The organism is Caballeronia sp. S22 (genome assembly GCF_964261745.1).
In the GTDB taxonomy this organism is placed as follows: domain Bacteria; phylum Pseudomonadota; class Gammaproteobacteria; order Burkholderiales; family Burkholderiaceae; genus Caballeronia; species Caballeronia jiangsuensis.
The window spans coordinates 1,381,414-1,438,914 of the sequence record NZ_OZ180039.1; the positions used below are offsets into that span (position 1 = coordinate 1,381,414).

A 57,501-nucleotide genomic window follows, 5' to 3' on the forward strand; every position below is an offset into this window, starting at 1 on the left:
TTCGCTGAAGATAGGCGACGGCGAGACCGTTACTCTGCTCGGGCGCAATGGCGCGGGCAAATCGACGACGCTCAAGAGCATCGCGGGCGTCGTGACGGCGCAGCAGGGCAGCGTGAAATTCAAGGGAGCCGAGCTTTCGAAGTTGCCGCCTCACAAGATCGCTGCGCGCGGCGTGTGCTTCGTGCCGGAGCATCGCGGCATCTTCAGGCTGTTATCGGTGGAGGAGAACTTGCGCCTTGGCGCGCGCAAGGACTCGCCGTGGCAACTCGCGGACATCTATCGCATCTTTCCGCGTTTGCACGAGCGGCGCACGAACGGCGGCGGACAGCTTTCCGGCGGCGAACAGCAAATGCTCGCGATCGGACGCGCGCTGATGAATCATCCGCGTCTGCTGATGCTCGACGAGCCGGTGGAAGGACTCGCGCCGGTGATCGTGGAAGAAATCGTTGCGCAACTGAAGCTGATCCGCAAAGCGGGCGTGGCGATTCTTCTCGTCGAACAGAACCTCGAAGTGTGCACGCAACTCGCCGATCGTCACTACATCATCGAGCAGGGGCGCATCGTGTACGAAGGCGCGAATGATGCGTTCATCGCCGATGAATCGATCAAGGATCGTTACCTCGGCGTTGGCGTCGTCTGAAGGTCGGATCAGCAACACTCAGCTCAGGAACTCTTCATGCAAGCTCATGATCTGCCGGCGCTGGCCGGCTTGCGCATCGACGGTGCGCGTCTCTGGAACAGCCTGATGGAGCTCGCGCGCATCGGCGCGACGCCAAAGGGCGGCGTATGCCGACTGGCGCTTACCCCGCTCGACAAGCAGGGCCGCGATCTTTTCGTCGCGTGGGCGAAGGAAATCGGCTGCACGGTGCGCGTGGATGCGATCGGCAATATCTTCGCGCGCCGCGCGGGCACGCGCGACGATCTGCCGCCCGTGATGACGGGCAGCCACATCGATACGCACCCGACCGGCGGCAAGTTCGACGGCAACTACGGCGTTCTGGCGGGCCTCGAAGTCTTGCGCACGCTGAACGACAACAACGTGCGCACGAAAGCGCCGCTCGAAGTCGCTGTCTGGACCAACGAGGAAGGCTCGCGTTTCGTGCCGGTGATGATGGGCTCGGGCGTGTTCGCGGGCGCATTCACGCTCGATCATGCGCTGGCGCAGACGGATCGCGAAGGCGTATCGGTGCGCGATGCGCTCGCATCCATCGGCTATGCGGGCGAACGCGTTGCGGCGCATGACGTGGGCGCGTATTTCGAAGCGCATATCGAGCAGGGGCCGGTGCTGGAAGCGAACGACACGGTGATCGGCGTCGTGCAGGGCGCGCTCGGCCAACGCTGGTACGACGTGACGATCGAAGGCATGGAAGCGCACGCGGGCCCGACGCCCATGGAGTTGCGCCGCGATGCGCTGCTGGCGGCCGCCGATCTGATTCGCACGGTCAATCGCATCGCGCTCGATCACGCGCCGCATGGACGCGGCACGGTCGGCTGGGTGGACGTGCATCCGAATTCGCGCAACGTGATTCCGGGGCGCGTGAAGCTGAGCGTCGATCTGCGCGCCGCAGACGATGCCGCGCTCCTCGCGATGGACCGTGCATTGCGCGACGCGTGCGCGCAAGCGGGCTTGCCGGTGCAGGTAGACGAAGTTGTCTACTTCGCGCCGCAGCCGTTCGAAGCATCGCTGGTTGCTTCGGTGCGAGAGAGCGCGCAGGCGCTCGACCTAAACTCGATGAATATCGTGAGCGGCGCGGGACATGACGCCGTGTATCTCGCGCGTGTGGCGCCTGCGGCGATGATCTTCGTGCCGTGCAAGGACGGCATCAGTCACAATGAAATCGAGGATGCACGCGCCGATCATCTCGAAGCGGGTTGCAACGTGCTGCTGCAAGTGATGCTGCGCGCGGCGAATGCATCTGCCGACAGTGTCGAAGGAGAGGCCGCATGAAGATTCTCATTGCGCGGATGAATCACGAGACCAATACGTTTTCGCCCGTCGCGACGCCGCTCGCGGCCTTCGGGCGCGAAGGCCCCTGCTATGGCGACGACGCGTATCGCGAGAATGCGGGCATGCGCACGGCGATGTCCGCGTTCATCGATGCCGCGAAGCGCGAGCAGGCCGAGGTCGTCACGCCGATATCGGCATCGGCGAATCCGAGCGGGCGCGTGGCCGCCGCGGCTTATGACGCGATCTGCCAGGCGATCGTCGATGCCGCAGCCGGTTGCGATGCGGTGATGCTCGATCTGCACGGCGCGATGGTCGCGGAAAACTCGTCCGACGGCGAAGGCGATTTGCTGGAACGCGTGCGGCGTGCGCTGCCTCATGCGCCGATCGCCGTGTCGCTCGATCTGCACGCGAACGTCACGCAGAAGATGATCGACAACGCGGATGTGATAACGAGCTTCAAGACCTATCCGCACGTCGACATGTACGAGAGCGGCGAGCATGCGGCGCGGCTCTTGCTCGATCTCATTCATGGCAAGGCGAAGCCCGTGATCGCATGGGCGCAGCCGCCGCTGCTCACGCACACGCTCAGGAGTTCGACCGCCGGGGGTGCGATGAAGCGCGCCGTCGATGCCGCTCGCGCCGCCGAAGGAGAGGATGGCGTGCTGGCCGTGTCGGTACTGTCGGGCTTCTCGCTTGCGGATATCGACGCGCCTTGCATCAGCGTCGTCGTCGTGGCGAATGGTGCGCGTGCGAAGGCGCAGGAAGTCGCGGACCGCATCGCGCGGCAGATCTGGGGCGAGCGCGATGACTTCGTGTATCGCAGCGCGCCGCTTGCGCAATCGATAAGCGAAGGCGCCGCACTCGCGCGCGAGACGGACAAGCCCGTGCTGCTGCTCGATCACGGCGACAACTGCATGTCGGGCGGAACATGTGACACGACCGATGCATTCGAAGAGGCGTTGAAGCAAGGCCTCGATGGGATCGTCGTCGGGCCCTTGTGCGATCCCGAAGCGGTGGCCACGCTTTTCGAAGCAGGCGAGGGCGCGACGGTCACGGTTGGCATCGGCAACAAGCTTGCAAGCGTGGCATCGCGCGGAAAGCCGCCGCTCGAAGTGACGGGTATCGTGCGCGCGCTGACCGATGGCGAGTACATCATCAGCGGCCCGACCTACACGGGACAACGCGCATATATGGGTCGCGCCGCCGTGCTGGAAACGCCGGTTGCGCGCATCCTCGTAACGGAGCGGACGCACGAACCGTGGGATCTGGGCGTGTTCGAGAGCGTTGGTATCGATCCGCGCGGCGCGAGGTTTCTGATACTCAAGTCGCGCATGTATTGCCGCCCGGTGTTCGTGCCGATTTCGGGCGGACTCGTCGAATGCGATAGCCGTGGCGTCACGAGCTCCGACTACGGCCTTTTCTCGTTCGAGAACCTGAGGCGGCCTGTCTATCCGCTGGATTCGGGTATCGAGTATTGATCGCGGGCGGGGTATCGCGTGAATCGGCGCATCTTTATCGCTTCAATTCGAAGATGCTGTCGATCTCGACCGGAATGCCCATCGGCAACGTGTACACCCCCAGCGCGCTTCGAGCAGGAAGCTTGTCTTGCCCAAACAATGTCAGCAAGAGGTCACTGGCGCCATTGGCTACCTGCGGATGCTGGGTGAACGACTGATCGGCGCGCACGTAGACGGTCAGTCGGCTGCATCTGTCGACGTTGTCGAGCCCGCATGCCTGATCGACGCACGCCAGGATCATGAGCATCGTCAGACGTGCAGCGTGCTGAGCCCTTTCCAGAGACACATCGCCGCCGACTATTCCGACGATCGGCTTGCCATTCTCGAACGGCCCGAGACCGGAGGCATAGAGTTGACTCCCCGAGATGGAAACCGTTCGATAGGAGCCGAGCGGGTCGATGGGTGGCGGCAATTCGAGGCCCGCTTGTGCAAGGCGTTCGGATACGTTCATGTTCGGCTCAGAGTGATGTGATGGAACCATAGAGTAACTCGGTCGATTCCGTTCGACGCAGCGGTACGAACGACTACTTCAGCTCCGTTCCACCCCCGCGCCACGGGCAATCAGGAATTGATCCAGCTGCTCGAACGTCTCGGGCATCGCCTCATCCATTCCTTCGATGGCGATGTCGAGTGCTTCCTTCGACGGATAGAGTTCGCGCATCACCAGCAGCGTCTTGCCATCCTTCTCCTCGAAGGTCACGGTCGTAACGGCGCCGTCCTCGCTTTCCTCGTTGGTCCAGACGAGGCGGGCATTCGGCACGACTTCGAGGTATCTGCCGAAGAACGCCATGGGCGCCGCCGCCCTGGGATGGCAAACTCCAGACGATAGCCGCCGCCGACACGGACATCCTGTTCGCAAGAAAGCAGTGTCGCGCCGCTCGACTTCGGCACCCACCACTGCCTGAACAACTCGGGCGTGGTCCACGCTTCGAACACGAGCCGCGGCGGCGCGTCGAACATTCGCGTGATGACCATCTCGCGATCGGACTTTCGCTCCGTCGTAGTACGGTTGTTCGCGCCGCCGGGCTCATTCTCTCTGCTTGCGACCATCGCGTTTCTCCTTGCGTTTGAGTTCCTCGATGACGGTGTCCAGCGCGTCGAAGCGCGCGGCCCACGTCTGACGGTAGTTCTCGATCCAGGCCGACTCTTCCTCGAGGCGGCGCGAGCCCAGCCTGCAGGTCCGCACGCGCCCCACCTTCTCCGTGGTGACGAGTTCCGCCTGCTCCAGTATCCCGATGTGTTTCCTCATACCGGTCAGGGTCATGTGAAACCGCTCGGCGAGGTCGGTGACGGACGCATCGGCGCGCATCAACTGCTCCAGCACGCCGCGCCGGGTGGGATCGGCCAACGCGGCGAACGAAGCGTCGATTCGGGTTCTTTCAGAATACTGAGCCATATGGTTCAGTATTGCATGTATGTCGAAGGCAGGCAAGCGGACGCTTTCGTGGCGCAAAATCAGACTCATGGGTAACTCGCCGGAATCAGGGGTAAGCAGGATGTCAGCGAGGCGCGGATACTTGAACCGTGGCTTAAGCAACGGATCTCGTTCAGGCATCGCTCATCGAAGGACAATTCATGACCCAGCTCGCTCACCCAGCTCATTCGCTGCTCGCTGAACTCGACGGCTTTCACGTCGAATTCAATTCCGCCGATTCGCGCGCCGACATCGTTCTGGACCGGCCGCCGTTCAACATCGTGTCGATGCATCAGCGCGAGCAATTGCGTCTGACGTTCGAAGCCCTCGACGCCAACGACGCCGTACGGGTGATCGTCGTGCGCGCCAAGGGCGAGCATTTTTCCAGCGGCGGCGATATCAAGGGCTTCATCGAGGCATCGCCCGAGCATGTGGCGAAACTCGCGTGGAATATCGCGTCGCCGGCGCGTTGCAGCAAACCGGTCATCGCGGCGAATCGCGGCTATTGCTTCGGCGTCGGCTTCGAGTTGTCGCTTGCCTGCGATTTCCGCATCGCAACAGAAACGACGCTCTACGCGCTACCCGAACAGAAGCTCGGGCAGATTCCCGGCTCGGGAGGCTCCGCGCGCCTGCAGAAGATGGTGGGCATCGGCCGCACGAAGGACATCGTGATGCGCTCGCGCCGCATCACGGGATCGCAGGCTTATGAATGGGGTATCGCAACGGAGTTCGTCGCCGATGCCGAACTGGAGAGCGCCACGGATTCGCTCGTGCGCGAACTGCTCGCGTTCTCGCCGCTCGCGCAGCGCACCGCGAAGAAGCTTCTGAACGACACGGAAGATGCGCCGCTGTCGGTGGCCATCGAACTGGAAGGGCTCAACTACAGTCGCTTGCGCAGTTCCGACGACTTCCGCGAGGGCGTGGAATCGTTTCATGAAAAACGCAGGGCCGCGTTCAAGGGCTCCTGAACCGGAGCGGGTTTAAACTCGACCGAAAATAAGCCGCGCAAAGCGGCAGCGGCATGGAGTGAGGCAAAACGAGTGTCTAGTGCGATCAAGATCTATCAGGGACGTTTTGGACGAGTGGCGCTGCTCGACATGGATGCGCCGCTCATTCAGCACGCGCATCATCACTGCCATCTTCTGATCAAGGCGGCAGGACCGGACACGTTCTTCGCCGTTCACGATGAACTCCAGCCGCTGACCGGCGACACCGCGGTGCTGATCAATCCGTGGGAGCCGCACGCATATCGTCATATCGAACATGCCGAGCAGCGCACGGTGATTCTCGCGATGTATATCGAGCCGGACTGGCTGACCGCCATTCAGCATCCGCTCGTGAGCGGCGGTCATCCGCGCTTCTTTCCGCAGTCGTGCGTACGCATGTCGAACCATGCGAAGAAGCGCGCCGAAGAGCTCGCGATGGAGATGTGGTGGGCGGACAGCGTCGCCGCCGGGCGTCTGGAAGGGCTGCTCTTCGAACTGATGCTCTCGGTGATCGATCCGAGCCGAAGCTGGCACGAGTCGTCGCGGCAGATGGAGTTGGCGGGCCGGCGTCCGAACGATCCGCGCATCCGCAAGGCTATCGCGTATCTGCGCGAGAACACGGGTGCGGAACCGGACATGAATCGGCTGGCGGAACATTGCGGGCTGTCGCGCGCGCATTTCTTCGCGTTGTTTCATCGCGTCACGGGCGTGACGCCCAACGTGTATCTGAACGTGCTGCGCATGGAAACGGCGATCAACGATTTATCCGCGGGCGCGCATTCGCTGACGGACATCTCATACGATCTGGGATTTTCGGCGCCCGCGCATTTCACGCGCTTCTTCAAGCAGAACCTGGGTATCACGCCGAGCGAGTATCGCCGTGTGGTGCAGTTGTACGAAGCGGATTCCAGGCAAGTACAGATCTGAGCGTAGACACCTCCCCGCGCACGCGATCTCACGCGTGCGTTGAACTGTCGCGTCTGTCACCAAGGCTTGCTTGGCGAAAAAGCATCGGACTGTAAGGTAATTCGCCCGACCGCTTGGTAAGCGATTTTGCGCAGTCGGGCAGTACATTGAATCGACGATGCGATGTGTCTCGCCGCAAGTGCGAGACACGCTCTTACTGAACATCGCGCACAGCCATGCAGGAGACACGTGTGAGCGACACCGATACCGACATCGCCCTGAAGGAACGCAAGACGCCCACGATCGCTTCCGATCGCGACGAAGCGCAAGCGTCGACTCGCCCGTTCGTGGGCCGACCGATGCAACGCCTGGAAGACCCCGCGATTCTCACGGGCCGCGGCCGCTACGGCGACGATATCGCCATCAAGACAGGCACGCTGCACGCCGCCGTGCTCCGCTCGCCTTATGCGCATGCGGAGATCAGAAGCATCGACGTGAGCGCCGCGCTCGCGCACAAGGGCATTCGCGCCGTGCTCACGCGCGACGATGTGCGCGCATGGTCGCAGCCGTTCGTCGTCGGCGTGAAGTCGCCGATGGAGCACTGGGCGCTCGCGATGGATCGCGCGCGCTATAGCGGCGATCCGGTGGCGGTGGTGATCGGCGAGACGCGCGCCATCGCCGAGGACGGGCTCGATCTCGTCAAGGTGGACTATGCGCCGCTGCCGCCGGTGGTATCGATCGAAGCGGCCATCGCCGACGATGCGCCGGTGCTTCACGAGAAGATCGGCAGCAACGTGGTCAGCGACCGCAGCTTTCGTTATGGCGAGCCGGAAGCGGCGTTCGAGAACGCGCCGCATCGCGTGTCGATCACGACGCACTATCCGCGCAACACGTGTGCGCCGATCGAATGCGGCGTCGTGATCGCGGAATGCCTGCCGGGCAACGAAGGCTATGACGTGACCTCGAATTTCATGGGGCCGTTCTCGCTGCACGCGGTCATGTCGATGGCGCTTAAAGTGCCCGCCAATCGTCTGCGTCACAAGGCGCCGCGCGATTCGGGCGGAAGCTTCGGCGTGAAGCAGGCGGTGTTTCCGTATGTCGTGCTCATGTGCCTCGCGTCGAGAAAATGCGGCGCGCCGGTGAAGTGGGTCGAAGACCGCCTCGAACATCTGAGCGCGGCGACCTCCGCGACCGCGCGCTTGGCGACCCTTGAGGCCGCCGTCGAACGCGACGGGCGCATCACGGCGCTGTCCTACGATCAGATCGAGGATTGCGGCGGTTATCTGCGCGCGCCGGAGCCCGCCACGTTCTATCGCATGCATGGATGTCTGACGGGCGCATACGACATTGCGAACCTGCTCGTGCGCAATCGCGTCGCGCTGACGACGAAGACGCCGACCGGACTCGTGCGCGGCTTCGGCGGACCGCAGGTGTATTTCTCGCTGGAGCGCCTGATTCAGCGCATCGCGGAGGAACTGAAGCTCGATGTGCTCGATGTCTATCGCCGCAACTTCGTCAGGGCCGATGCGTTTCCGTATCGCGCGGCAGCGGGCGCGTTGCTCGATTCGGGCAACTATCAGGAAGCGCTGCGGCGTGCGTTGGCGCAGGGCGGCCATGACGAACTGAAGACGCGCCGCGAGATCGCGCGCAGCGAAGGGCGCCTGTATGGCATCGGTTTCGCGGCGATCGTCGAGCCGTCCGTATCGAACATGGGTTACATCACGACGGTCATGCCCGCCGAAGCGCGCCGCAAGGCCGGCCCGAAGAGCGGTGCGATCGCGAGCGCGACCGTGAGCGTCGATCTGATGGGTGGCGTGATCGTCACCATTGCATCGACGCCGGCGGGGCAAGGGCATATGACGGTGTGCGCGCAGGTCGTCGCGGATGTGCTCGGTCTCGATCCGGCGGATATCGTCGTGAACGTCGAATTCGATACGCAGAAGGACGCGTGGTCCGTCGCGGCCGGCAACTATTCGAGCCGGTTCGCCGGTGCGGTCGCGGGCACGGTTCATCTCGCCGCGACGCGCGTGAAGGACAAGCTCGCGCGCATTCTCGCGAAGCAGTTTTCTTGCACGGAGCAGGACGTGTGTTTCGAAGGCGGACGCGTGTACATGCGGCAGGCGCCCGAGAAAGCGTTGCCGTTCGCGCGCGCCGCGAGCAACGCGCCGCATTGGTCGCCCGCTCTCCTGCCCGAAGGCGAGGAGCCGGGGCTGCGCGAAACCGTGTTCTGGAATCCGCCCAACATGACCCCGCCCGATGACGAGGATCGCATCAACACGTCCGCGTGCTACGGCTTCGCGTTCGACATGTGCGGCGTCGAGATCGATCGCGCGACGGGGCGCGTGCGTATCGACCGCTATGTGACGGCGCACGACGCGGGCACGCTGCTCAATCCCGCGCTCGCGGATGGCCAGATTCGCGGCGCGTTCGCGCAGGGCCTGGGCGCGGCGCTGATGGAAGAGTTTCGTTATGGCGCGGACGGCAGCTTTCAGTCGGGCACGCTCGCCGACTATCTGATGCCGACGACATGCGAGGTACCCGATCCAGTCATCGTCCATCTGGAAACGCCTTCGCCATTTACGCCGCTCGGCGCGAAGGGACTCGGCGAAGGCAACAACATGAGCACGCCGCCCTGCATCGCGAATGCAGTGGCCGATGCGCTCGGCGTGGCGGACATTCGCCTGCCGCTCACGCCGGCGAAGGTCATGGCGATGATCGGCATCGACGATCCGCCGCCGTCGCGGCCCGAGTATCGCGAGGCCGCGCCGGCGAAGAAGCCGGTGAGCGGCGGCGGCAAGGCGCTCACCGCGCAGGGCACCGTCGAACTCGAAGCGACGCCCGAGGCCATCTTCGCGGTCTTGATGAACCCCGAGGCGCTCGCGAAGGTCGTGCCGGGCTGTCATGCGCTGGAGACCATCGGACCGAATCAGTATCGCGCCGATGTGACGGTCGGCGTCGGCATGATCAAGGCGCGCTTCGAGGCGAAGATCGGTCTCTCCGACATCGATGCACCGCGTAGCCTGCGTCTCGCGGGCGCGGGCATATCGCCGCTCGGCAGCGCGCAGGGCGAAGGCCTCGTCAGGCTGGAGCCGACCGCGAAAGGCACGCTGCTCGCGTACGACTACGAAGCGCAGGTGTCGGGCAAGGTCGCGGCGGTCGGCGCACGCATGCTCGAAGGCGCGGCGCAGGTGGTATTGCGGCAACTCTTCGAATCGCTTGGCAGACAGGCATCGGGCGAGGCCGTGCGCACGAATGCATCGTGGCTCGGACGCATGCTCGCGAAACTGCGGACGTCGTCATGAAGCCCGCGCCGTTTGCCTATCTGCGCGCGCAGGATACGCGCCACGCGCTCGACGCGCTTGCGCAGGCCGGCGCCGATGCGCGCGTGCTCGCGGGCGGCCAGTCGCTCATGGCCGTGCTCAACATGCGGCTGGCGCAGCCGCGCTGGCTCATCGACATTTCGCGCACCGCGGAACTGAACACGGTGCGCGTGGAGTCGGGACATCTCGTCGTGGGCGCGGCGGCGACGCAAGGCAGCGTCGAATGGCGCAAGACGCTCGACGATGAAGTGCCACTTTTGCGCATGACGTTCCCCCTTATTTCGCATTTTCAGATCAGAAATCGCGGCACCGTATGCGGCTCCATCGCGCATGCGGATCCGAGCGCGGAACTGCCGCTCGCGCTGCTCACGCTCGGCGGCGACGTCACGCTACGTTCCGCGAAGCGCAAGCGCACGTTGAGCGCGGCCGATTTCTTTCAAGGCATGCTGATGACCGCGCGCGAGCCGGATGAACTCGTCGAGTCCGTGCGTTTTCCGCTGAAGAAGCCTGGGCAACGCTTCGGCTTCACGGAATTCTCGGCGCGTCATGGCGATTTCGCGCTGGTCTCGTGCGCGGCCCTCGTCACGGACGATTCGATCCGCATCGGCGTGGGCGGCGTCGCCGACAGGCCCGTGCTCGAGTGCCTGCCGCGTCTCGAAGGCGACGATCTGCGCGGCGCACTGAACGATTTAAGTTGGAAGCTCGGCGCGCGCGACGACGCGAATGTCAGCGCGTCATATCGACGTCATCTCGTGCGCCAGCTCGGATGGCAAGTCATACAGGAGGCGAAGTGAGAAAGACCCAACACGCAGGTTCCGGCGATGCATTGCGCTTCGCGCTTGCAGAAGACACGTCATGCGCCGTGACGCTGGAGCTCAATGGCGTCACGCGTCGCGGCGCATGCGAAACACGCGAGCTGCTGTCCGATTTCCTGCGCCATGAGCTTGGCGCGACCGGCACGCATGTCGGGTGCGAGCATGGCGTGTGCGGCGCGTGCACGGTGCTCGTCGATGGCGTCGCGGCGCGTTCGTGCCTCATGCTCGCGGTGCAGGCGGACGGACGGCGCATCGACACCGTGGAAGGACTGTCCGCGTCGGCGCAGACACTCGGCGATCTTCAGGAAGCGTTCGCGCGTCATCATGCGTTGCAGTGCGGCTTTTGCACGGCGGGCATCCTGATGTCGTGCACGGACTTCCTGCAGCGCGTGCCGAATCCCGATGAGCACGAGGTGCGCGAGATGTTGTCCGGGCACCTGTGCCGATGTACGGGCTATACGCCGATCGTCGCGGCGGTGCTCGACGTGGCGAAGCGGCGTCAGACGCATTCGCGTGAAGAGGAGGCGAGCCATGTTTGATCTCGGCCGCACGTTCATGCAATCGGTGGAGCGCAGCCCGCATGCGCTCGCGCTCGTCGACGGCGATATCGCGCTCACCTACGCGCAATGGTTCGACGAAATCGCCAGGGTCGGGACAGGTCTCCAGGCGCTCGGCCTGACGCGCGGCGATCGTCTGCTGGTCGCGCTGCAAAATCGCTGGGAGATGGCGACGCTGCATTGGGCGTGTCAGTTCACGGGCATCGTCATCGTGCCGTTGAACTGGCGTATCAAGCCCGAGGAGCTCAACTACAGCGTGACCGATGCGGGCGCGCGCGCGATCGTCTATGAAGGCGTTTCCGCGCAAGCCGTGACGCAGAGCGCGGCGGCGCAGGATATCGCGCGCATCGGCCTCGACGACGTCGAGGGTGCGACGCATGCGTTCGATGTGCTTCGAGCGTGCGCGCCTGCGCAGCTTGCCACGCAAGCGTCGGCCGACGACTACTCGGTGATGCTCTACACCTCCGGCACGACCGGCATGGGCAAGGGCGTACCGCGCAGGCATCGGCATGAGCGAGCCGCCGCGCTCGCGCATGTCGCGCAGAATCTCTATCGGCACGGCGAACGCACGCTCGGCGTGATGCCGCTCTATCACACGATGGGCGTGCGCTCGCTGCTCGCGATGGCGCTCGTCGACGGACTCTTCGTCTGCGTGCGGCGATGGAATGCGCAACTCGCGCTCGACTCGATCGAAACGCATGCGTTGACCTGCCTCTATCTCGTGCCGACGCTATATCACGATCTGCTCGCCGCGCCCGGCTTTTCGAGCGCACGCACGCGTTCCGTCACGAAGCTGGGATTCGCGGGCGCGCCGATGAACGACGGCCTGCTCAAGCGCTGCTCGGCCGCGTTCGAGCCCGAGCTATTCGTGAATCATTACGGCTCGTCCGAGGTGTACACGTTCAGCATCGATCAGGACGCGACGAAGAAGCCCGGCAGCGCGGGACGCGCGGGCCTCAACACGCGCCTGCGCGTCGTGAAGCTCGACGCTGCATCGCCCGGACAGCTTGCAGCGCGCGGCGAGGAAGGCCAGATCATCGTCGAACTGCTTGGCGATGAAGCCTTCGAAGGCTATTGGAACCGTCCCGATGCGAACACGAAGTCGTTACGCGACGGCTGGTACTTCACCGGCGATACCGGCTATCTCGATGCGGACGGCGATCTCTACGTCACCGGCCGCGTCGACGACATGATCATCAGCGGCGGCGAGAACATATCGCCGGTCGATATCGAATCGGTATTGTCGCTGCATCCCGCCGTCGATGAAGTGGCCGTCGCGGGCGTGAAGGACGAGCGCTGGGGCCAGAAAGTAGTCGCGTTCGTCAAGCGGTCACATTACGTCGACGAGCGCGCGCTCGACGAGTTTTGCCGCACCTCGGACCTCGTGAACTTCAAGCGTCCGCGTGAATACGTGTTTGTCGATCAGATACCGAAATCGCCCGTCGGAAAGATACTGCGACGCAAGCTTTCGAGCGGCGAATACGAACCGGAGCGATAGGAAACGCCCGTCGCGAGGCATTCAGGCAGGCGAGACGTAAAAATCATATAGATAGGTATCCAAATTAAAATCGGACATGGAGATCGGAAATGGACGAAGTATACCGGCGCGATGAAGTCGCGCAAGATGTGAAGGGAAGTCAGGTGGCGGTCGCCGTCATGGCATCGTGCCTCGGATGGGCGCTCGATCTGTTCGACCTGTTCGTCGTGCTGTTCGTGGCACCAGTGGTGGGGCATCTGTTCTTTCCATCGTCCAATCCGATGCTTTCGCTCGCGGCCGTCTATGCATCGTTCGCCGTCACGTTGTTGATGAGGCCGCTCGGCTCCGCGATCTTCGGTTCCTTTGCCGATCAACACGGACGCAAGCGCGCAATGGTGGTGTCCGTCGTCGGCGTTGGCGTTTCGACGGCCGCATTCGGCATGTTGCCGACCGTTGCACAGGTAGGCATCGTCGCGCCCGCGCTGTTCCTCTTGCTGCGTCTCGTGCAGGGCGTGTTCGTCGGAGGCGTGGTTGCATCGACGCATACGATCGGGACGGAGACGGTCAGTCTCAAGTGGCGCGGTGCGGTGTCCGGGTTCGTCGGCGGCGGTGGCGCGGGACTTGGCGCGTTGCTCGCATCGCTCGTCTATCTGGCGACGACCGCGATCTTTCCGGGCGCGGCGTTCGAGGTGTGGGGCTGGCGCTGCATGTTCTTCGCGGGCATCGTGAGTTCCGTGCTCGGCGTGTTCGTCTTCAACAGGCTTGAGGAATCGCCGCTATGGGCCGAGCTCGCCGCACGAAAGAAGGCGGCCGCGCGCGCGAAAGGCGCGGCGCAGGAAGGGCCGGTCGCTTCGCCATTGCGCGTCTTGTTCTCGAAGAAATATCGCTCGATCCTTTTCGTGAACCTGTTGCTGACCGTCGGCGGAGGCAGCGGCTATTACCTGACGTCGGGATACTTGCCGACGTTCCTCAAGGTCGTCACGCATACGTCGGCGACGAGCGCGGGATGGATTCTGATGTGGTCGAGCGTCGCCGTGGTGATCGCATCGACGGCGGCGGGTCATCTGAGCACGCTGATCGGCCGCAAGCGCAGCTTCATCTGGCTCGGCGTCGCGCGTCTGATCTGCTTTCCGCTGCTCTATCTCGCGATGCCGCATGCGGACGGCGTGTGGCTCATCGGCTTCTATGCGATCGTGTTGAGCGCGCTCGGCAGTGCAGGCTATGCGCCGATCCTCATATTCCTGAACGAACGCTTTCCCACCTCGATACGCGCGTCAGGAACGGGATTGTCGTGGAATCTGGGCTTTGCAGTGGGTGGCATCATGCCGACGGTGGTTTCCGTGGTCGCGAAGTCACCCGTCGATTTGCCGGTCGTGCTCGCAGTCGCGCTCGTCGTGATCAGCGTGCTGTTCCTCATCGGTGCGTTCATCGTGCCTGAAACGATGGGTCGTCTGAACGAAGAAGACTGAAAGATTCGACCCGACTGCCGCGGATTGCGCGGCAGTCGGGTTCATTGCTTCTGCGTATCGGCATCGCCCGCCAGTTGTCTCTGCAATCCATCCAGTACGACATCGATATATCGATCGAAGCTCTGTTCGAGCGCGCGATTCGTTCCTCCCTTCCATCGCACGATGAACGCCTGATTCGACATGCGCGTCATGTTCGCGGTCAACAGCGGAAACTCATCGCGATCGAGCTCCTCGAAGCGCACGCGCAGCCTGTCCTCCCATTCGTCGCGCTCATCGGCGCCGTGGCCGGCGAATTCGAGCGTGACGAATCCGACCATCGCGGTGATCACGGTGTTGTAGACGTGAATCAGTTCTTCCGATTTGAAGCCCGCGGACAACAGCGTTCGAAGCACGGCCTCGACCATCACGGGATTCATACTCGCGTTCGAGATGATCTGCGAACCGAGCAGCGGCGCGACGTTCGGATGCCGCGCGACCGCGCGACGGTAGCGATGAAACAGTTCTTTCAGCCAGTCGCGCCAGCGTCCGGCGGGAAGCGGCCCGGGAATGAGATCGCCTAGCGCGCGCGTGATGACTTCGACCAGCAGTTCGTCGCGGCTCGTGACGTACCAGTAGATGGCGGTCGGATAGACGCCGAGCTCCCGCGCCACATCGCGCAGGCTGAAGTTCGCATAACCCTTTGCGTCGATAAGCGCGAGCGCCGCCTCCACGACGCGTTCCCGCGAAAGCCCCTGGTCGCGCGCGGAGCGGCCCCGTCGCTTCTTTTCCGGCGCTGCCTCTTCCTTTTTCCTCAACGTGACTTCCCGAGTTTGAGTTCGATCGAGCGTCACTCTACTGCAATCGGTGGCGACATGCGACAAGTGCGGGAAAACCCGGCAATTCGCTCGCTTGCACGATTTAATTGTACGGCGTACAGTAAATGCAAATCGACGGCACGGACATCGCGGGCGTACCCGCTTTCTGTCCGGAGAGGGTGACGCTCATGCGAGCGGCGCGACATTCATTTTGATTAGTCATACTACATAAAGGATTGGTCCATGAAGCCCAAGGCGCTTACCTTCGACTACTTCGGCACGCTCGTAGACGTGACGACGGGAGGCATACACGGCATCGAAGCGGTGCTCCAGCAGCTCTCTCTCGATCCAGCGAAGTCCGCCGCCGATGTCTATCTCGACTGGGACATGCGCGCGGTCCAGACCTACCGAAGCCACGCGTATATGCGATATCGCGTGGTCGCGCAGCATGCGCTCACGGGCTGTCTGGAAGCGCTTGCGGAGGGATGCACCGATGGCCGGGACATGGCGGTGCTGACCGAACTGCTGCTCACGCATCTGGTGGAGTCCTCGCCGCCTTTCGACGACGCCGTCGTTTTCCTCGACTGGGCCCGTGAACATTTCGCGCTGATGCCCATCACGAACATGGATACGGACCTATGGAACCGCAGCCGTCTCGTGCGCTACTTCCCGCAAGTGACGACGGCTGAGATGGCGCGGGCCTACAAGCCTTCCGAGACGATCTTCAAGACCGGGCTCGCGACGCTCGGCCTGAATGCCGACGAGATCTTCCATTGCTCGATCGGCACCTGGGCGGACATCGACGGCGCGAAACCGCTCGGCATCCGGGTCGCGTGGATCAATCGCGGCAACGAGCGGCTGGGCGACTGGCAGGCGCGTCCGGATCACGAATTCGCCACGCTCGAACCGGTGCGCGGCGTGCTGGAACGTCTCATCGACCGGTGACAGGAGCACGATCATGCAAATACCAGCAATCAAGACTTTCGTTCTATGCCTGAGCGTGGCGTGCGCGGCGCCGGCCGTCCATGCGGACACGCTCGTGAAGATCGGAGTGGCAGGACCGTTGACGGGCTCGCAGGCCGCAAGCGGCAAGGACAACGAACGCGGCGCCAGGCTGGCGATCGATGACCTGAACGCGCAACATATGACGCTCGGCGGCCAGCCGCTCAGGTTCGAGCTCATTTCGGTGGACGACGAGTCGGACCCGAAAGCCGGCGTGACCGCCGCGCAGAAACTCGTGGACAGCGGGGTGATTGCGGTCATCGGTCACTGGAATTCGGGCGTGACGATTCCCGCGTCGAAGATCTACAACGACGCCAAAGTGATCATGATCACGCCCGCGGCGTCGAACCCGGCGTTGACCGTTCCGGGCTATCCGTACGTGTTTCGTCTCACCACCGACGATAACGTCCTCGGCGCGAGGATGGCGGATTACGCGGCCAATACGCTACATCTGAAGCGCGTCGCCGTGATCGACGATCGCACCGCTTATGGCTCGGGCGTCGCGGATGTGTTCGTCGCCACGGCGAAGAAGCTCGGCATCGACATCGTGACGCGCGAGTACTCGACCGATCACACGGTGGACTTCAAGGCCGTGCTGTCGAAGATCAAGCCGGCGAAACCGGACGGCATCTTCTACGGCGGCTACTACGGTCAGGCCGCCTATCTCGCCCGGCAAATGCGCGATCTCGCGGTCAGCGGCGTACTGATGGGCGGCGACGGGCTGTGCGTCGGCGAATTTCCGCGCCTCGCGGATGGCGCGCTCGACAAGAAAATGTACTGTCCGCAGGGCGGCACGCCGCTCGGCGCGTTACCGGAAGGAAAGCGTTTCGAGACGCGCTTCAAGGCCGCTTACGGCGTGAATCCGGATCAGAAGGGACCGTCGTTCTATGCAGCGACGATGATGATCGGCGACGCGATCTCGTCGGCGCAGTCGCTGTCGCCGGAAGCGCTCGACAAGACGCTGCATCAGACGACCTTCAATACTCTGTTCGGTCAGGTGCGGTTCGATCAGCGCGGCGAATGGATCAAGGCGCCGATGACGGTGTACTGGTCGGCAGGCGGATCGATCGTGCCGGTCGATTGAACGCGGGAGGGATACCGATCATGAACGAACTTCGAACAATCCAGGAAGCGTATGTCCACTGAAAACGCAGTATCGCCACAACTCGACGTAAAAGGTCTCGGCCGTGCCGCGGAGCGCGCCGCCGGCGTCTTCGCGGAGTCGAACCCGAAGAGCGCCGCCGCCCATCTCGATGCGCTTGCTGTCATGCCCGGCGGCAACACGCGCTCGGTGCTGTTCTATGCGCCGTTCCCGCTGACGATCGCGCGCGGCGAAGGCAAGCGCCTGTGGGATCTTGACGGCCACGCCTATACCGATTTCCTCGCCGAATACACGACGGCGATGTACGGCCACAGCCATCCCGTGATACGCGCGGCGATCGTGGAAGCACTCGACAACGGCCTGAATCTGACGGGTCACAACACGCTGGAAGTGCCGCTCGCGCGCCTGTTGCGCGAACGCTTCGAATCGGTCGAGTCCTTGCGCTTCACCAACTCGGGAACCGAGTCGAACCTGATGGCCATCGCTGCATCGCTCATCTTCACGGGGCGCAGGAAAGTCGTCGCGTTCACGGGCGGATATCACGGCGGCGTGCTGACCTTCGGCGGCGGCAACAGTCCCGTGAACGTGCCCCACGAGTTCATCGTCGCGTCGTACAACGATCTGGCCGGCGCGCAGCGGATCTTTGCCGCGCATGGCGACGAAATCGCCGCCGTCATCGTCGAACCGATGCAGGTCGCGGGCGGATGCATCGTCGGCGAACCGGCCTTTCTCGACGGCCTGCGCGATCTGACGCAGCGTCACGGCGCGCTGCTGATCTTCGATGAAGTCGTGACCTCGCGGCTGTCGGGCGGCGGGCGGCAGGCGCTGCTCGGGATCAGGCCCGACCTCACGACGTTCGGCAAGTACATCGGCGGCGGCATGTCGTTCGGCGCATTCGGCGGCCGGGCGGACGTGATGGCGCAATTCGATCCGCGCAGGCCCGGCGCGACGCCGCACGCGGGCACCTTCAACAACAACGTGCTGTCGATGTCGGCGGGTCACGCGGGCCTGTCGCGGCTCTATACGCCGGGCGCTGCCGCCGCGCTCAGCGAAAAGGGCGAGCGGCTGCGCGCGCGATTGAACGGGCTATGTCGAGAGCGCGGCGTGGCGATGCAGTTCACGGGTATCGGATCGTTGATGAATCTGCATGCCGGCGTGCATCCGATCCATTCGGTGGATGACTTCATCGAAGGCGAGTCGCCGCTCAAGGACCTGTTCTTCTTTCACATGCTGGAGCGCGGCTGCTATGTCGCACGGCGCGGCTTCATCGTGCTGACGCTCGCGCACGACGAAGGCGATCTCGAGCGCTTCGCGCAAGCGGTGGCGTCGTTCGTCGATCGTCATGAAGCGCTGTTGCGCGCACGCTAGATCATTCATGGAGACATCGTTGAATTCCGCTCAGTCACCGGCCAAAACGAAGCGTCTGCGCAGCCGCCGCTGGTTCGACGACCCGTCGAATCCCGGCATGACCGCGCTCTACCTCGAGCGCTACATGAACTTCGGCATCACGCGCGAGGAGTTGCAGTCGGGCAAGCCGATCGTGGGCATTGCGCAGACCGGCTCGGATCTCGCGCCGTGCAACCGGCACCATCTCGAACTGGCGAAGCGCGTGCGCGACGGCATTCGCGACGCGGGCGGCATTCCGCTCGAGTTTCCCGTGCATCCGATCCAGGAAACCGGCAAGCGTCCGACGGCCGCGCTGGACCGCAATCTCGCGTATCTCGGTCTCGTCGAAGTGCTGCACGGTTATCCGCTCGATGGCGTCGTGCTCACGGCCGGTTGCGACAAGACCACGCCCGCCTGCCTGATGGCGGCGGCGACGGTCAACATTCCGTCGATCGTGCTGTCGGGCGGGCCGATGCTCGACGGCTGGCATCGCGGCAAGCTGGCGGGCTCGGGCACGGTCGTGTGGGAGGCGCGCAAGGAACTCGCGACCGGGCAGATCGACTACGACACGTTCATGGAGAAAGTGGCTTCGTCCGCGCCATCCGCCGGGCATTGCAATTCGATGGGCACCGCGCTTTCGATGAACGCGCTCGCCGAGGCGCTCGGCATGTCGCTGCCCGGTTGCGCATCGGTGCCCGCGCCGTACCGCGAGCGCGGCTGGTTCGCCTACGAGACGGGCAGGCGCATCGTGCCGATGATCGCGGAGAACCTGCGGCCATCGGAGATCATGACGCACGAGGCGTTCGAGAACGCGGTGGCGGTGGCGGCTGCCATCGGCGCGTCGTCGAATTGCCCGATCCATATGATCGCGATTGCGCGTCACATCGGCGTGGACCATACGCTCGACGACCGGCAACGCGTAGGCGCGCAGATTCCGTTGCTGGTCGATTGCCAGCCGGCCGGGCGCTTTCTCGGCGAGGCGTTCCATCGCGCCGGGGGCGTGCCTGGCGTGATGCGCGAGCTGCTGCACGCGGGCCGGCTTCATCGCAATGCGATGACCGTGACGGGACGCACGCTCGCGGAGAACCTCGCCGATATCTTGGAACCCGACCGCGAAGTGATTCGCGCCTTCGATACACCGCTGAAGGCGGCAGGCGGTCACGTCGTGCTGCGCGGCAATCTGTTCGATAACGCCGTGATGAAAGTCAGCGTGATCGACGCGCGCTTTCGCGAGCGCTTTCTCTCGAACGCCGCCGATCCGGACGCGTTCGAGGTGAAGGCAGTCGTTTTCGAAGGCCCGGAGGACTATCACGCGCGCATCGACGATCCTGCGCTCGACATCGACGAACACTCGATCCTGGTCATGCGCAATTGCGGCCCGGTGGGTTATCCGGGCGGCGCGGAAGTGGTCAACATGCAGCCGCCCGCCGCGCTGATCCGGCGCGGCATCGACACGCTTCCGACCATGGGCGATGGCCGTCAGAGCGGGACGTCGGGCAGTCCGTCGATTCTGAACGTGTCGCCGGAAAGTGCGGTAGGCGGCGGGCTTGCGCTGCTCAGGACCGGCGATCGCCTGCGTATCGATCTCGGCGCGCGGCGTGTCGATCTGCTCGTATCCGCCGATGAACTCGCCGCGCGACGTGCCGCATGGAGGCGGCCCGAACTCGCGAACCAGACGCCGTGGGAAGCCATCTATCGAAGCATGGTGGGGCAGCAGGGCAGCGGCGCGTGTCTCGAACCGGCGACGCTCTTTCTGAACATCGTCGAGGCGCGCGGCGAAGCGCGTGACAACCATTGACGGAGCGCGCATGAATCGACTGGACAGCGCGCAGGGGCCGCGCGTGGGCATCGTGACGGGCGCGGGCTCGGGCATCGGCCGTGCGGCTGCAATCGAATTGCTGCGCGACGGCTGGTCCATCGCGCTGCTCGGCAGGCGGCGCGAGCCGCTCTTCGAGATCGCGCATGACCCCGAGTTCGCGGGCCGCGCGCTCGCGCTATCGTGCGACGTGTCGGATGCGACGGCGGTGGCTTCGTCGTTCGATGCCGTCGTCGCGCATTTCGGCCGGCTCGACCTGCTGTTCAACAATGCGGGCGTCGGCAATCCGCCCGGACCGTTCGATGCGTGGACAGCGGAGCAATGGCGCGGGGTCGTCGACGTGAACCTCAACGGCATGTTCTTTTGCCTGCAGCGCGCGTTCCGGATCATGTCGGCGCAGACGCCGCGCGGCGGCCGCATTATCAACAACGGTTCGCTGTCGGCCTGGGCGCCGCGGCCCAATTCGACGGCCTACACGGCGACCAAGCATGCCGTCACGGGCCTCACGCGCTGCGCGTCGCTCGACGGCCGCGCGCATGACATTGCCGTCGGCCAGATCGATGTCGGCAATGCGCACAGCGCGCTGGCATCGGCGATGGCGCGCGGCGTGCCGCAAGCGAACGGCGAGCTCGCAGCCGAGCCGCTGATCGACGCGGCGATAGTCGGGCGCTCGGTCGCGTATCTTGCGAGTTTGCCGCCCGATGCCAACGTGTTGTTCCATACGATCATGGCGACAAAGATGCCGTTCGTCGGCAGAGGCTGATCCGGCTGTGTGCGCGCTGCGCCGGTCCGCGCCGACCTCGACTCGATAGGCCCGGTTCGCTGCAAAATCGTCCAATACTTTTGGCAATGGAATGCCTAGCATGCTCTCTAAGGTCGATTTTCAGGAGAGAGACATTGCTGTTGCATACCGAAGCAATCGAGGCGGACGCGCAGAAAGTGCCGCCAAAGCTGGAGCGTTGTGTGATCGTCGTCGATGAAGCGTTGCCGCCGGGCAAGGCATCGAACGCTGCGGCAGTCGTCGCGTTCACCCTGGGCCAGCGCCACAGCCGTCTCGTCGGTGCGCCTTTGGTCGAGCGGGACGGCACGGCGCATCCGGGCCTCATTCCCATCGGCATTCCGGTATTGAAGGCAACCGCTCTTCAACTGAGCGAGCTTCGCAAGAAATCGCTCGCCCAGTGTGACGTTGTGGACTTTCCCGTGCAAGGGCAGGCCACCACGGATTACGCCATGTTCCTCGAAGCCGTCGAGGCGCACGCCGGCGAATCGCTTCAATATCTGGCGGTCGGACTGGTCGGCCCGAGGAACCGTGTCAGCAAACTGGTCGGCGGTTTTTCGCTGTTTGCATGATGGAAGCGCGGATTACATCGGAGCGCATCGGTCAGATCTGGTCGGTCAGTTTGAACCGCCCCGACAAGCGAAACGCGCTCGACGGTCTGATGTTCGATGCGCTGGCGAACTCGCTGCGCCTCGCACAGGGCGACGAACGCGTGCACTGCGTGCTTCTGCAAGGAACCGGCGAGAGCTTCTGCGCGGGGCACGACACCGCTGCGTTCCATACACTGTGGCCGCAAGCCGAAGACGGTGCGATCCGGCGATGCATCGTGGCGTTCGCCGAGCAGCCCAAGCCGCTGATTGCCGCTGTCAATGGCGCGGCTGTTGGATTCGGCGCCACGATGCTGTTACACGCGGACTGGGTGGCCGCCGGCGAAAGCGCGACCTTCCGGTTTCCGTTTTCCGATCTCGGTATCGTGCCCGAAGCGGGAGCGACTGCGTTGCTGGCTCGCAGGGTAGGCGATCTCGCGGCACGCGACTGGCTGATGAGCGGCCGCGCGGTAACGGCATCGGAAGCCTTGCGGCACGGATTTGTGTCCCGCGTAGTACCTGACGCGGACGTGCGCGCCGTTGCAAACGAATACGCCCAGCGCCTCGCCGCTAAACCGCCGGGTGCTTTGCAGACCACGCGGCGTTTGATTCTGGAAGGCGCTACGTTATCGGCGCGAGAGGCGATCGAGCGGGAGTTCTTCCCTCTCAATGCCTTCATTCCGGCGTGCATCTGGAGATCGATTCCTCATGGCTAAAGTCCACCTTGTTCACGCTCACCCCGAGCCGCACTCGTTCTGTTCAGCAATGGCCCGCGAAGCCGAACGCGTACTGAAGTTACGCGGCCACGATGTGAGCTTCTCTGACCTGTATGCGCTCAACTTTGATCCCGTGGTTCGCGCCAGCGAGTTCACCGAGCGCGCCAACAACGACTATCTGGTCTATGCACTGGAGCAACGGCACGCGCTCGAGCACGATGCGCTTGCACCCGACGTGCGGCGAGAGGTCGAGGCGTTGCTGGCCAGCGACACGCTCATGCTGGTGTTTCCGCTTTACTGGTTCTCGGTGCCTGCGCTCATCAAGGGCTGGATCGACCGCTGCTTTCTGTCGGGCGCGATGTATGGCGGCAAGCGCATCTACGGTCGCGGCGGCATGGTCGGCAAGCGCGCCGTGATCGGCGTGACATTGGGTGGCCGGGAGCACATGTTCGGCGCGCAAGGCATTCATGGCGAACTGGCGAGCGGCATGCTGCGTCATCTGCTGCAAGGCACGCTGGGATATGTGGGCTATGAAGTGGTCGAGCCGTTCTTCGCCTGGCACGTTCCCTATTGCTCGGACGCCGAGCGGGCCGACACATTGACGCGCTGGCGCGGCTTCATCGATAGCCACGACACGCGACCGCGCATCGCGATGCCGCTGCTCCAGGATTATGATGACGTGTTCAGAGCACTTCCACGGACGGTTTCATCATGAAAGCTGCATCGGCGATTCGTTCGGTCAAGGTCTGGCGCGCGCCCGACGTCATGGACGCCGTCATGCTGAAGGGCCAGTTCGTCGGTCACCGGTATCCGCCGCACGCGCACGATACGCATTGCCTCGCCGTCATTACCAGCGGGGAATTGGCGGTCGAGGTTCGGGGACAGCGACGCATATGTCGGCGCGGTGATGTCATCGTCATCGATGCCGACGTGGTGCATTCAGGCGCCGCCGCCGGTGACGGCCAATGGAAGATGCGCGTCGAACACGTGCAGCCTGCGGAACTGGCCGCCTACTGTGACCGGCTTGGCATTCCACGGCGCGAGCGATTCGAGCTGGAGAACCCGTTTGTCGTCGACAATGCGTTGTCGCGGCACCTCTACGGCGTGAACTGGTGTTCCGAGAAAAACGACGATCCTTTCAAGCGCAGCGAGGCGCTGGCCTGCGCTATCGTCGGCTTGTACGCGCGCCAGCCTGGGCGCTCCGGTGACCTGCCCTCAGTGCGAAGCGAGCCTGCTCTGGTACGTGCAATAAGGCGTCGCTTGCGCGAAGACCTTCATGCGAGGGTGACGTTGTCGACGCTTGCGTCGGAGTTCGGCGTTACGCCGTTCGTGCTGTTACGCGCTTTCGTGCGCGAGGCGGGACTGAGTCCCCATGCCTTTCAGCAGCAGGAACGCTTACGTGCAGCGATGCCGATGCTGCGCGACGGCAGGCCTATCGCAGAAGTCGGCGCCCGAACCGGCTTTGCGGATCAGTCCCACTTCACGCGCGTCTTCAAGCAGCAGACCGGCGTGACACCGAAGATCTATCAGGCTGCGTTTTCTTGAATCGTTCGACGAATATTCGGTCATAGCGAGCGTGTGACGGTCATCGCGCGGCCAATGCCGCCGCCAGGCCATTTCCGCTTTAAACCCCCTTCGAACCCACCGCATGGCATGACCGATAAAATCGTGCGAATCACTCACGGTTAATGCCATGCCGCTCAATCCCGATTCCCCTCTCGCACGTCTCATGAATGCTCCGGTGAGGCCGGGCAAAGTCGTATGGATAGGCTTGCGCGGCGCGCGGCGCGAGCCGCTCGACGTGGTCGAATTCGCGCTCGCGCTGGCGGACGGCGGTCTCGAAGGCGATCACTACAGCCGCAAGGGCGGCAACCGGCAAGTGACGCTGATTCAGGCGGAGAGCCTGCGCGCGATAGCGAGCCACCTCGGTCTCGATGACGTTTCGCCCCTGGATTTGCGGCGCAATATCGTCACGGTGGGCTTGAATCTTCACGCGCTGAAGGACCGGCGCTTTCGTATCGGCGGCGCGGTGCTGGAAGCGAGCGGGGAATGTCATCCGTGCTCGCGCATGGAAGAGGCGTTCGGCGTGGGTGGCTATAACGCGGTGCGCGGATTCGGCGGTATCACGGCGCGCGTCGTCGAAGGCGGCAGGATCGATCTTTCGAGCGTGATTGCGCCGCTGAACTGATCGTGATACAGGCGAACAGCGTTTTCGAGGTCGAGCGGGATTACGTGTATCGTCGTTCCTGCTACCGTGCGTCGGCGCGCGCAAGTCATGCCGGCCCGCTTCTCCAGGAGACATCTCATGTGCCGCTGGCTCGCCTATTCCGGCAAACCGCTTCAGCTCGAAACCGTACTGTTCAACGCGAAGCACTCGCTGATCGATCAAAGCCTGCATTCGCGGCTTGGCCACACGACGACCAACGGCGATGGCTTCGGAATCGGCTGGTACGGGCATCCGACCGACATTCCGTTTCGCTATCGCTGTATCCAGCCGGCATGGAGCGATCGCAATCTGCGTGAAGCCGCGCGCGCGATTCACGCGCCGCTGTTCGTTGCGCATATTCGCGCGGCGACCGGTACGCCGTCGCAGGAAACCAACTGTCATCCGTTTCGTCACGGCCGGTGGCTGTTTGCACACAACGGCCTCGTGCGCAACTTTCCGGTGATGCGCCGCGATCTCATGGTTGCGATCGCACCGGAGCTATTCCCGTCGATCGAAGGATCGACCGATTCCGAAGTGCTGTTCTTCCTCGCGCTCACATTCGGTCTGGAACTGGCGCCTGTCAGCGCGCTCAAGCGAATGGTGGCGTTTGTCGAGGAAACCGGCCGCCGCCACGGCGTGGAGAATCCGCTGAACATGACCATCTGCGCAACCGACGGCGAGCAGATCGTCGCGGTGCGCTATTCGAGCGAAAGAGAGTCGCGCTCGCTGTTTCACAACACGTCGTTCCGTCATCTGCACGAGTTGTATCCCGACGATCCACGCATCGCGATGGCCGGGGAAGATGCGTTTCTGGTTCTGTCGGAGCCGCTCGGCGATTTGCCGGGATGGTGGCAGGAGATTCCGGAGAGCACGGTAGTCGTGGCGCAAGGCGGCGAGATCGAGCAGTTTCCTTTCGAGCCGCAAGCGGCATGAGTGGCTCGGGCGGGATCTCGAGTCAGCTCGCCGGCCCGCTCATTCCAGCCTAATTCACCGGTTGTAACCTGCTTTGCATCGGCGGTGCATGCAAGGCAGCCTCAGAAACGAGACGACATATGCGCTGCGGCAAACGCCGAATTAACCCGACAAGGAGCACATCATGTCCGCACTCTTTTCTCGCCTGGTCGGCTGGCTGATTTCCCGCTACAGCGTGTCTGCGCACCGCGCCCGTTACGCTCGTTACGCAGCGGCGGATGATCGCGGCGATCTTCAACATCGCATGCGCCAGATCGAAGAAGAGGTCCGCGCCAACGGCATGCCGCTGCGCGGCGCGATATCGCGTGACAGGCATGCGTTTGCTCGCATCGTGATCGACCAGGACGACAGCACGAGGCGAAAAGAGTCGGTCTGATCGTCTGCGCTGGCCGTCGCAAGTTGCGACATCCTCATACGACAAAGCTTCGTCAAAGTGTCCGAAACTGCGACACCTCTCCCCACAACCCGCCCGGAGCCATGCGCGTATCGTGTAGCCGATTGCCGCGAAGGCGTGCAGGAATCCGGGTTCTGCGCGCATCGGTCTTCATTGGCGTAATCCTTGCTCCAGAGGCTCCGCGGGCAGCGCCGCGCTGACTCGACGATAACGACCAAGGAGACATAACGTGAAGGCTGCCGTGCTGCATGAGTACGACGAAACCTTGTCCCGCGACGAGTTCGTTCGCTATGAAGACGTCGAAACGCCCGACATCGTCAGGCCGACCGACGTGATCGTCCGCATCGGCGGAGCAGGCGTGTGCCGCACCGACCTGCACGTCGTCGAGGGAATCTGGCGCAGCAAGGTCGATGTCGCGCTGCCCTACATCATGGGCCACGAGAACGCCGGCTGGGTGGAGGCCGTCGGGCGCGCCGTCGAAAGCGTCAAGGTCGGCGATCCGGTCGTCTGTCATCCGCTCGTCACGAGCGGCCACTGTCTCGCGTGCCGGCGCGGCGACGACATGCACGCGACCGAGAGCCGCTTTCCCGGCATCAACGCGAATGGCGGTTACGCCGAATATCTGTCGACCGGCGAACGCTCGCTGATCCGTCTGCCATCCACGCTCGCGCCGAAGGACGTCGCGCCCTACACCGATGCCGGCCTCACCGCATATCGCGCCGCGAAGAAGGCCTCGCGTCACTTGCTGCCCGGCCAGTTCGCCGTGGTGATCGGTGCGGGCGGACTGGGGCATATCGGCATTCAGGTGCTCAATGCGCTGTGCGCGGCGGAGATCATCGTCGTCGATCGTTCGGAAACCGCGCTTGCGCTGGCGAAAGAGTGCGGCGTGCATCACACCGTGCAAGGCGGCGAAGGCGACCTGGAACGCGTGCTCGAACTGACGCACGGCAACGGCGCGGAAGCCGTGATCGATTTCGTCGGCGAAGGCGATGCCATCGCGAAGGGTCTCGCGATGACGCGCAACGCGGGCTTCTACTACATCGTCGGTTATGGCGGGAAGATCGAGATTCCGACCATCGACATGATCACGAGCGAAAAGACCATCGTCGGCAATCTGGTCGGCACCTATCCCGAACTCGTCGAGCTGATGGCGCTCGCGGATCGCGGGCTCGTGCATCTGGCCACGCGCGAATACCGGCTGAGCGACGCGAATCAGGCGCTCAAGGATCTGCATCACGGCAGGATCAAGGGACGCGCGGTCCTCATTCCCTAGCAGCCGGTCAACTGGACTCGAACGGAGAGCGTCATGGCGGCGCAAGGCAATGTCACGCCCATCTCGGAGCGCGTGCGGCTCGTGATCGCGCTGACGCAGATCAATTCGGATCATCTGCGCAGCAAGAGCCGCGTCGCGGGCGTCGAGATCGAGCTGGAAGGCGCGCTGGCGGCGAGTCCGCCCGAAGCGCGCACGTCGCAGCAATGTCTGAACATCGAGATGCTGCGCGAACGGCTGCACGAGGCGAACGAATCGATGCGCGCGCTCGAGGAAGAACGCGCGCGTCTCACGGCCGCGCTGGCGGACTTGGAAGCGGCGGCGCGCCGGATCTCGGAACCAGGGAGATGAGCATGACGACCGATGCAACCACGAAAGAAGCATTCTTCGAACGGCTGGGCGCGCTGTCCGACGAGATGATCGGCGTGTTCGGCCGCGACTTCGCGATGGGCGCGCTGATCGTCGCCGCGCGCTGCATCGCGCAAGGTCAGCCGGTTCAGAACGAATCCACGCCTGCGAACAGCCCGTGAACGATGTCGCAGATTAGTACACCGTATGAACGCACGCGTCGCGTTCCACGACACGATCGCGAGCGCGGCCTTGCCGTATGGGCCCGAAGCGCATGGCACGCTTGTCGCTCTATATCGGGCCGTGCCGACGAAAGCGGCGCATGTGTTGGTGATCACGGACCTGCGCGCGAGTAGCCGCCGGTCCCCCTGTAACCGGACAAGGAGAGCTCGATGTCAGATGCATTAACGCTCAACAAGATCACGTCCCAGCGAGGAATCAGCATCGGCGAGGCGGCCAAACGCGTCGCGGATCTCGGCTGGACACCCAGTTACGTTCAGGAAGCGATGACCTTCCCGACCGACTACAAGATCAGCAAGGCGCCGCGCGATCCCATGAAGCAGGTGCTGCGCTCGTATTTCCCGATGCAGGAGGAGAAGGACAACCGCGTCTACGGCGCGCTCGACGCGGCGCTGCGCGGCGACATGTTCCGCAATGTCGAGCCGCGCTGGGTCGAGTGGATGAAGCTGTTCCTCGCGATCATCCCGTTTCCGGAAATCTCAGCCGCACGCTCGATGGCGATGCTCGGCCGTCTCGCGCCCGGAGAAGAACTGCGCACCGGCTTCACGATGCAGATGGTCGATGAGTTTCGCCACTCGACGATCCAGATGAACCTGAAGAAGTGGTACATGGAGAATTACATCGATCCGGCGGGCTTCGATATCACCGAAGCCGCGTTCGGCAAGTGCTACGCGACGACCATCGGCCGGCAGTTCGCGGAAGGCTTCCTGACGGGCGATGCCGTGACGGCCGCCAACGTGTTTTTGCAGGTGGTCGCGGAAACCGCCTTCACCAACACGCTGTTCGTGGCGATGCCATCGGAAGCGGCGCGCAACGGCGACTATGCGTTGCCGACCGTGTTCCTCTCCGTGCAGTCGGATGAGAGCCGGCACATCGGCAATGGTCACTCGCTGATGATGTCGGTCATCAACGATCCGGACAATCACCTGCTGCTCGAACGCGATCTGCGCTATGCGTTCTGGCAGAACCACGCCATCGTCGATGCGGCCATCGGCACGTTCATCGAGTACGGCACGACCGATCGCGACAAGAAGAAGGAGTCGTATGCGGAGTTGTGGCACCGGTGGATCTACGAGGATTACTACCGCACCTACATGCTGCCGCTCGAAAAGTACGGCATCAAGATTCATCACGACGATGTCGCCGCCGCGTGGGATCGCCTCGTCAAGAAGAACTACGTGCACAAGGTCGCGCAATTCTTCTCGGTCGGCTGGCCGGTGAACTTCTGGCGCATCGAGGCGCAGACCGAGAAGGACTTCGAGTGGTTCGAGCATAAGTATCCGGGCTGGTATGCGGAGTTCGGCGACTACTGGAAGTGGTATGCGAAGAAGAGCGTGCCGGGCGAAACCAACATGCTGTTCGATCAGGAGAACGGCTATGTGTATCCGCATCGGTGCTGGAGCTGCCTCGTGCCCTGTCTGATCCGCGAGGACTTCTGCGTCGATGAAGTCGACGGCAAGCTCTACACGTACTGCTCGGAGCTGTGCCGCTGGACGCACAAGGTCGCGTTCGCGTCGGAATACGAAGGCCGTCCGACGCCCGCGATGGGCCGCTTCAGCGGCCGCCGCGAATGGGAAGAGGTCTATCACGGCTGGGATCTCGCGGATTGCATCAAGGATCTCGGCTTCGTTCGCAGCGACGGCAGGACGCTCGTGCCGCAACCGCATCTGCGCTTCGACAACCGCGACATGTGGACGCTCGATCATGTTCGCGGCCACACCATCCAGAGTCCGATCGTGCTGTTGCGGGAGATGACGCCGGAGCAGCGCGAGAAGCACATCGCGGAATATCGCGCGGGCTTCACGATCAATCCGTGCAGTTGAGACGGGCCTGCGGCCCGCTGCGTTCGTGCGCATCGGGCCGCGACGAGCATGGGAAAACCTATGAGCGATTCGAATCAGACGCATACGGTCCGCTTCGAGCCGGTCGGCGTCGAGATGTCCGTCGCGGAGGGCGAGACGGTGCTGGAGGCGGCGTTCCGGCAGGGCATCGCCGTCATGCACGGATGCAAGGAAGGGCAGTGCAGCAGTTGCAAGTCGCTGCTCGTAGAGGGCGACGTCGAGCTGAAGAAGTATTCGACCTTCGCGTTGCCCGACTACGAAAAGGAGTCGGGTCATATTCTGCTGTGCAGGACGCTCGCCTACAGCGACCTGACCGTCGAGCTGCTGAACTACGACGAAGACCTGATGCGCCGCTCGATACCCGTAGCCGAATACGACGCGACGGTCACGAGCATCGCGCCGCTCACGCACGACATCCGTCTGCTCGAAGTCGAACTGAGCCGTCCGTTGCGCTTCTGGGCCGGCCAGTACGTCGATCTGACCATGCCGTCCGCGGGCATCACGCGCTCGTTCTCGATGGCCAATCCGCCCGATGGCGAAAGGCGGCTGCGCTTCATCATCAAGAAGTATCCGAACGGCGCGTTCTCTTCGCTGCTCGACGATGGCCTGAAGCCCGGCGACCGGCTCGTCGCCAAAGGCCCTTACGGCACGTGTTTTCGGCGCGAGGATCAGCCCGGCCCGATGGTGCTGGTCGGCGGCGGTTCGGGCATGTCGCCGTTGTGGTCGATCCTGCAGGATCACGTGCAAAGCGGCGAAGAGCGGCCCGTGCGCTTCTTCTACGGCGCGCGCACCCGCCGCGACCTGTTCTATCTCGACGAGTTCGCGGACTTCGCCGAACGGCTGCCGGACTTCCGCTTCATTCCGGCGTTGTCGAATGCCGAACCCGGCGACGACTGGACGGGCGAGACGGGTTTCATCCATGAAGTCGTGAGCCGTACGTTGCGCGAGGAATCGCTCGCGGGCGACATCGACGCCTACGCATGCGGTCCCACGGCGATGATCGACGCCGTGATTCCCGCGTTGCAGATGGCGGGCGTGGAACCGGAGCGGCTCTTCTTCGACAAGTTCACTCAGGCGGTCCGATGATCGATTCATCGGTGCACAAGGCTAAGTAAAGGAGACGCGACATGAGTACAGTGACGGAGCATTCGGCAGCGCTCAAGTCGGGCGCCGCGGGCGCGGCGCAGTTCGTGGGCTGGGACAGCCGCAAGTACAACTATTTCGAGCCGAAGGGCCGCAAGGCGAGCCATTACGAGGACATGACCGTCGATGTGCAGCCGGACCCGAAGCGTTATCTGATTCAGGACTGGATCCTCCAGTTCGCCGACGGCACGCCGACCTACTCGGAAACGTGGACCGCGGCGAAAAGCTCGGACTGGCACACGTTCCGCGCGGTCGATGAGGAATGGGAGCGCACGCATTATCAGCGTCAGTCGACCATCGTCGGGATGATTACGAATGCGATCGCCAATGCGCGGCGCACGGGCGCGGTCAAGCGTTTCGACAAGGCGTGGGTGAAGGTGCTGGAGCAGCATCTGGGCGCCTACAAGCATGCGGAATTCGGCCTTGGCACCGCGACCATGCACGCGCAACGCTACGGCTACACGCAGATGATCAACAGCGCGATCCTGACGAACGCTTCGTACAAACTGCGCTTCGCACAGGACCTGACGCTGTATCTCGGCGAGATCGCGCTCGACCTGCCTGGCTTCGATCTCGATGCCGGCAAGAAGCACTGGCTCGAAGATCCGCTCTGGCAGCCGACGCGCCTCGCCATCGAGACGATCGGCGGCGCGACCGATTACCTTGAAAAGTATTTCGCCGTCAACGTGGTCTTCGAGCCGCTCGTGGGAGACCTGTTCCGCAGCGGTTTCATCATGCAGATCGCGGCCGCGCAGAACGACTTCGTGACGCCGACCGTCGTGTCCGCCGCCGAAGGCGACTACGAGCGCAATCTCGCCAACGCGGTCGAACTGTTCCACATGCTCGCGAACGATCCGGCGCACGGCGAGGCGAACCGCGCGCTGTTCGGGGCGTGGCTCGAAAAGCACGGCGCGCTCGCCGCGGACGCGGCCCGGCACTTGCAGCCGATCTGGTCGATTCCCCATGCGAAGGCGGCGCAATTCACCGATTGCCTGAGCAGTTCCATCGAGCGTGCGGAACTGATCGCCAAGGAAATCGGCATTCCGTCTTCACTCGCGATCGAAGCCTGAGACTCGTTTGAATCCACCGCGAACAGGAGCAGCTCATGTCAGTGCATACCGACAACATCTTCAAGTCGATCAAGGATCTTCGCTTCGAGCAGACCATTTCGCATCAGTGCGGCGTGACGATGAACGACAGCGTCGAGGCCCGCGCGATCGCCGAGCTCATGGGAAGCAAGCCGGGCATCACGGTCACGTATCTGCCGGCGATGATCCGCATCGACGGGCAGGACAAGATCGAGTTCAGGATGGGCGAAATCAGCGAAGTGCTGGGCCGCGAGATGACGCCTCATCTGTTCGAGATATCGACGTCGACGCATTACGGCCGCATGGTGATGATCGATGACGACACCGTCGTGCTGTTCGGCAACATGGAAGACGCGATGGCCTACGAATGAAAACGCGCGACGGCGCGCCGCGCGCGCGCCGCTGTCCGGCAACCCCACGGAGACACACACATGTTCAGGACTCAGGACGGCGAGGAGATTTTCATCATCGACGGGCACGTTCATCTATGGGACGGCAGCAAGGCGAATCTGAAGAACGTGCACGGCCAGCAGTTCATCGACTGCTTCTATGCGTATCACAAGAATCTGAGCCCGAAGGATTATCTGTGGCCGAAGGAGAAGTTCGACAAGTACGGCGAAGAAGTCATGTATGAAGACCTGTTCGTCACCGGCTACGACGACATGGCGATCTGCCAGCCGACCTATCTCACCGATTTCTACAAGAACGGCTTCAACACCACCGAGGCGAACTACGTGGTGAAGAAGAAGTATCCGCACCGTTTCATCGTGAACGGCGCGTTCGATCCGCGCGATGGCGAAGCGGGGCTGGAGCGCCTGAACGAGCTTGCCGAGCTTTACAAGATTCAGGGCGTGAAGCTCTATACGGCGGAATGGCGCGGCGACAGCAAGGGCTACAAGCTGTCCGATCCGGGCGCGTATCGCTTCCTGGAGCGATGCGAGCAACTTGGCATCAGGAACATCCACGTGCATAAGGGCCCGACGATTCTGCCGCTCAACCGCGATGCCTTCGACGTCGCGGATATCGACGATGTCGCGACGAGCTTCCAGGGACTGAACTTCATCGTCGAGCATTGCGGGCTGCCGCGCCTCGACGATTTCTGCTGGATCGCCACGCAGGAAACGAACGTCTATGGCGGGCTCGCCGTCGTGCTGCCGTTCATCCACACGCGGCCCGAATACTTCGCGCATGTGATTTCGGAGCTGCTGTTCTGGATCGGCGAGGACCGCATTCTCTACGGCAGCGATTACGCGATCTGGTCGCCCAAATGGCTGATCGAAAAGTTCATGGCGTTCGAGCTGCCGGAATCGGTCAGCAAGGAAACGGGCGTGAAGCTGACGCTGGAGGCGAAGAAAAAGATCCTCGGGCTGAATGCGGCGCGCCTGTACGGCATCGATATCGACGCGCAGAAGAAGCTGCTCGAAGAGGCGCCGCGCGCTGCGGTGGCGCACGCATGAGCGGCGATCGCGCGCAGCAGGTCTGGGCGCGACTCGCAGCCGTCATCGATCCGGAACTCGACGAGTCGGTGACGGAGCTCGGCTTCGTCACCACCGTCGAGGTCGATGCCGAAGGCGGCGTGGACATCGCGTATCGTCTGCCGACTTACTGGTGCGCGGCGAACTTCGCGTATCTGATGGCGTCGGACATGCGCGCGGCCGTCGCGGGCATGCCGTGGGTGACGCGCATCGGCCTCACGCTCGACGAGCACATGTACGCGGACGAGATCAATCGCGGCATGGCGCAGAACCTGTCGTTCCGGCGAGCCTTCGGAGACGCCGCCAGCGACGATCTCGACGAGGTGCGCCGGACGTTTCTCGTCAAGGCGTTCCAGCGCAGGCAGGAGGCGCTGCTGTCGCATTTGCTCGCCAAAGGGCACGAGGGGGCGAAGCTGCTTGCGCTCGCCACGGACGAGCTTGCCGCGCTCGGCGACGATCCCGAAACCGGGCGTCTCATCCGGCGATACCTCGAGCGCCGTCATGTCTCTACGCACGAACTCGCCTTCGTCGATACCGACAGCGCGCCCATCGATCCCGCGACACTCGGCGCTTATCTGCGCGCGCAGCGGCGCGTGGGCGTGAATGCCGAATTCAACAGCGCGCTCTGCCGTGGCCTGCTCGCGGCCCGCTACGGCGAAGTCGAGGAGCAGCCGATTCATTTTTTCCCGCGACCGCTCGAACGAGACAACCATAAACCGGAGACAGGAGCACACGATGCCCAACATCATGCTGCATGACGAAGAAGCGCGCGCGGCGCTCGGACGCGGCGTCGGCAAGCTCGCGCGCGCGGTCAGCGCCACGCTCGGGCCGAAAGGCATGAACGCGATCATCGACCGGCCGATCGGCTCGCCGATCATCTCGCGCGACGGCGTGAGCATCGCGAGCGAGATCGAGCTGGAAGATCCGTTCGAGAACATCGGCGCACAGGTCGTGCGCGAAGTCTCGAAGCAAACAAATGAAGTCGCCGGCGATGGCACGACCACGGCCACCGTGCTCGCGGATACGCTCGTACAGCAAGGTCTCGAATGTCTCGCGGACGGCGCGAACCCGGTCGAACTCGTGCAGGGGCTCGACGCGGCGGTGAACGAAGTCATCGCCGCGCTGAGGCGCGCGGCCACGCCGCTGCGCGGGCCGGAGGAAGTGCGCGCGGTCGCCGTGGTCGCGGCCAACGACGACTTCACCGGCGGTCTCGTCGCCGAGGCGCTGGAGCGCGTAGGGCCGGACGGCATCGTCGATGTCGAGTACGGCACGACCGTGGAGACGCGGCTCGAAGTGGTCGACGGCATGGCGTTCGATCGCGGCTATCTCTCGCATCACATGGTCACGGATATCGAACGCATGCAGGTGGTGCTCGACAGCCCGCTCATCCTGATGACCGACCAGCGCCTGCAAAACCAGGCCGAAGTGACGGCGCTGCTCGCGCTCGCGAACGCAAGCAAGCGGCCGCTGCTGATCATCGCGGAAGAGGTCGCGCCCGCGTGCGTCGTCACGCTGCTGGCGAGCCGCGACAACGGCGGGCCCGCGGTCGCGGCGATTCATCCGCCCGAATACGGCCACTGGCGCAAGGCCATGCTGGAGGACATCGCGATCGTCACAGGCGGGCGCGTCATCGCGCGCGATCTCGGCGGCAGGCTCGAAGCCGTCGAAATGCGTGATCTGGGCAGCGCGCGGCAGGTCCGCATATCGTCCAACCAGACCATCATCACCGCGGGCGGCGGCGATCCGGCGGCGGTAGCGGCGCGCCGCCAGCAGGTCGCGCGTCAGTACGAGATGGCGCCGGAAAACGTCGAGCGCGACAAGTTCGAAGTCCGGATGGCGAAGCTTTCGGGTGGCACCGCGATGATCCTCGCCGGCGGCGCGACACCCGTCGAGCAGAAGCGCCGTCTGCATCTGATCGAGGATTCGATCAACGCGGCGCGCGCGGCGATCGCGGAGGGGATCGTGCCTGGAGGGGGCACGGCGTTGCTGCGCGCATCGGCGCAACTGGATGACCTGATCGGACGCACGCGCGGCGCGGCGCAACTGGGCGCGCTGCTGCTCAAGCGGGCGCTGGAGAAGCCGCTCTTCACGATCGCGTCGAATTGCGGACTGGACGGCCATGCGATCGTCGCGCAGGTGGCGGCGGCCGGCCGCGGTGTCGGACTCGATGCGCGCACCGGCGAGATCGTCGATCTGCTGGAGCGCGGCATCATCGATCCGGTGAAGGTGACGTATAGCGCGGTGCGCAATGCGGCATCCGTCGCCGGGCTGATTCTGACGACCCAGACGCTGATCGCCAAAAAGCCCGATCTCGCCGATCCGACAGCCGGGCCGGCACTCGGCGCGGGCGCCGAACTGCTCGGTAGAAAATAGGCGGCCGGCCTTGTGCGTCGCGGCATGCTGCCGGCCGCCGGAAGCGTCTCCCCAAAAGGGCGCGGCGCACGCGTGAGGTCTATACTCAGCGGACGATGCCGCGCAGCCGCCGGGCGGTTTGCCCGGGGCTAGCCGGCACGTCCTCGCGAGTCGCGCCGAGGTCCGCCGCAGAGCGGGCCGCGCGTCCCCACCTCGTACGGAGGAGACACATGACGAGGCGCCTCATCGGCATGCCGGCTGATGACGATTCCGCAAGCGAACGCGGTATCGCCGGCCGGACAGGACCCGACGTGAACGCTGGATTTCATTCGGACAGCAGCACCATGCTCGCGTGGGAACGCTTTTTGGCGGGCGAAATCACGACCGCCGCACCGACCGAACTCATCGCGTCGTGGAAGCGAAGTCTGCAATCGGGCGTCAATCCGACCTCGGGCGCGGCGCCGTTCGCGGTACATGGCGATGCGATCGACGCGCTGCGCTGGCGTCATCGCGAACTGCTGGCGGCATCGGACCGGCTGTTCATGGCGACGGCGGATCTCTTCGCCGATTCGTCCTCGATTCTGCTGCTCACCAATGCCGACGGCGTCATTCTCAAGGCCGCCGGCGACCTGCGCACGCTCGACGCCGGCGAAAAAATCCATTTGATGACGGGCGGCGACTGGCGCGAGGCGACGGCCGGGACCAACGGCATCGGCACGGCGCTGGCGACGCGCCAGCCGACCTATATCCACGCCTCCGAGCATTTCTGCGAGGGCATCAAAGCGTGGAGCTGCGCCGCCGCGCCGATCTGCGAGCCGGGAACGGGCGCGGTGCTCGGCGTGCTGGACATTTCGGGGCCGCCATCGACGTATCAGATCAACAATCTGACGCTCGCCGTGACGGCCGCGCGGCAGATCGAAATGGTGCTCGCGGAGCAGGTGGCGCGCGAGCAGATGCGCCTGCTTGCGTATTGCCTGCAACGGCTGTCGTCGGCGGATGCGGCGGGGCTCATCGCCATCGACCGGCGCGGGCGGCTCGTGCACACCACCGCACGCATTGCGCTGCCCATCAACCTGGGTGAGCGGTTTCCCGGCATGAGCGAGCATTGCCCGATCGAAGACTGGCCGAATCATCTTCCGCAAGGCTTGCGGCCGGAATGGTTCGATCCGGTCGTCGCGGACGGCGAAGCCATCGGGGCGATGCTCATCGTGCCGGCGCCTTCCGGGCTTGCGGGCGCGTCGCGTCTGACGGGCGGTGCGCGGCGCGTCGGCGTGCAGGTTCAGGGGCGCAGCGAAGCCGATCCGAAACGCAACTGCTTCGCGCAGATCATCTGCCAGAGTGTGGCGATGCAGCGCGCCATCGAGCGCGGACGGCAGCTTGCGCGGCGCCGGGTGCCGGTGCTGATCGAAGGGCAGACGGGCGTCGGCAAGGAGCTTTTCGCGCGCGCGATCCACGGCGAGGAGTCGGGCGAGGGTCCGTTCGTGGCGTACAACTGCGGGGCGGCGTCGAAGGAGCTGATCGGCGCGGAACTGTTCGGGCACGTGCGCGGCGCCTACACGGGCGCGACGGCGGAAGGGCGGCCCGGGCGCTTCGAACTCGCGCACGGCGGAACGCTGTGCCTCGACGAGATCGGCGAATTGCCGCTCGATCTCCAGCCCATCCTGCTGCGCGCGCTTGAAGAAGGCGTGATCTACCGACTCGGCGATACCCAGCCGCGCCGCGTCGATGTGCGGCTTCTCGCCATGACGAACCGGAACCTGCGCGAAGAGGTCGAGTGCGGGCGTTTTCGCGCGGATCTCTACTATCGCGTCGGCGTGACGCGGATCTGCATTCCGAGCCTGCGCGAGCGCGACGGCGACGTCGATCTGCTGATCGAGCACTTCAATCGCGCGATCGCGCTGCGGCATGGCGTGCCGGCGAGAGAATTTGCGGACATCGTGATGGAAGTGCTGCGCGCTTATTCGTGGCCCGGCAATGTGCGCGAACTGCGCAATCTCGTTGAGAACCTGCTGCTCACGTCCAATGACAAGCGCGTGATGCTGGCCGAATTGCCCGCCGAGGTGCTCGATGAATCTCCCGCCGCGCGCGACAGCGTGACATCCGGCGCCGCGCCGGGCACGGGAAGTCTCGAGGAAACCGAGCGATTCGCCATTGCGCGGGCGCTGCGGCAGGCGCAGGGCAACATGGCACAGGCCGCGCGTGCGCTGGGCGTGTCGCGCAGCACGCTGTATCGAAAGATGGAGCAGTACCGGATTCGCGCCGAGGCTTCGGTGGTCTCGTCGCATTAGTTCCTTTCCAGTCTCCGCGTATCACATGCGCGCCGGTTCCGAGGCACTTGCTTTCTGACCGGCGCGGGCCTCTGGCCCGGCCTTCTTTCGGGCGAGACACTGCGCGATCCGCACGCTGCCGAAATAGCCTCCTGCTCCGTCCTTCGGGCATTTCGAGTCACAATCTCGATATGCTTCCACACGGATAGGCCATGCAACGTCGAGCACCGCTTCCCCCGTTGAATCCCGCCCGGGCGTTCGAGGCGACCGGTCGCCTGCTGAGCATTTCCAAGGCCGCTGACGAGCTGGCCGTGACGCCCGCCGCGGTCAGCCGGCAGGTGCGTACGCTCGAAACCTACTTGGGCGTCGATCTGTTCGAACGCGTGAGAGGGCGACTGGAGCTGACGTCGGCGGGCGCGCGGTATCTGGCGGAACTCATGCCGCTCTTCGCATCCCTGCGCGAAGCCACCGACAGCCTGCGATCGTCCGAGCGGCGTGCCCGCGTGCTCAAGATTCGGTCGCCCGCGACCTTCGCGGTGCGCTGGCTGATTCCGCGTCTCGCGAGCTTTCATCGGCTGCACGAAAACATCGACGTGCAACTCACGACATCTCCGGCTCCGTTGAATTTTGCGCGTGAGGACATCGACGGCGGCATTCAGCTAGGCGATGGCAAGTGGCCCGGCCTGCGCGTGCAACGTCTGATCGCGAACGAGCTCGTGCCTGTTGCAGCGCCTTCCAGACAGGTCAAGGCACGCTCGCAGTTGCAGGGCGAGACGCTTCTGCACACGCTCGCGCGCCCGGAAGACTGGACCTTGTGGCTGAAGGCGGCGGGCCTTCCCTTGAACGCGCGACGCCGCGAGATGCGCTACGAAACGTCGCTGCTCGCGTACCAGGCGGCGATAGAAGGGCACGGTGTCGCGATCGCGCAGAAGGCGCTGGTGCGTGGCGAACTGGAAAGCGGCCTGCTCGTCACACCGTTTTCATTCGAGCTCGATCGCGGGCATCACACTTACTACTTCGCGTGGCCGACGGAGCGTGCGCAATCGGATGCATTGAAGATTTTTCGCCGATGGCTGCTTACGTTGCTCAGCGAATAGGTCGGCCAGCCGCCGACCTTTTAACAAAAAGTCAACGACTCGTTTCCAAATTGTAGATTGTCCGGCAGGCCGGTGAGTACCTATTCTCGTCGGCATGATTCGTCACGGTGGCGAGTCACGAGACAGGACAATCACAAATGCCAAGAGACAGCCTCAACGGCGTGCGGGTGATCGATTTCTCGCACGTCCTCGCCGGGCCGGTCTGCTCGATGACGCTCGCCGATCTCGGCGCGCACGTCGTCAAGATCGAGCCGCCCGACGGCGAGATCGGGCGGCGCATCGGGCCGCCGTGGATAAGCGGCGAAAGCCCGGCCTTCATCAGCGTCAACCGCAACAAGTACAGCGTCGCGATCGATCTGAAAACCGATGCAGGGCGCGAGGCCGTTCGCCGCATGCTGCTGGAGGCGGATGTGCTGGTCGAAAACTTCCGGCCCGGCGTGATGGCGTCGATGGGACTCGACTTCGACGCATTGCGGCAACTGAATCCCCGGCTCGTCTACTGCTCGATCTCCGCGTTCGGCCAGACGGGCGCGAATCGCAAACGGCCTGGCGTCGACGGCGTGATCCAGGCCGTCAGCGGTCTGATGAGCACGCTCGGCTCGACGGGCGCCGAGCCGCTCAAAGTCCCGATCCCCGTCGCCGACATGATGGGCGGCTATCTCGCGTCGATCGCGATTCTCGGCGCGCTGCATCAGGTTCGCACGGGCGGCGGCGGGCAGCATCTCGACGTGAGTCTCTACAACGCGACGCTGATGCTGCAGCAGATCGGCTTCGCCGCGTTCTTCGCGTCCGGAAGCGAACCGGAAAAGACCGGCAGTGCTGCGCCCTACGCGTGCCCGAACGAAGCGTTCCCAACGCGGGACGGCTGGATGATGGTCGTCGCCTACCATCCGGAACGATGGCACGCGCTATGTGAGGTGCTCGCTTCGCCGTCACTCGAAGCGGATCCGCGATTCACCACCAACGACGATCGCGTGCGCCATCGCGCGACGCTGCATCACATACTCGCCGCGCGCTTCGTCGAACGCACGACTGCGGACTGGATGGAACGGCTCGCGGCGCGCGACATTCTGTGCGCGCCCGTCGCTACCTACGGCGATGTCGTCGAAACAGCGGAGTACGCCGAATGCGGACTGGCGCAGACGATCGATCATCCGGTCGCGGGCGCGATGCGCACGCACGGTTTCGCGCTCGGTCCATCCGATCGCCCGAGCGCGCCGGATTTGCCCGCGCCGCTGACGGGCCAGCACACGCTGCAGATGCTGGAGCGATACGGCTTTGCCGAAAGCGAGATCGCGGGCCTGCTGAACGCGGGCGTCATCCGCGTGGGCCGCGCGTCGCGCGAAACCAGCGATGAAGACCGCAAGGTGAGCGCATGAGCGCCGCGATGATCCGGACCGAACGACGCGGACAGGTCGCGCTCGTGCATCTCGCGTCGGACAACCCACTCAATCCACTGACCGACGCGTTGATGGATCAGCTGATCGACGTCCTGCTGCGCAACGAAGCCGACGCGCAGGTTCACGCGACCGTTCTGACAGGGTCCGACAAAGCTTTCGCCGCCGGCGCGGACATCGTCGCGATGTCGAAGCTCGATTACGCAAACGCATTCTCGGATGACTACATCGGCCGTAGCTGGGACCGCATCCGCACGGCCCGCAAACCCATCATCGCGGCGGTAGGCGGCTATGCGTTCGGCGGCGGTTGCGAACTGGCGATGATGTGCGACATCGTCATCGCCGCGGACGACGCGCTCTTCGGCCAGCCGGAGATCAACCTCGGCATCGTGCCGGGCGCGGGCGGCACGCAGCGTCTGCCGCGCGCGGTCGGCAAATCGACCGCGATGCTCGCGTGTCTGACCGGCGAGCCGCTCAGCGCCCGCGAGGCTCTGGCTTACGGACTCGTGTCGAAGGTCGTCGCGCGCGAACGGTTGATCGACGAAGCGATGCGCGTCGGCGAACAGATCGCGCGTCATTCGCTGCCGGTGATCGTCGCGATCAAGGAAGCCGTCAATCGGTCGTTCGAGTCGTCGCTGTCGGAAGGACTTCTGTTCGAGCGGCGGCTATTTCACGCGGGCTTTTCGCTCGCCGATCAGAAAGAAGGCATGGCCGCGTTTCTGGAACGCCGTCAGGCGGCATTCCAGGACCGCTAGCGGCCGGGAAAACAATCAGGAGACTTCTTCGTGTCAACACATGCAAACGATGCCGGTTCACTGGTCGAATCGTCCGTCGATGACGGCGTGCTCACGCTCACGCTCAACAGCCCGAGAGACGGCAACGCGCTGAACGTCGCGATGACGGAGGCGCTGTCGGACGCGCTCGAGCAAATCAACAAGCGGCGCGACGTGCACTGCGTGCTGCTGCGTTCGTCGTCGCCGCACTTCTGCACGGGCGGCAACGTGAAGGACATGCAAAGCGGCAGCGATCTCATGAGCGGCAGCGTCGAGGATGTACGCGACCGCCTGCATCGCAGCCTGCACAGAATCCCGCGCGCGCTGAGTGGTCTCGATGTGCCTTCGATATGCGCGGTGAATGGCGCCGCGATCGGAGCGGGCTGCGACCTTGCGTTGATGTGCGACATCCGCGTGGCGAGCACGAAAGCCGTGTTCGCAGAGAGTTTCCTGCGGCTCGGACTGGTGTCGGGCATCGGCGGATCGTGGTTCCTCGCGCGGATCGTGGGCTATGCGAAGGCGCTGGAACTGACGCTGACCAGCGAGTTCATCGATGCCGAAGCGGCGCTGGGCCTCGGCATCGTGTCGAAGGTGGTGCCCGGGGACGCGCTCGACATCGATGCACGGTCGCTGGCGAAGCGCATCGCGCAGAACCCGCCGACGGCGCTGCGCATGGCGAAGCGGCTCGTGCGCGAAGCGGCCGATGCATCGCTTGCGACGACGCTCGAAATGGCGGCAAGCATGCAGGCCATTCTGTTGTGCGGTCGCGAGCACAAGGAGGCCGTCGGCCGGTTTCTGGAGCAGCAGGCGGCGAAGAAGCGCACACACATGTGATGCGCCGATACGGCCATCGCGTCGATCGCGCGGGGCCTCACAAAACGAATCACAGGAGACGACCATGTCCACGACTTCCGGAGTCCGCAATCCAAAGCCCGGCATGCTGCGGATCATCGCGACATCGAGCCTCGGCACGATGCTTGAGTACTACGATTTCTTCGTCTATGTCGCGCTGACATCGACCTTGACGCACCTGTTTCTTCCATCGACGGACCGGACCGTCGCCGCAATGGCGGGCGTTGCCACCTTCGGCATCGCGTATGTCGCGCGGCCGATGGGCACGATCATTTTCAGCCCGATGGCCGACCGCATCGGACGCAAGAAGACATTCGTCATCACGCTCGCGATCATGGGCATCGCGACAGTGGGCATCGGCTGTCTGCCGACCTACGCGATGGCCGGTTTGCTCGCGCCCATAGGACTGATCGCGCTGCGCGTGGTGCAGGGCATCGCGCTCGGCGGCGAATACGGCTCCGCGGTCGTCTACGTGATGGAGCACGCGCCCGCAGGCCGAAAAGGCATGGCGACGAGCGTGCTGCAAGGTACCGCGAGCCTCGGACTGTTGCTGGCGCTGGCGATCGTGTCGGCGCTGAAGTTCGCGCTCGATGCATCGGCATTCGAATCCTGGGGCTGGCGCGTCCCGTTCCTGATCTCGGCGCCGATCGTCGCGGTGGCGACATGGATTCGCCTCGGCATGACGGAAACGCCGGTGTTCGCGGAGATGAAGCAGGCGGGCCGTCTGTCGAAATCGCCGCTGCAGGACACCTTGTCGAGCGCGACGTCGTGGAAAGCGATCCTTGTCGCGATGTTCGGCGCGCAAGGCGGGACGTCGGTGTCGCTCTATACGTCGATCGTCTACATGCTGTACTTCCTGCAAAACGTGTTGAAGGTCGATCCTGCGCGCGCGAATTTGTGCCTCGGTATCGCTATCGTCGTGGCTGCGCCGTTTTATCCCGCATTCGGCCGTTTGTCCGATGCGATCGGCCGCGCGCGTGTGATGCTGATCGGCATCGTGCTGTGGATACTTGCGGCATATCCTGCGTTCGCGGGCATCAGGACGAATGCACTCGCGGGCGGCTGGGCCACGGTGACGATGCTCGTCGCGCTGCTGGCCGTGTTGACCTCGATGATCATGGCGCCGCTGCCCGCGTTCATCGCCGAATGTTTTCCGCCGCAAAGCAGGACCACGGGCTTCGGATTGTCGCAACAACTCGGCAATGTGCTGTTCGGCGGGTTTCTTCCGTTGATCAGTCTTTCGCTCGTCAATCTGACAGGCAACCCGCTTGCCGGCGTCGGGTACTCGATCGCGTCGCTGTTGCCCTGTCTTGCCGTCACGTTCTTCTGGGGACTGCGGCAGGATAGGCTCATCCGTCAGCGCAGTCGCGAAGTACAGTGCGCAAGCCCTGCGGACGCGGGACAGTTGCCGGTACGCTGAGTCGACCGTGACACGAGGCGCGGCATCGTGATGCCGCGCCTCGCATCGTTCAGGCGAGACCGCTCATGAGCGTGTATTTGACGTGCACATATTCTTCGATTCCATGATGACTACCTTCGCGCCCGTAACCGGATTGCTTCACGCCGCCGAACGGCACCGAAGCCGTGCCGACCGAGCCGGAGTTCAGGATCACCATGCCCGCCTCGAGGTTGCGCGACAGCCGGAACGAGAGGCCCAGCTGGCGCGTGAACGCATAGGCGACGAGACCATGTTCGCTGTCGTTGCTGCGTGCAATGACTTCGGCTTCGGTGGAGAAGCGGTAGATCGGGAAGACAGGTCCGAATATTTCGGACGAGGCGATCGGCATATCGTCCGCGACATCGACGAGGATCGTGGGCGCATAGAAAAGTCCGCCTTTCGCGTGCGGATGTCCGCCGAGCACGACCCTGGCGCCGCGTTCGCGCGAATCGTCGACGAGCCTGGCGACCTTGTCGATGGCCGCGCGATTGATCAGCGGACCGACGACGAACCCCTCCTGCAGCCCCTGATCGACCGGGATCGCTTCGACGAGCGCCTTCACGCGCTGAACGAACGCGTCATGCACGCTGGCCTGAACATACACGCGGTTCGGCGAGATGCAGACCTGCCCGCTGTTGCGCAGCTTCGCGGACACGAGCGCCTTTGCGGCTTCGTCGAGATCGGCGTCGTCGAAGACGATGAACGGTGCGTTGCCGCCCAGTTCCATCGTCATCTTCTTGAGCGTGCCGGCGCACTGCGCGGCGAGCAACTTGCCGACCGCGGTCGAACCGGTGAACGAGATCTTGCGGATGCGCGGATCGTCGGTGATGAGCCTGCCGATCTGCACGGGGTCGCCCGTGACCATCTCGAACACGCCTTCCGGAATGCCGGCGCGGCGCGCGTATTCGAGCAGCTTGTACGCGGTCAGGGGCGTTTCCTCTGCAGGCTTCAGGAGGATCGTGCAACCTGCTGCGAGCGCGGTCGCGACCTTGCGCGTGATCATCATGAACGGAAAATTCCATGGTGTAATCGACGCTACTGGCCCGACAGGTTCTTTCGTGACGATCACCGCTGCATCTTTCGCGTGAGTGGGGATGGTATCGCCGTACATGCGTTTGGCTTCCTCCGCGTACCATTCGACGAAGCCCAACCCATATTCGATTTCGCCGATGGCTTCCGACACGCACTTGCCGTTCTCGCGGCAAATCAGCTCGGCGAATGCGGTCTTGTCGGCGCTGACGAGGTCGAACCATTTGCGCAGCAGTTCGCTCCGCTCGCGTGCCAGAGTGCGCGACCAGGCCGGAAAGGCCGCGCATGTGCGGTCGATGGCGGCGCGCACCTGCGCTTCCGAATGATGTTCGACTTGCCCGACACGCGTGCCGTCGGCGGGATTGATTACATCGATCATGCTTTATTCTCCGAAGTGAATGAGCCTTCTGGTCGCATCGACGCGTCGTGATTCGCGCGTGCGATGCATGATCGAATGTTAGGAATGTTGCGACGAGACGAGAACGCATGATCGTCTGCGAAGCTTGCCCGATTCTATGAACGCACGGATATCGAACTCGAAGTATGGAAACGCACCGCTCTCCCAAGTTGCCGACGATGGAAACCGAAGCCGCTGCGCTGGCTCGTGTGCACGCTTCGATGGTGAGCCGCCTGCTGGAGCTCGCGCCGAACGAAGGCTATAACGCGACGCCGATGCCGGACATTCGCCTGTTGCGATCGAATCGTCCGCTCACGCGCACGCCGGTGCTCTACGAGCCGGGTATCGTGGTCATCGCGCAAGGCCGCAAGCGCGGTTATCTCGGCAGCAAGGTGTATGTCTACGATGCGCAGCATTATCTTGCCGTCGCCTTGCCGCTGCCGTTCTCGATGGAGACCGACGCCACCGCGGACGAACCGTTACTCGCGGTGTACGTGCGCCTCGATCCGACGCTTGCCGCCGATGTGTTGCTGCAAATCGACGAGCGCAACGGCGTGGTGCCGGGCGAGCCGGGTGGCATGGCCACGACGAGGCTCGATGTGGCGCTCGGCGAAACGATGCTGCGGTTCCTCGATGCGATGCGCGATCCGCTCGAAGCCGCGCTTCTGGGGCCGACCCTCGTGCGGGAGATCTACTTTCGCGTTTTCATTGGAGAGCAGGGCGCTTCGATGCGTGCGGCGCTCAACCTCGATGGCAACTTCGGGCGCATATCGAGAGTGCTGCGCATGATTCATTCGAGTTATGCCGAGGCGCTGACGATCGAAGCGCTCGCAAGGGAAGCGGCAATGAGCGTGCCGTCGTTTCATCTGCACTTCAAGGCGGCCACGAACACTTCTCCGCTGCAGTACATCAAGTCGACGCGACTCCATCAGGCGAGGCTATTGATGGCGCGACAAGGCATGACGGCCGCTGCGGCAAGCGCACGGGTGGGCTATGAGAGCGCGTCACAGTTCAGCCGCGAGTTCAAGCGGCTCTTTGGTGGCACGCCTTCGGAAGAATTGCGGCGAATGAAACGGCATTTCGCAATCCCGGAGGCGGCGCCGGGGTCCGCGCTATATGTTTCGTCGCATTGATTCGGCGGGTGAAGGGGTTCGACTATCGTCTTCCTGGAATCTGGACGATAGAGCTTCGAGCGATGTCGAGTTCCTCGGTCCTCGATCCGCTGACTGGCCGAGCGCGCCAACGAAGAGGCGAAGCAGCAAAGCTCAAGTACGCTTCCTCTGGGCCTTCGGTGGCGCGCCCGATGACGCTCTCACGATCAACTCGGCCTCCAGTTCAACGCTTCGGGCCGTACCCGGTTCTGAAAGCTCGGAAAGAATCATCTTTGCGGCATTTGTTCCGATTGCAGCGCTCGGAACACGGACGGTAGTAATCGGTATGGGTAGCTCGGACATGAGCTCGAAATCGTCGAATCCGGCAATGCTCAGGTCGCCGGGAATCTTGTAGCCTTGCTGTATCGCTTCGAGCATTGCCCCCATTGCAAACGAACCGTTGCCGCAAATCACCACGGTCGGCGGCTGCGGCGTGTTCATCACTTTCGAAAAGAGCTGGCGTCCGACGCGCGCGCCCCACACGCCGTCGACCATGTGAGCGGCGGATATGCCCAATCCGTGCTCTGCAAGCGCATCGCGCACCCCTTCACGTCGGGCCTGCGCGCGATCGTTGGTATCGGTGTGCTGCGACAGCATCGCAAAACGGCGATGCCCGAGACCAACGAGATAAGTCGCGAAGTCGAAGAATGCGCGGTGGTTATCTACACCCACGCAAAGCGCATCGCTGTTTTCTCGATAAACGAATGTGTTGACGAACGGAATCCGACGCTGCAATAGAAGGGGTTGCAGATCTCGATGATGAGCTTCGCCCACCAGTACGACAGCATCGACTCCGCGTTCGAGCATGGTTCTGACTTGTCGATATTCGCGATCGAGGTTGTACTCCGAGCAACCGAGCAGAAGCGTGTATCCAGCCTGTTCGAGCGATTCCTGGAGCGCCTGTATGGCTGAAGCGAAATGCTCATTCGCCAGCGTCGGGAAGACTGCACCGATTGTTCCGGTCCGGTGAGTTGCAAGTGCTCGCGCTGCGGCGTGCGGCACCCAGCCGAGATGATCGATCGCGACCATGATGCGGGAGCGCAACTCGTCCGAGACGACCGCCGGATTGTTCATCACTCTGGAAACGGTCGCCGATGACACGCCGGCAAAGCGAGCGACGTCCCGCAAGGTCACGCCCGAGGTGCGCGACCGTTTGCCGGGCGCGTGCGGTTCGGCCGCTTCTGCTGATATTGGTTTGCTCTTCGCCATGCGTGGGGATGGTCGGATTCGCGCGAGGTGATCGATTATATCAACGCCTTTCCTCGTCACGCCGCTCTTAAGCGAAGACGTTTACGTAGTAGACCTACAAATATGGTTGCACTCACGAGAACCATCAAACATCCGTTCGGCCGCCTCGCGGCAAACAGAACAGTCTGCGCGCCGCGCATGTGATCCCGCTGCCTTCGCGATGCCGCATTTCGCGACGCCGCGCGGTCACCGCGTTCCGCCGAAGGCAGGTTGAGACGCCTCATTCAAATGGATCCAAAAGCCGGATTCGATAACCGGGTATACCCGCGTAAAGGACGTCAATTCCAGTGCTGGCGCGGCTCACACCCACGATCCGGGAAATTCCCTACATAGCTTTCACTCAAGATTGAATAGAGTTCAATCAACGAACGTCGTAAGATCTTGATGTCTTTTCAGGCACCAGACGCAGCTCGGATCGGCGCGCCCGTGCTTTCAAAAAACGCTTGAACGATCGCTGCACTTCACTCGCGGAAGGAGACACAGATGTCAATGAAGTTATCGTCGCGGCAGGTCGATGGCCTGCAAAGCGGGAACGGAGGGCAACCGGGAGCGGCCGAACGCCCCAAGCCACGTCCGTCCGCCGGAATGCGCAAGATCAGGCGGCTCGGCTGGAATCTGCTTCCGCCGTTGACCTTCGTGGCCATCATCGCGATCTGGGCGGCGGCGGTGCGCCTCTTCGACATCCCAGCGTACGTCATGCCGGGTCCCGGGCTGGTCTTCTCACGGCTCGTCGAGGAATTTCCGCAGCTCTGGAGCAACTCGATCGTCACCGTGACGGAAATCGTCTGGGGCTTCGGATTGACGATCGTGACTGCGATCCCGGTGGGGCTCGTCATCGCGCTGTCGCCGCTTGCAAAACAGGTCGTTTATCCGCCGCTCATGTTTCTCCAGCTCGTGCCGAAGATCGCGGTGGCGCCGCTGTTCCTGGTCTGGCTTGGCTTCGGCATCGAGTCGAAGGTGCTGCTCACCGTCCTGATGACCTTCTTCCCGTTGCTGCTGGCCAGCGTCAGCGGCTTTCAGATTCTGGACAATCGTCTGCTCTATCTGACGCAATCCATGGGCGCGAGCTCGTGGCAAACCTTCCGTTATCTGCGCCTTCCCTCAGCGCTTCCGGTCATCTTCTCCGGCATCAAGACGTCCGCCACCATCGCCGCCACGGCCGCGATCGTCGCCGAGTTCGTCGGCGCGAACAAGGGCTTGGGCTATGTGCTGCTCCGGGGGACCAGCACGATGGACATCGGCCTGACCTTCGCGGTGATCGCCGTGCTGACCTTCATCGGCATTGCCATCAACTACATCGTCGAATTCGCCGAATGGGCGATGACACCCTGGCAGCGCGATAAAAACTGACGTCGAGAACGAAAGAGCGATTGGCCCGATGTCGCCGTGGCCGATACCAACACCTTTGGAGACTAAGAAGATGCTTCGTTTTATCAGCCGTACGCTGGCCGCGAGCGCTGTGTCGTCAGCGTTGGCTTTCGGAGTGAGTGCCACCGCCGTCGCAGCGACGCCTGTCACCTTCCAGCTGAATTGGGTCGCAGGGGGATCGAATGCGGGCTTCGCCGCGGCGCTGACCGAGGGTTACTACAAGGAAGCGGGCCTCGACGTCACGTTGATCGAAGGCAATGGATCGGGCAATACGGCTCAACTCGTGGCCGCGAATCGCGTGCAGCTGGCCTACGCCGATGCCGTCGCGGTGAGTCAGCTCATCGCGAAGGGCGCGCCGATGAAGGTCATCTCGACGGTCTATCAATCCAATCCCAACGAAGTCTCGGCGTTGAAGAAGACGAATATCAACTCGATCAACGATCTCAAAGGCAAGAAGGTTGGCGTTCCGTCCGGTTCGTCTCAAACGACGATGCTGCCGCTTTTCCTGAAGGCGAACGGGCTGAAGGAATCGGAAGTGAATCTGATCAACATGCCGTTGACGTCCATGGTCCCGACCTTGTTGCAGGGACAAGTCGACGCAATTCTCGGATCGATCGATTCGTATCAGATCCAGCTGGAAGCGCAAGGCGCGCAGCTCACCAACTTTCGCTTCGCGGACTACGGCGTGCCGACCGTCAGCACGTCGATCTTCGCGAACGATACCTATCTCAAGGACAACAGCGATGTCGTCAAGAAATTCGTCGCCGCGAGCCTGAAAGGCTGGAGCTTCGCGCTCGATAACCCGGCCAAGGCGATCAAGGATCTGAAGGCGGTCTTCCCGAATCTGTCGGAGAAGACGGCGACGGCGGAGCTTGCGGCCATCACGCCGCTCTTCTGCAGCGGCGGCGCGAAGTACGTGGGCAGGGCGGAAGACGCGCAATGGGTGAAGACGCAGGATCTGTTGTCGCAGGTCGGTCTGTTGCCCGCGGGTCGCGACCCGAAGTCGTACTACACGAACGACTTCCTTCCGCCGACGTCGGCCATGCGTGCGTGCAAGTGACTAAAGAAGTGACTAAAGGACTGTCATGACTGAACAGCGAAACACGGGACTGCGTTACTCGGACCTCGAAGTCGGATTGAAATTTCGCAGCCCCGGACGAACGATCACCGATGCGGACCTGGTCGGGTTCGCAGGTCTCACGGGTGACTTCTCCGAACTTCATACGAGCGATGTGTACGCGAAGGCCAGCCAGTTCGGCCGCCGCGTCGCGCACGGCATGCTCGGGCTTGCCTATGCGCACGGCCTGATGTGGGCGCGCACGGGCGAGTTGCGCGAAACCGCGATCGCGTTTCTCGGGATCAACGAATGGAAGTTCCTCAACCCCATCTTTGTCGGCGACACGATCTTCGTCGACTACGAGATCAGTGAGCTTCGCGAGAGCAAGTCGAGGCCGACGCAAGCCATCGCGACCTTCGATGTCTCGGTCGTGGATCAGGACAACCGGGTCGTTCAGAAAGGCAAAAAAGCCTTGCTGGTGTCCAAGGTTCCCCTTTCTGCTGTCGCAGCAAGCAGTTCGTCCGCCGCGAGCGGCGAGGAGCGGAAGTCATGAGTAGTCAGATTGCGGAACAGCGGGACGTTGCGACGAAGTCCGGCGTGCCGATCAGTATTCGACGCATCGCCAAGACCTTCGGCGAAGACAGCGACAAGCCGTTTCAGGCGCTCAAGGAAGTCAATATCGACATCCAGCCGGGCGAGTTCGTCTCCATCGTCGGTGCTTCCGGATGCGGCAAGAGCACCTTGATGCTGATGGTCGCGGGTCTGCTCAAGCAGAGTCAGGGCGAGATTCTGGTCAACGGCAAGCCGGTGACGAAGCCGATCACCGATGTCGGGATCGCGTTTCAGGATCACTTGCTGCTCGAATTCAGAACGGCGCTCGAAAACGTGATGCTGCAGGCCGACATTCGCGGGCTGCCGAAGAAGAAGATCGAGGCACGTGCAAAAGAACTGTTCGAGCAATTGCGTCTGACGCACGCGATGCAGAAGTATCCGCGGCAGTTGTCGGGCGGTATGCGGCAGCGCGTCTCGCTCGTCAGAACGCTGGTTCACGATCCGTCCGTCATTCTGATGGATGAACCATTCGGCGCACTGGATGCATTGACCCGGCTTCAGGTCCGGATGGACCTCGAGGCGCTGTGGCTGCGTCGGCGCCCGACCGTCGTCTTCATCACCCACAGCGTCGAAGAAGCGGTGGGATTGTCGGACCGCATCTTCGTGATGAGCCCGAATCCCGGCGAGGTGGTCGATGAAATCAAGGTCGATCTGCCGCGTCCGCGCCCCATCGTGCTCGGCGACGCGCCGGAATTTTCGGCCTACGTCGATCGCATCTACGGGCATTTCGAACGCATGGGCGTGCTGCACGGCATCGAGGTGCCCAAGGCCACGTCGGCGGCATCGTAAATCCGGTAATCGAAGGCAAAGCGACAGGACGACATGAGCACAGCAACGGAACACTTTAGCCGCCTGGTCACGACCGAGGTGAACGGTTTTATCGCCACCGTGGGGATCAGTCACGGGCCGCTGAATCTGGTCACGACCGACTTGTTGCGCGAGTTGAACGAGGCGTTCTCGGCTGTGTCCGCGATGCGCGATATCCGTTGCGTGATTCTGCATGGAAGTCAGTCGCGCGCCTTTTGCGCGGGCAGCGACATCAAGGAATTCGCGCGCATTCGCGAGCAGGCCAGCGAAAAGAAGATCCTTTTCGAAGACATGGTGCTTCGTCGACTGGCGCGCCTGCCGATGCCGACCATCGCGGCGATCGATGGCGCAGCGCTCGGCGGCGGTCTCGAACTCGCCCTGGCTTGCGATCTGCGCGTGGCGCGAAACGGCGTGGCGATGGGCCTCACCGAATCGCGTCTGGGCGGGCTCGCCGGTAGCGGTTCGCTGAGACTCACGCGCCTTGTCGGCCCGGCGCGAGCCAAGCTGATGCTGTTCACCGGCGAAACCATCGATTGCGCGCAGGCGCTGTCGTGGGGTCTGGTCGATCGCGTGACCGATGACGGAACCGCGCTCGATGCCGCGCTCGACCTTGCCGGAACCATCGCCGCTCGTGGGCCGGTGTCGAATCGCCTCGCCAAGGAACTCGTCGATGCCGCGCAGGATTTCCCGCTCGATGCGGGCTTGTCGATGTCGACCGTGGCGCTCCAGAAGATATTCGACAGCCGCGACCTGCATGAAGGTGTGGATGCGTTCTTCTCCAAGCGCCCACCTTCGTTCAAGGGCCATTGAGGGTAAGTCAAGATCATGAGTGAAATGAATCTGGAAATCGGCATGACCGGAAACGCGCAAGCGGCTGACTCGGCCTTGCTCGGCGACGGCGCGGTTCTCGTCTGGAACGATGTGGTGTCCGAAGGCCGCGACAAGTTCTATGAATGGCATGACAAGGAGCACATCCCCGAGAGGCTTTCGATTCCGGGCTTCCGGCGCGGACGCCGATATGTCCGCTCGGGTCACTCGCCCGAGTGGCTGACCATGTACGAGGCAGTCGATCTGAACGTGGTGGTGTCGCCGGCTTATCTCGAACGCCTGAACGCGCCGACGCCCGCGACGGTCGATACGCTGCAGTACTTCCGCAACACATCGAGAGCGGTATGCCGGATCGTGCACTCGGTCGGGTCGAGCAGCGGCGGTCACGTGCTCGCATTGCGTCTCGATGTGCCCGCAGCGCGGGCCGAAGCGATGAAGACATATCTGTGCACCGACGTGTTTCCGCGTGCCGCTGCGTTGACGAGTGTCGTCGCCTGCCATCTCTATATGGCCGATCAATCCGGCAGCCATATCGACACCGCTGAGTCGAGCACGCGTGAGTTCGACGTGCCTGCCTGGGTCGTACTCGTCGAAACCACCACACCGGAAGCGGCCGAAAGCGCGCGTGGTCTGCTCGACGCACGGAAGCTCGAATCGCTCGGTGTGACGGTGCGTCCCGACGGCACAACGTATTCGATGGAAATCTGCCGGCTGGCCAATGCTCCGGCGGACATTTGAACGCTGGACCACTCAAGAGAGACTGCGAATGAAACTCGTAAGACACGGGCAACCCGGCCAGGAGCGCCCGGGCATCATCGACGCGCAAGGTCAGATTCGCGACCTCGGCGACCATTGCAAGGATTTCGACCCGGCGTTCTTCGCGGGCGACGGCCTGCGGCAGTTGAAAGCGATCGACTTGCAGAGCCTTCCGGTCGTCGCAGCCGATACGCGTCTTGGGGCCTGCGTCGCGCAACCCGGGACGTTCCTCGCCATCGGGCTGAATTACGTGCAGCACGCCATCGAAACGAACGCGCCGATCCCGACGGATCCCATCATCTTCAGCAAGGCGCCGTCGTGCGTGTCCGGTCCGAACGACCCGGTGCTCCTTCCCAAAGGCTCGACCAAGACCGACTGGGAAGTGGAGCTTGCCTTCGTCGTCGGCAAGCGCGCTCATTATGTCGACGAGTCCGAGGCGCTCGATTACATCGCGGGCTATTTCATCTGCAACGATGTGTCGGAGCGCGAGTTCCAGCTCGAACGAAGCGGCCAGTGGCAGAAGGGAAAGATGTTTCCCACCTTCGGCCCCATCGGTCCGTGGCTCGTCACATCCGATGAAATCGCCGACGTGCAGAACCTCGGGCTCTGGCTCGAACTGAACGGCAAGCGCATCCAGAACTCGTCGACCAGCGACATGATTTTTTCGATCGCGAAGATTCTTTCCGACGTGAGTCAGTACGTGGCCCTGCTGCCGGGCGACATCATCACCACCGGCACGCCGCCGGGCGTCGGTCTGGGCATGAAGCCGGAGGCTTATCTGAAGCCCGGCGATGTCATGCGGCTCGGCGTGGACGGGCTCGGTGTGCAGGAGCAGCGCGTTCTGCGTTGGGGCGAACAGTGATCGATCACGAAAGACTGGGCGGATCATGGAAAGAATAACTGCAGCCGAAGCGGCGAAGCTGATCGAGGACGGAGACGCGATCCTCATCAGCGGATCGGGCGGGGGACATTCGGTGCCGGAGGCGTTGCTTGCGGCCGTGGAGCGGCGCTTTCTCGAAGAAAGCAAGCCACAGGGACTCACGTCCGTCAGCGTAGTGGGCGTGGGAGACCGCGCGGCGCTGGGCGCAAGCCATCTGGCGCACGAGGGCCTGTTGCATCGTGCGATCACGAGCGCGCTGGTCGACTCGCCCGGTCTGGTGCGTCTGGCCGCCGAAAACAAGATCGAAGCCTACACGTTTCCTCAAGGTGTCCTTTCGCAGTTGATGCGCGACATGGCCGCCGGACGCCCCGGTCTTCTGACAAAGACGGGACTCCATACGTTTGTCGATCCGCGTCAGCAAGGTGCGCGACAGAGCCCGTGTACGCCAGCGGACTTCGTCGAAGTCGTCGATCTCGCGGGCGAGGAATGGCTCTTCTTCAAGCCGGTGCCTGTCAACGTCGCATTCCTTCGCGGGACGACGGCAGATGAAGACGGCAATGTCACGATGGAAGAAGAAGCGGTCCTGGGCGAAATGCTCGCGATGGCGCAGGCGACGCGCCGTGCGGGCGGCATCGTCATCGTTCAGGTCAAGCGGATGGCCAGGCGCGGAACCTTGCCGGCCAAGCAGGTGAAGATCCCCGGCATTCTGGTGGATTTCGTGGTCGTGGATGCCGAGCAGCGTCAGACCTACGCGACGTACTATGACCCGAGCTACTCCGGCGAACTGCGGATTCCGGTGGAAGGCATCAAGCCTTTGCCGTTCAGTGCCCGCAAGGTCATCGTCAGACGTGCAGCGATGGAGCTTTTTCCGGGCGCGATCTGCAATCTCGGCGCGGGAATTTCGACGGGCCTGTCAACGATAGCCGCAGAAGAGGGTTTGCTCGACGCGGTCTATCTGACCAACGAACAGGGGATCATCGGCGGCGCGCCGATTACCGGAAGAGATTCCGGAGGCGGCCAGAATTTCGCCGCCATGATCGAGCAGCCCGCGCAGTTCGATTTCTACGATGGCGGCGGACTCGACGTCGCGTTCCTTTCGTTCGCAGAGGTCGATGCGCAGGGCAATGTCAACGTGTCCCGATTCGGCGACAAGATCATCGGCGTGGGCGGCTTCATCAATATCAGCGCGAACGCCCGATGCATGGTCTTCAGCGGGACCTTGACGGCAGGAGATCTCGACGTGGGCTGGGAGCAGGGCCGCACGATCATCAGGCAAGAGGGGCGGCATCAGAAATTCGTGCCGAAACTCGAGCAGATCTGCTACAGCGCGTCGATGGCGCGCGCGAAGGGTCAAACTGCTTTCTTCGTCACCGAACGCGCGGTATTCACGATCGGCGAGCATGGGCTCGAACTGATCGAGATCGCACCGGGCGTCGATGTGGAACGCGACGTGATAGCGCACATGGGATTCAGGCCGGCGGTGTCGAAGGCGCTCAAGGAAATGGATGCGCGAATCTTCAATCCCGCTCTCATGGGGCTTGGCGCGGACGTACATGGCAAGGCACGGCGCTACCGATCCGAGCGCGTTGCGAAGTGGCATAATTCCCGCGATGGAGGCGCCCGGCGATGAGCGCGTCTACCATCACGGGAAAGACCCGGTTGTTTTGCATCGTTGGGGATCCGATTGTTCAAGTGCGATCGCCGCAGGTGTACACCGAACAGTTCGCGGCCGCCGGCATCGATGCCGTTCTGGTCCCGATGCAAGTGCCCGCCGACCGATGTGCGGAGATCATTCCGGCGTTGATGGCCCTTGGCAATCTCGATGGCTTGCTTGTCACGGCGCCCTTGAAAGCGCGCGTGGCGGCATTCGCGGATCGCCTCGGCCCGACGGCCTCCTGCATTGGCGCCGTCAATGCGTTGCGGCGCGAGGCCGACGGTTCCTGGACAGGCGACATGTTCGACGGCGAAGGCTTCGTTCGCGGTCTTCTTGCGAAGGGCGCGCGTGTTCGCGGCCGGCGCGTGCTGCAGTTTGGCGCGGGCGGCGCGGGAAGCGCTATCGCATGCGCGCTCGCAAACGCCGGCGTGCAATCGACTCGTATCGTCAATCCGGACCCGCGGCAGACGCAATCGCTCATTGCGTCGCTGGCGAAGGTGTTTCCCGAGTGCGATGTGCAGGCGGCAAGCGACGATCGCAGCGATATCGACATGATCGTGAATGCGTCGCCTGTGGGCATGCGTTCGGGCGACGGCCTGCCGGGCGATCCGGGTGCGGTGACGTCAGGCACATTGTTCGGCGATGTCGTCCTGTCCTCGACGCCGACCGCCTTCATTCAGGCGGCGCTCGATCATGGATGTCAGTGGGCGGATGGCCGCGACATGCACTCCGGCCAGATCGACGCCATCATGAACTTCTTCGTCGCACGCACGTAGTTTCTTTTTTTGACCGGTAATCTTATGGCTCATATTCCCGCAGAGCGCTGCCTCGACATCATCGAATTGCTCGCGGACGGTGCTGTTACGATGCCGCTCGGTGAGATCGCAACGCGACTGGATCTGCCGAAGAGTGGTGCCCATCGATTGCTCGCGACTCTGGTCGATCTCGGATGGGCCGAACAGGACGCGGAGACCGGTTTTTATCGACTCTCGATGCGGCTGGCGATCCTGGGGCAGCGATTCTTCGTCGCTACCGGCATTCCGGATATCTGCCAGCCGCTGGTCGATCGTCTGGCGGGCCAGTCCCGCGAGTTTGTGCGGTTGGCGGTGGTCGACGGATCGTCGCTGACATGGGTCGCGCACGCGCAGGGCGCAACGGGCGGGCTGCTCTATCAACCCACGCTGGGCAGCAACACCGTTCCGCTGCACGCGACGGCCACGGGCAAGGCGTGGCTCGCTACCCTGGCCACCGAACAAGCGGCGGAGAATGTGCTGCGCGTCGGATTCGGCGATGCCGAGAAGTACGGACCGAACGTCATCCGTTCACTGGACGCGCTTCTGCAAGAGATCGAGGCGACGAGGAATCGCGGATACGGAATCGCGGTGAACGAAGGCGAGCCGGGCGTGAGCGCGATAGCGGCGGCCATTCGTCCACCGAGCGGCGGCCCCGCGCTGGGCGTCGTCAGCGTGGCGGGACCGAGCGCGCGTATGACGGAAAGCCGTATCGCCGAGATGGCCCCGTTGGTCATGCAGGCCGCGACCGAACTCGCGTCTTTCTGGCCGCTGCGTACGCGTCCCAGCAAGCTGGCGACCGCGAGCAATATGATCGCTGCGTGATGGAGCGGAAGCTGTCTCATCGAAGCGTTCGCCAAAGCGTGAAACTTGGCGAACGTGTCAGCCATGCGTGCGAGACCATTCGGCGACCCGCTCGGAGCGATAGCGTCGCTCCTTGCGCGACATGTCCTCGGCGAGACCCATGAGGCCAGTACCGAAGAGTCGGACATCCATCTCCCGCACATCGGAAGCGACGGGCGTCCTGAATGCCATTTGCCCGAAGATATCGCGCTCGAGATCGATGCCCGGCGCGATCTCGATCAGTTCAAGGCCCGCCTCTCCAGCCCGGAACACGGCCCGCTCCGTCACGAACAAAGCGGAGTTTCCGCGTTGTCTTGCGAATGCAGCGCTATAGGAA

55 protein-coding genes and 1 pseudogene (2 of these 56 cut by a window edge) are annotated in these 57,501 nt (G+C 63.4%); 49 read left to right on the top strand and 7 right to left on the bottom strand.

Annotated features, from left to right (window positions below; genetic code table 11):
* The 3 genes in view from ACEN42_RS37920 to ACEN42_RS37930 are tightly spaced (at most 36 nt apart) and all read left to right on the top strand, a layout consistent with a single transcriptional unit that may run on beyond the window.
* Positions 1-640, top strand: the 3' portion of a protein-coding gene (locus tag ACEN42_RS37920) for an ABC transporter ATP-binding protein (protein ID WP_238211773.1). Its footprint begins 62 nt before the window's first position; only the last 640 of its 702 coding nucleotides appear in the window; the start codon falls outside the window, past its left edge; it ends in the stop codon at positions 638-640.
* A gap of 36 nt (positions 641-676) precedes the next feature.
* Positions 677-1,948, top strand: a complete 1,272-nt coding sequence (locus tag ACEN42_RS37925; RefSeq protein WP_371882673.1) for a Zn-dependent hydrolase — start codon at positions 677-679, stop codon at positions 1,946-1,948.
* On the top strand, positions 1,945-3,426 hold the full coding sequence (locus ACEN42_RS37930; RefSeq protein WP_371882674.1) for a M81 family metallopeptidase: 1,482 nt from the start codon (positions 1,945-1,947) through the stop codon (positions 3,424-3,426). The genes ACEN42_RS37925 and ACEN42_RS37930 overlap by 4 nt, the downstream gene beginning before the upstream one ends.
* Before the next feature lie 34 nt (positions 3,427-3,460).
* Here the strand turns inward: ACEN42_RS37930 and ACEN42_RS37935 are convergent, their stop codons facing one another.
* The 3 genes and pseudogenes from ACEN42_RS37935 to ACEN42_RS37945 all read right to left on the bottom strand — a co-directional run bounded on the left by ACEN42_RS37935 (position 3,461) and on the right by ACEN42_RS37945 (position 4,861).
* Positions 3,461-3,916 carry a RidA family protein gene (locus ACEN42_RS37935; protein ID WP_371882675.1) on the bottom strand — a complete coding sequence of 152 codons (456 nt, stop codon included), beginning with the start codon at positions 3,914-3,916 and terminating at the stop codon, positions 3,461-3,463.
* Positions 3,917-3,994: 78 nt separating this feature from the next.
* Positions 3,995-4,515, bottom strand: a pseudogene (locus ACEN42_RS37940) (SRPBCC family protein).
* Positions 4,493-4,861, bottom strand: coding sequence for an ArsR/SmtB family transcription factor (locus ACEN42_RS37945; RefSeq protein ID WP_371883203.1), 369 nt, complete (start codon positions 4,859-4,861; stop codon positions 4,493-4,495). Before ACEN42_RS37945 ends, ACEN42_RS37940 begins: the two are co-directional and overlap by 23 nt.
* 179 nt (positions 4,862-5,040) lie before the next feature.
* Between ACEN42_RS37945 and ACEN42_RS37950 the strand changes: the two genes are divergently transcribed.
* From ACEN42_RS37950 to ACEN42_RS37980, 7 genes are all read left to right on the top strand, one after another.
* Positions 5,041-5,847: an enoyl-CoA hydratase/isomerase family protein gene (locus ACEN42_RS37950; protein ID WP_371882676.1), complete on the top strand. Its 807-nt coding sequence runs from the start codon at positions 5,041-5,043 to the stop codon at positions 5,845-5,847.
* 72 nt (positions 5,848-5,919) lie between these two features.
* Positions 5,920-6,792, top strand: coding sequence for an AraC family transcriptional regulator (locus tag ACEN42_RS37955; RefSeq protein ID WP_187603508.1), 873 nt, complete (start codon positions 5,920-5,922; stop codon positions 6,790-6,792).
* Positions 6,793-7,073: 281 nt separating this feature from the next.
* Entirely contained in the window at positions 7,074-10,073 is a 3,000-nt protein-coding gene (locus ACEN42_RS37960) for a molybdopterin cofactor-binding domain-containing protein (RefSeq protein WP_371883204.1), read from the top strand.
* Positions 10,070-10,885 (top strand): xanthine dehydrogenase family protein subunit M, encoded by an 816-nt coding sequence (locus tag ACEN42_RS37965; RefSeq protein WP_371882677.1) that lies wholly within the window; start codon positions 10,070-10,072, stop codon positions 10,883-10,885. Before ACEN42_RS37960 ends, ACEN42_RS37965 begins: the two co-directional genes overlap by 4 nt.
* Positions 10,882-11,445, top strand: coding sequence for a (2Fe-2S)-binding protein (locus ACEN42_RS37970; protein ID WP_371882678.1), 564 nt, complete (start codon positions 10,882-10,884; stop codon positions 11,443-11,445). The genes ACEN42_RS37965 and ACEN42_RS37970 overlap by 4 nt, the downstream gene beginning before the upstream one ends.
* Positions 11,438-12,961: an AMP-binding protein gene (locus tag ACEN42_RS37975; protein WP_371882679.1), complete on the top strand. Its 1,524-nt coding sequence runs from the start codon at positions 11,438-11,440 to the stop codon at positions 12,959-12,961. The genes ACEN42_RS37970 and ACEN42_RS37975 overlap by 8 nt, the downstream gene beginning before the upstream one ends.
* Before the next feature lie 89 nt (positions 12,962-13,050).
* Positions 13,051-14,409, top strand: a complete 1,359-nt coding sequence (locus ACEN42_RS37980; RefSeq protein ID WP_035498085.1) for an MFS transporter — start codon at positions 13,051-13,053, stop codon at positions 14,407-14,409.
* A 41-nt stretch (positions 14,410-14,450) separates the two neighbouring features.
* Here the strand turns inward: ACEN42_RS37980 and ACEN42_RS37985 are convergent, their stop codons facing one another.
* Positions 14,451-15,203 (bottom strand): TetR/AcrR family transcriptional regulator, encoded by a 753-nt coding sequence (locus ACEN42_RS37985; protein WP_035498086.1) that lies wholly within the window; start codon positions 15,201-15,203, stop codon positions 14,451-14,453.
* 243 nt (positions 15,204-15,446) lie between these two features.
* On the opposite strand from ACEN42_RS37985, the gene ACEN42_RS37990 reads away from it, so the two are divergent.
* The 28 genes from ACEN42_RS37990 (at position 15,447) to ACEN42_RS38125 (ending at position 43,725) form a co-directional block, all read left to right on the top strand.
* Complete coding sequence (locus ACEN42_RS37990; RefSeq protein ID WP_371882680.1) at positions 15,447-16,148, top strand: hydrolase; 702 nt, start codon at positions 15,447-15,449, stop codon at positions 16,146-16,148.
* A gap of 13 nt (positions 16,149-16,161) precedes the next feature.
* Positions 16,162-17,289 carry a branched-chain amino acid ABC transporter substrate-binding protein gene (locus ACEN42_RS37995; RefSeq protein WP_371882681.1) on the top strand — a complete coding sequence of 376 codons (1,128 nt, stop codon included), beginning with the start codon at positions 16,162-16,164 and terminating at the stop codon, positions 17,287-17,289.
* Positions 17,290-17,340: 51 nt separating this feature from the next.
* Positions 17,341-18,675: an aspartate aminotransferase family protein gene (locus ACEN42_RS38000; protein WP_371882682.1), complete on the top strand. Its 1,335-nt coding sequence runs from the start codon at positions 17,341-17,343 to the stop codon at positions 18,673-18,675.
* A gap of 7 nt (positions 18,676-18,682) precedes the next feature.
* A complete protein-coding gene (locus tag ACEN42_RS38005) occupies positions 18,683-20,491 on the top strand; it encodes an IlvD/Edd family dehydratase (protein WP_371882683.1) in 1,809 nt (602 codons plus the stop codon).
* Positions 20,492-20,501: 10 nt separating this feature from the next.
* On the top strand, positions 20,502-21,272 hold the full coding sequence (locus tag ACEN42_RS38010) for an SDR family oxidoreductase (protein ID WP_371882684.1): 771 nt from the start codon (positions 20,502-20,504) through the stop codon (positions 21,270-21,272).
* 140 nt (positions 21,273-21,412) lie between these two features.
* Complete coding sequence (locus tag ACEN42_RS38015; protein WP_371883205.1) at positions 21,413-21,859, top strand: DUF2000 domain-containing protein; 447 nt, start codon at positions 21,413-21,415, stop codon at positions 21,857-21,859.
* Positions 21,856-22,590, top strand: a complete 735-nt coding sequence (locus ACEN42_RS38020; RefSeq protein WP_371882685.1) for an enoyl-CoA hydratase/isomerase family protein — start codon at positions 21,856-21,858, stop codon at positions 22,588-22,590. Before ACEN42_RS38015 ends, ACEN42_RS38020 begins: the two co-directional genes overlap by 4 nt.
* The gene (locus ACEN42_RS38025; RefSeq protein WP_371882686.1) at positions 22,583-23,305 is read left to right on the top strand and encodes an NAD(P)H-dependent oxidoreductase; all 723 of its coding nucleotides are present in this window, start codon (positions 22,583-22,585) and stop codon (positions 23,303-23,305) included. Before ACEN42_RS38020 ends, ACEN42_RS38025 begins: the two co-directional genes overlap by 8 nt.
* Positions 23,302-24,135, top strand: a complete 834-nt coding sequence (locus ACEN42_RS38030; protein WP_371882687.1) for an AraC family transcriptional regulator — start codon at positions 23,302-23,304, stop codon at positions 24,133-24,135. Before ACEN42_RS38025 ends, ACEN42_RS38030 begins: the two co-directional genes overlap by 4 nt.
* 148 nt (positions 24,136-24,283) lie before the next feature.
* Positions 24,284-24,778 carry an MOSC domain-containing protein gene (locus ACEN42_RS38035; protein WP_371882688.1) on the top strand — a complete coding sequence of 165 codons (495 nt, stop codon included), beginning with the start codon at positions 24,284-24,286 and terminating at the stop codon, positions 24,776-24,778.
* 117 nt (positions 24,779-24,895) lie between these two features.
* Positions 24,896-25,729, top strand: coding sequence for a class II glutamine amidotransferase (locus ACEN42_RS38040; RefSeq protein WP_187603492.1), 834 nt, complete (start codon positions 24,896-24,898; stop codon positions 25,727-25,729).
* A gap of 163 nt (positions 25,730-25,892) precedes the next feature.
* Complete coding sequence (locus ACEN42_RS38045; protein ID WP_371882689.1) at positions 25,893-26,144, top strand: hypothetical protein; 252 nt, start codon at positions 25,893-25,895, stop codon at positions 26,142-26,144.
* A gap of 247 nt (positions 26,145-26,391) precedes the next feature.
* Entirely contained in the window at positions 26,392-27,435 is a 1,044-nt protein-coding gene (locus ACEN42_RS38050; RefSeq protein ID WP_371882690.1) for an NAD(P)-dependent alcohol dehydrogenase, read from the top strand.
* A 33-nt stretch (positions 27,436-27,468) separates the two neighbouring features.
* On the top strand, positions 27,469-27,783 hold the full coding sequence (locus tag ACEN42_RS38055) for a hypothetical protein (protein WP_250487381.1): 315 nt from the start codon (positions 27,469-27,471) through the stop codon (positions 27,781-27,783).
* 2 nt (positions 27,784-27,785) lie between these two features.
* A complete protein-coding gene (locus tag ACEN42_RS38060; RefSeq protein ID WP_187603489.1) occupies positions 27,786-27,962 on the top strand; it encodes a hypothetical protein in 177 nt (58 codons plus the stop codon).
* Positions 27,963-28,172: 210 nt separating this feature from the next.
* Entirely contained in the window at positions 28,173-29,843 is a 1,671-nt protein-coding gene (locus ACEN42_RS38065) for an aromatic/alkene/methane monooxygenase hydroxylase/oxygenase subunit alpha (protein ID WP_187603488.1), read from the top strand.
* Between the two features lie 60 nt (positions 29,844-29,903).
* Entirely contained in the window at positions 29,904-30,947 is a 1,044-nt protein-coding gene (locus ACEN42_RS38070; protein ID WP_371882691.1) for an NADH:ubiquinone reductase (Na(+)-transporting) subunit F, read from the top strand.
* Between the two features lie 41 nt (positions 30,948-30,988).
* The gene (locus ACEN42_RS38075; RefSeq protein ID WP_371882692.1) at positions 30,989-32,074 is read left to right on the top strand and encodes an aromatic/alkene monooxygenase hydroxylase subunit beta; all 1,086 of its coding nucleotides are present in this window, start codon (positions 30,989-30,991) and stop codon (positions 32,072-32,074) included.
* A gap of 35 nt (positions 32,075-32,109) precedes the next feature.
* The gene (locus tag ACEN42_RS38080; protein WP_106854180.1) at positions 32,110-32,463 is read left to right on the top strand and encodes an MmoB/DmpM family protein; all 354 of its coding nucleotides are present in this window, start codon (positions 32,110-32,112) and stop codon (positions 32,461-32,463) included.
* A 60-nt stretch (positions 32,464-32,523) separates the two neighbouring features.
* The gene (locus tag ACEN42_RS38085; RefSeq protein ID WP_035498106.1) at positions 32,524-33,549 is read left to right on the top strand and encodes an amidohydrolase family protein; all 1,026 of its coding nucleotides are present in this window, start codon (positions 32,524-32,526) and stop codon (positions 33,547-33,549) included.
* Positions 33,546-34,325, top strand: coding sequence for an iron-sulfur cluster assembly protein (locus tag ACEN42_RS38090; RefSeq protein ID WP_371882693.1), 780 nt, complete (start codon positions 33,546-33,548; stop codon positions 34,323-34,325). Before ACEN42_RS38085 ends, ACEN42_RS38090 begins: the two co-directional genes overlap by 4 nt.
* Positions 34,303-35,940, top strand: coding sequence for a molecular chaperone GroEL (locus ACEN42_RS38095; RefSeq protein ID WP_250487388.1), 1,638 nt, complete (start codon positions 34,303-34,305; stop codon positions 35,938-35,940). Before ACEN42_RS38090 ends, ACEN42_RS38095 begins: the two co-directional genes overlap by 23 nt.
* A 209-nt stretch (positions 35,941-36,149) precedes the next feature.
* Positions 36,150-38,207 carry a sigma-54-dependent Fis family transcriptional regulator gene (locus ACEN42_RS38100; protein WP_238289151.1) on the top strand — a complete coding sequence of 686 codons (2,058 nt, stop codon included), beginning with the start codon at positions 36,150-36,152 and terminating at the stop codon, positions 38,205-38,207.
* A 191-nt stretch (positions 38,208-38,398) separates the two neighbouring features.
* The gene (locus ACEN42_RS38105; RefSeq protein WP_187603480.1) at positions 38,399-39,283 is read left to right on the top strand and encodes a LysR substrate-binding domain-containing protein; all 885 of its coding nucleotides are present in this window, start codon (positions 38,399-38,401) and stop codon (positions 39,281-39,283) included.
* Positions 39,284-39,420: 137 nt separating this feature from the next.
* Positions 39,421-40,662, top strand: coding sequence for a CaiB/BaiF CoA transferase family protein (locus tag ACEN42_RS38110; protein ID WP_371882694.1), 1,242 nt, complete (start codon positions 39,421-39,423; stop codon positions 40,660-40,662).
* Positions 40,659-41,435 (top strand): enoyl-CoA hydratase-related protein, encoded by a 777-nt coding sequence (locus tag ACEN42_RS38115; RefSeq protein WP_371882695.1) that lies wholly within the window; start codon positions 40,659-40,661, stop codon positions 41,433-41,435. The genes ACEN42_RS38110 and ACEN42_RS38115 overlap by 4 nt, the downstream gene beginning before the upstream one ends.
* Before the next feature lie 30 nt (positions 41,436-41,465).
* On the top strand, positions 41,466-42,287 hold the full coding sequence (locus tag ACEN42_RS38120; protein ID WP_371882696.1) for an enoyl-CoA hydratase-related protein: 822 nt from the start codon (positions 41,466-41,468) through the stop codon (positions 42,285-42,287).
* 64 nt (positions 42,288-42,351) lie between these two features.
* Positions 42,352-43,725: an MFS transporter gene (locus tag ACEN42_RS38125; protein WP_371882697.1), complete on the top strand. Its 1,374-nt coding sequence runs from the start codon at positions 42,352-42,354 to the stop codon at positions 43,723-43,725.
* A gap of 49 nt (positions 43,726-43,774) precedes the next feature.
* Here the strand turns inward: ACEN42_RS38125 and ACEN42_RS38130 are convergent, their stop codons facing one another.
* Positions 43,775-45,151 carry an NAD-dependent succinate-semialdehyde dehydrogenase gene (locus ACEN42_RS38130; protein ID WP_371882698.1) on the bottom strand — a complete coding sequence of 459 codons (1,377 nt, stop codon included), beginning with the start codon at positions 45,149-45,151 and terminating at the stop codon, positions 43,775-43,777.
* 164 nt (positions 45,152-45,315) lie between these two features.
* Here ACEN42_RS38130 and ACEN42_RS38135 point away from each other — a divergent pair, with 164 nt between their 5' ends.
* The gene (locus tag ACEN42_RS38135) at positions 45,316-46,302 is read left to right on the top strand and encodes an AraC family transcriptional regulator N-terminal domain-containing protein (protein WP_371882699.1); all 987 of its coding nucleotides are present in this window, start codon (positions 45,316-45,318) and stop codon (positions 46,300-46,302) included.
* Positions 46,303-46,434: 132 nt separating this feature from the next.
* Here the strand turns inward: ACEN42_RS38135 and ACEN42_RS38140 are convergent, their stop codons facing one another.
* Complete coding sequence (locus ACEN42_RS38140; protein ID WP_371882700.1) at positions 46,435-47,529, bottom strand: LacI family DNA-binding transcriptional regulator; 1,095 nt, start codon at positions 47,527-47,529, stop codon at positions 46,435-46,437.
* Positions 47,530-48,204: 675 nt separating this feature from the next.
* Here ACEN42_RS38140 and ACEN42_RS38145 point away from each other — a divergent pair.
* The 10 genes from ACEN42_RS38145 (at position 48,205) to ACEN42_RS38190 (ending at position 57,146) form a co-directional block, all read left to right on the top strand.
* A complete protein-coding gene (locus ACEN42_RS38145; protein ID WP_238211820.1) occupies positions 48,205-48,918 on the top strand; it encodes an ABC transporter permease in 714 nt (237 codons plus the stop codon).
* Between the two features lie 133 nt (positions 48,919-49,051).
* Positions 49,052-49,996: an ABC transporter substrate-binding protein gene (locus ACEN42_RS38150; protein WP_371882701.1), complete on the top strand. Its 945-nt coding sequence runs from the start codon at positions 49,052-49,054 to the stop codon at positions 49,994-49,996.
* Between the two features lie 25 nt (positions 49,997-50,021).
* Complete coding sequence (locus ACEN42_RS38155) at positions 50,022-50,546, top strand: MaoC/PaaZ C-terminal domain-containing protein (RefSeq protein WP_232078068.1); 525 nt, start codon at positions 50,022-50,024, stop codon at positions 50,544-50,546.
* Complete coding sequence (locus tag ACEN42_RS38160) at positions 50,543-51,394, top strand: ABC transporter ATP-binding protein (protein WP_250487399.1); 852 nt, start codon at positions 50,543-50,545, stop codon at positions 51,392-51,394. Before ACEN42_RS38155 ends, ACEN42_RS38160 begins: the two co-directional genes overlap by 4 nt.
* Before the next feature lie 33 nt (positions 51,395-51,427).
* Positions 51,428-52,222, top strand: a complete 795-nt coding sequence (locus ACEN42_RS38165) for an enoyl-CoA hydratase/isomerase family protein (protein WP_371882702.1) — start codon at positions 51,428-51,430, stop codon at positions 52,220-52,222.
* A 15-nt stretch (positions 52,223-52,237) separates the two neighbouring features.
* Positions 52,238-52,978, top strand: coding sequence for a hypothetical protein (locus tag ACEN42_RS38170; protein ID WP_371882703.1), 741 nt, complete (start codon positions 52,238-52,240; stop codon positions 52,976-52,978).
* A 28-nt stretch (positions 52,979-53,006) separates the two neighbouring features.
* Entirely contained in the window at positions 53,007-53,858 is an 852-nt protein-coding gene (locus ACEN42_RS38175; protein WP_371882704.1) for a fumarylacetoacetate hydrolase family protein, read from the top strand.
* Positions 53,859-53,883: 25 nt separating this feature from the next.
* A complete protein-coding gene (locus ACEN42_RS38180) occupies positions 53,884-55,506 on the top strand; it encodes an acyl CoA:acetate/3-ketoacid CoA transferase (RefSeq protein WP_371882705.1) in 1,623 nt (540 codons plus the stop codon).
* A 62-nt stretch (positions 55,507-55,568) separates the two neighbouring features.
* Positions 55,569-56,306 carry a shikimate dehydrogenase gene (locus tag ACEN42_RS38185; protein ID WP_371882706.1) on the top strand — a complete coding sequence of 246 codons (738 nt, stop codon included), beginning with the start codon at positions 55,569-55,571 and terminating at the stop codon, positions 56,304-56,306.
* Positions 56,307-56,330: 24 nt separating this feature from the next.
* Positions 56,331-57,146 (top strand): IclR family transcriptional regulator, encoded by an 816-nt coding sequence (locus ACEN42_RS38190; RefSeq protein ID WP_238211829.1) that lies wholly within the window; start codon positions 56,331-56,333, stop codon positions 57,144-57,146.
* Positions 57,147-57,203: 57 nt separating this feature from the next.
* On the opposite strand, the gene ACEN42_RS38195 is transcribed toward ACEN42_RS38190, so the two are convergent.
* On the bottom strand, positions 57,204-57,501 hold the final stretch of the coding sequence (locus tag ACEN42_RS38195) for an acyl CoA:acetate/3-ketoacid CoA transferase (RefSeq protein WP_371882707.1). 1,310 nt of this gene lie beyond the right edge of the window; the window shows 298 of its 1,608 coding nt (coding positions 1,311-1,608); its start codon lies off the right edge, out of view; the stop codon is at positions 57,204-57,206.

Bases quoted from the DNA above. Each gene is read 5' to 3' on its own strand.
- ACEN42_RS37925 (WP_371882673.1), top strand. From the start codon at position 677: ATGCAAGCTCATGATCTGCCGGCGCTGGCCGGCTTGCGCATCGACGGT.
- ACEN42_RS37930 (WP_371882674.1), top strand. From the start codon at position 1,945: ATGAAGATTCTCATTGCGCGGATGAATCACGAGACCAATACGTTTTCG.
- ACEN42_RS37935 (WP_371882675.1), bottom strand. From the start codon at position 3,916: ATGAACGTATCCGAACGCCTTGCACAAGCGGGCCTCGAATTGCCGCCA.
- ACEN42_RS37945 (WP_371883203.1), bottom strand. From the start codon at position 4,861: ATGGCTCAGTATTCTGAAAGAACCCGAATCGACGCTTCGTTCGCCGCG.
- ACEN42_RS37950 (WP_371882676.1), top strand. From the start codon at position 5,041: ATGACCCAGCTCGCTCACCCAGCTCATTCGCTGCTCGCTGAACTCGAC.
- ACEN42_RS37965 (WP_371882677.1), top strand. From the start codon at position 10,070: ATGAAGCCCGCGCCGTTTGCCTATCTGCGCGCGCAGGATACGCGCCAC.
- ACEN42_RS37975 (WP_371882679.1), top strand. From the start codon at position 11,438: ATGTTTGATCTCGGCCGCACGTTCATGCAATCGGTGGAGCGCAGCCCG.
- ACEN42_RS37980 (WP_035498085.1), top strand. From the start codon at position 13,051: ATGGACGAAGTATACCGGCGCGATGAAGTCGCGCAAGATGTGAAGGGA.
- ACEN42_RS37990 (WP_371882680.1), top strand. From the start codon at position 15,447: ATGAAGCCCAAGGCGCTTACCTTCGACTACTTCGGCACGCTCGTAGAC.
- ACEN42_RS37995 (WP_371882681.1), top strand. From the start codon at position 16,162: ATGCAAATACCAGCAATCAAGACTTTCGTTCTATGCCTGAGCGTGGCG.
- ACEN42_RS38000 (WP_371882682.1), top strand. From the start codon at position 17,341: ATGTCCACTGAAAACGCAGTATCGCCACAACTCGACGTAAAAGGTCTC.
- ACEN42_RS38005 (WP_371882683.1), top strand. From the start codon at position 18,683: ATGGAGACATCGTTGAATTCCGCTCAGTCACCGGCCAAAACGAAGCGT.
- ACEN42_RS38010 (WP_371882684.1), top strand. From the start codon at position 20,502: ATGAATCGACTGGACAGCGCGCAGGGGCCGCGCGTGGGCATCGTGACG.
- ACEN42_RS38020 (WP_371882685.1), top strand. From the start codon at position 21,856: ATGATGGAAGCGCGGATTACATCGGAGCGCATCGGTCAGATCTGGTCG.
- ACEN42_RS38025 (WP_371882686.1), top strand. From the start codon at position 22,583: ATGGCTAAAGTCCACCTTGTTCACGCTCACCCCGAGCCGCACTCGTTC.
- ACEN42_RS38030 (WP_371882687.1), top strand. From the start codon at position 23,302: ATGAAAGCTGCATCGGCGATTCGTTCGGTCAAGGTCTGGCGCGCGCCC.
- ACEN42_RS38035 (WP_371882688.1), top strand. From the start codon at position 24,284: ATGCCGCTCAATCCCGATTCCCCTCTCGCACGTCTCATGAATGCTCCG.
- ACEN42_RS38040 (WP_187603492.1), top strand. From the start codon at position 24,896: ATGTGCCGCTGGCTCGCCTATTCCGGCAAACCGCTTCAGCTCGAAACC.
- ACEN42_RS38045 (WP_371882689.1), top strand. From the start codon at position 25,893: ATGTCCGCACTCTTTTCTCGCCTGGTCGGCTGGCTGATTTCCCGCTAC.
- ACEN42_RS38055 (WP_250487381.1), top strand. From the start codon at position 27,469: ATGGCGGCGCAAGGCAATGTCACGCCCATCTCGGAGCGCGTGCGGCTC.
- ACEN42_RS38060 (WP_187603489.1), top strand. From the start codon at position 27,786: ATGACGACCGATGCAACCACGAAAGAAGCATTCTTCGAACGGCTGGGC.
- ACEN42_RS38065 (WP_187603488.1), top strand. From the start codon at position 28,173: ATGTCAGATGCATTAACGCTCAACAAGATCACGTCCCAGCGAGGAATC.
- ACEN42_RS38070 (WP_371882691.1), top strand. From the start codon at position 29,904: ATGAGCGATTCGAATCAGACGCATACGGTCCGCTTCGAGCCGGTCGGC.
- ACEN42_RS38075 (WP_371882692.1), top strand. From the start codon at position 30,989: ATGAGTACAGTGACGGAGCATTCGGCAGCGCTCAAGTCGGGCGCCGCG.
- ACEN42_RS38080 (WP_106854180.1), top strand. From the start codon at position 32,110: ATGTCAGTGCATACCGACAACATCTTCAAGTCGATCAAGGATCTTCGC.
- ACEN42_RS38085 (WP_035498106.1), top strand. From the start codon at position 32,524: ATGTTCAGGACTCAGGACGGCGAGGAGATTTTCATCATCGACGGGCAC.
- ACEN42_RS38090 (WP_371882693.1), top strand. From the start codon at position 33,546: ATGAGCGGCGATCGCGCGCAGCAGGTCTGGGCGCGACTCGCAGCCGTC.
- ACEN42_RS38095 (WP_250487388.1), top strand. From the start codon at position 34,303: ATGCCCAACATCATGCTGCATGACGAAGAAGCGCGCGCGGCGCTCGGA.
- ACEN42_RS38100 (WP_238289151.1), top strand. From the start codon at position 36,150: ATGACGAGGCGCCTCATCGGCATGCCGGCTGATGACGATTCCGCAAGC.
- ACEN42_RS38105 (WP_187603480.1), top strand. From the start codon at position 38,399: ATGCAACGTCGAGCACCGCTTCCCCCGTTGAATCCCGCCCGGGCGTTC.
- ACEN42_RS38110 (WP_371882694.1), top strand. From the start codon at position 39,421: ATGCCAAGAGACAGCCTCAACGGCGTGCGGGTGATCGATTTCTCGCAC.
- ACEN42_RS38115 (WP_371882695.1), top strand. From the start codon at position 40,659: ATGAGCGCCGCGATGATCCGGACCGAACGACGCGGACAGGTCGCGCTC.
- ACEN42_RS38125 (WP_371882697.1), top strand. From the start codon at position 42,352: ATGTCCACGACTTCCGGAGTCCGCAATCCAAAGCCCGGCATGCTGCGG.
- ACEN42_RS38130 (WP_371882698.1), bottom strand. From the start codon at position 45,151: ATGATCGATGTAATCAATCCCGCCGACGGCACGCGTGTCGGGCAAGTC.
- ACEN42_RS38135 (WP_371882699.1), top strand. From the start codon at position 45,316: ATGGAAACGCACCGCTCTCCCAAGTTGCCGACGATGGAAACCGAAGCC.
- ACEN42_RS38140 (WP_371882700.1), bottom strand. From the start codon at position 47,529: ATGGCGAAGAGCAAACCAATATCAGCAGAAGCGGCCGAACCGCACGCG.
- ACEN42_RS38155 (WP_232078068.1), top strand. From the start codon at position 50,022: ATGACTGAACAGCGAAACACGGGACTGCGTTACTCGGACCTCGAAGTC.
- ACEN42_RS38160 (WP_250487399.1), top strand. From the start codon at position 50,543: ATGAGTAGTCAGATTGCGGAACAGCGGGACGTTGCGACGAAGTCCGGC.
- ACEN42_RS38165 (WP_371882702.1), top strand. From the start codon at position 51,428: ATGAGCACAGCAACGGAACACTTTAGCCGCCTGGTCACGACCGAGGTG.
- ACEN42_RS38170 (WP_371882703.1), top strand. From the start codon at position 52,238: ATGAGTGAAATGAATCTGGAAATCGGCATGACCGGAAACGCGCAAGCG.
- ACEN42_RS38175 (WP_371882704.1), top strand. From the start codon at position 53,007: ATGAAACTCGTAAGACACGGGCAACCCGGCCAGGAGCGCCCGGGCATC.
- ACEN42_RS38180 (WP_371882705.1), top strand. From the start codon at position 53,884: ATGGAAAGAATAACTGCAGCCGAAGCGGCGAAGCTGATCGAGGACGGA.
- ACEN42_RS38190 (WP_238211829.1), top strand. From the start codon at position 56,331: ATGGCTCATATTCCCGCAGAGCGCTGCCTCGACATCATCGAATTGCTC.